Annotated in this window: 42 protein-coding genes, 1 pseudogene and 1 riboswitch; of the genes and pseudogenes, 10 read left to right on the forward strand and 33 right to left on the reverse strand. The window is 49.6% G+C overall.

All coding sequences use genetic code 11. The features are described 5' to 3' along the window. Positions 1-154: 154 nt before the first annotated feature. The 8 genes from KTQ90_RS04800 to KTQ90_RS04835 form a co-directional block, all read right to left on the reverse strand. The gene (locus KTQ90_RS04800) at positions 155-2,212 is read right to left on the reverse strand and encodes an alpha-amylase family protein (protein ID WP_217317396.1); all 2,058 of its coding nucleotides are present in this window, start codon (positions 2,210-2,212) and stop codon (positions 155-157) included. A 170-nt stretch (positions 2,213-2,382) separates the two neighbouring features. Next, complete coding sequence (locus KTQ90_RS04805) at positions 2,383-5,202, reverse strand: putative LPS assembly protein LptD (RefSeq protein ID WP_217317428.1); 2,820 nt, start codon at positions 5,200-5,202, stop codon at positions 2,383-2,385. Between the two features lie 75 nt (positions 5,203-5,277). Beyond that, complete coding sequence (locus KTQ90_RS04810) at positions 5,278-5,823, reverse strand: HDIG domain-containing metalloprotein (protein WP_217317397.1); 546 nt, start codon at positions 5,821-5,823, stop codon at positions 5,278-5,280. A gap of 2 nt (positions 5,824-5,825) precedes the next feature. After that, positions 5,826-7,601 carry a biotin/lipoyl-binding protein gene (locus tag KTQ90_RS04815; RefSeq protein WP_217317398.1) on the reverse strand — a complete coding sequence of 592 codons (1,776 nt, stop codon included), beginning with the start codon at positions 7,599-7,601 and terminating at the stop codon, positions 5,826-5,828. A gap of 143 nt (positions 7,602-7,744) precedes the next feature. Then, positions 7,745-9,094 carry an alpha-L-fucosidase gene (locus tag KTQ90_RS04820; RefSeq protein ID WP_217317399.1) on the reverse strand — a complete coding sequence of 450 codons (1,350 nt, stop codon included), beginning with the start codon at positions 9,092-9,094 and terminating at the stop codon, positions 7,745-7,747. 77 nt (positions 9,095-9,171) lie between these two features. Further along, a complete protein-coding gene (gene queF, locus KTQ90_RS04825) occupies positions 9,172-9,651 on the reverse strand; it encodes a preQ(1) synthase (RefSeq protein ID WP_217317400.1) in 480 nt (159 codons plus the stop codon). 57 nt (positions 9,652-9,708) lie between these two features. Beyond that, a complete protein-coding gene (locus KTQ90_RS04830) occupies positions 9,709-10,398 on the reverse strand; it encodes a queuosine precursor transporter (RefSeq protein WP_217317401.1) in 690 nt (229 codons plus the stop codon). 219 nt (positions 10,399-10,617) lie between these two features. Then, positions 10,618-11,532 (reverse strand): glycosyltransferase family protein, encoded by a 915-nt coding sequence (locus tag KTQ90_RS04835; protein WP_217317402.1) that lies wholly within the window; start codon positions 11,530-11,532, stop codon positions 10,618-10,620. Between the two features lie 209 nt (positions 11,533-11,741). Here KTQ90_RS04835 and KTQ90_RS04840 point away from each other — a divergent pair, with 209 nt between their 5' ends. From KTQ90_RS04840 to KTQ90_RS04850, 3 genes are all read left to right on the forward strand, one after another. Next, positions 11,742-13,454, forward strand: coding sequence for a glutamine--tRNA ligase/YqeY domain fusion protein (locus KTQ90_RS04840; protein ID WP_217317403.1), 1,713 nt, complete (start codon positions 11,742-11,744; stop codon positions 13,452-13,454). Positions 13,455-13,558: 104 nt separating this feature from the next. Next, a complete protein-coding gene (locus KTQ90_RS04845) occupies positions 13,559-14,977 on the forward strand; it encodes a tetratricopeptide repeat protein (protein ID WP_217317404.1) in 1,419 nt (472 codons plus the stop codon). A gap of 22 nt (positions 14,978-14,999) precedes the next feature. Next, a complete protein-coding gene (locus KTQ90_RS04850) occupies positions 15,000-15,644 on the forward strand; it encodes a DedA family protein (protein WP_022158345.1) in 645 nt (214 codons plus the stop codon). Between the two features lie 452 nt (positions 15,645-16,096). Here KTQ90_RS04850 and KTQ90_RS04855 read toward each other — a convergent pair whose 3' ends face one another. The 4 genes and pseudogenes from KTQ90_RS04855 to KTQ90_RS04865 form a co-directional block, all read right to left on the reverse strand. Continuing rightward, on the reverse strand, positions 16,097-17,890 hold the full coding sequence (locus KTQ90_RS04855; RefSeq protein ID WP_369680868.1) for an outer membrane beta-barrel family protein: 1,794 nt from the start codon (positions 17,888-17,890) through the stop codon (positions 16,097-16,099). Positions 17,891-17,961: 71 nt separating this feature from the next. Next, on the reverse strand, positions 17,962-18,558 hold the full coding sequence (locus KTQ90_RS04860; RefSeq protein ID WP_217317405.1) for a TonB family protein: 597 nt from the start codon (positions 18,556-18,558) through the stop codon (positions 17,962-17,964). An 83-nt stretch (positions 18,559-18,641) separates the two neighbouring features. Further along, positions 18,642-18,734, reverse strand: a pseudogene (locus tag KTQ90_RS13945) (HAD family hydrolase); the annotation flags it as partial. 12 nt (positions 18,735-18,746) lie between these two features. Further along, positions 18,747-19,373, reverse strand: a complete 627-nt coding sequence (locus KTQ90_RS04865) for an NUDIX hydrolase N-terminal domain-containing protein (RefSeq protein WP_217317406.1) — start codon at positions 19,371-19,373, stop codon at positions 18,747-18,749. A gap of 255 nt (positions 19,374-19,628) precedes the next feature. On the opposite strand from KTQ90_RS04865, the gene KTQ90_RS04870 reads away from it, so the two are divergent. After that, positions 19,629-19,880 carry a hypothetical protein gene (locus KTQ90_RS04870; protein WP_254360394.1) on the forward strand — a complete coding sequence of 84 codons (252 nt, stop codon included), beginning with the start codon at positions 19,629-19,631 and terminating at the stop codon, positions 19,878-19,880. A gap of 53 nt (positions 19,881-19,933) precedes the next feature. Here the strand turns inward: KTQ90_RS04870 and KTQ90_RS04875 are convergent, their stop codons facing one another. From KTQ90_RS04875 to mazG, 19 genes are all read right to left on the reverse strand, one after another. Further along, positions 19,934-20,965: a carboxymuconolactone decarboxylase family protein gene (locus KTQ90_RS04875; protein WP_254359602.1), complete on the reverse strand. Its 1,032-nt coding sequence runs from the start codon at positions 20,963-20,965 to the stop codon at positions 19,934-19,936. A gap of 68 nt (positions 20,966-21,033) precedes the next feature. Continuing rightward, positions 21,034-22,071 carry an alpha/beta hydrolase gene (locus KTQ90_RS04880; protein ID WP_254359604.1) on the reverse strand — a complete coding sequence of 346 codons (1,038 nt, stop codon included), beginning with the start codon at positions 22,069-22,071 and terminating at the stop codon, positions 21,034-21,036. A gap of 44 nt (positions 22,072-22,115) precedes the next feature. After that, the gene (locus KTQ90_RS04885; protein ID WP_254359606.1) at positions 22,116-23,075 is read right to left on the reverse strand and encodes an aldo/keto reductase; all 960 of its coding nucleotides are present in this window, start codon (positions 23,073-23,075) and stop codon (positions 22,116-22,118) included. Beyond that, positions 23,072-23,623: a flavodoxin family protein gene (locus tag KTQ90_RS04890; RefSeq protein ID WP_217317408.1), complete on the reverse strand. Its 552-nt coding sequence runs from the start codon at positions 23,621-23,623 to the stop codon at positions 23,072-23,074. The genes KTQ90_RS04885 and KTQ90_RS04890 overlap by 4 nt, the downstream gene beginning before the upstream one ends. 24 nt (positions 23,624-23,647) lie before the next feature. Then, positions 23,648-24,487, reverse strand: a complete 840-nt coding sequence (locus tag KTQ90_RS04895; RefSeq protein WP_217317409.1) for an aldo/keto reductase — start codon at positions 24,485-24,487, stop codon at positions 23,648-23,650. A 40-nt stretch (positions 24,488-24,527) separates the two neighbouring features. Continuing rightward, positions 24,528-25,415 carry an EFR1 family ferrodoxin gene (locus KTQ90_RS04900; RefSeq protein WP_254359608.1) on the reverse strand — a complete coding sequence of 296 codons (888 nt, stop codon included), beginning with the start codon at positions 25,413-25,415 and terminating at the stop codon, positions 24,528-24,530. A 110-nt stretch (positions 25,416-25,525) separates the two neighbouring features. Next, positions 25,526-26,326 carry an AraC family transcriptional regulator gene (locus KTQ90_RS04905; RefSeq protein WP_217317410.1) on the reverse strand — a complete coding sequence of 267 codons (801 nt, stop codon included), beginning with the start codon at positions 26,324-26,326 and terminating at the stop codon, positions 25,526-25,528. A 1,223-nt stretch (positions 26,327-27,549) separates the two neighbouring features. Further along, positions 27,550-27,699 (reverse strand): hypothetical protein, encoded by a 150-nt coding sequence (locus KTQ90_RS04910; protein ID WP_217317411.1) that lies wholly within the window; start codon positions 27,697-27,699, stop codon positions 27,550-27,552. Positions 27,700-27,781: 82 nt separating this feature from the next. Continuing rightward, the gene (locus KTQ90_RS04915) at positions 27,782-28,381 is read right to left on the reverse strand and encodes an IMPACT family protein (protein ID WP_022158346.1); all 600 of its coding nucleotides are present in this window, start codon (positions 28,379-28,381) and stop codon (positions 27,782-27,784) included. A 98-nt stretch (positions 28,382-28,479) separates the two neighbouring features. Further along, positions 28,480-29,727, reverse strand: coding sequence for a DUF1015 domain-containing protein (locus KTQ90_RS04920; RefSeq protein WP_217317412.1), 1,248 nt, complete (start codon positions 29,725-29,727; stop codon positions 28,480-28,482). A gap of 81 nt (positions 29,728-29,808) precedes the next feature. Beyond that, positions 29,809-30,726: an NAD(P)-dependent oxidoreductase gene (locus tag KTQ90_RS04925; protein ID WP_217317413.1), complete on the reverse strand. Its 918-nt coding sequence runs from the start codon at positions 30,724-30,726 to the stop codon at positions 29,809-29,811. A gap of 14 nt (positions 30,727-30,740) precedes the next feature. Continuing rightward, on the reverse strand, positions 30,741-31,808 hold the full coding sequence (serC, locus tag KTQ90_RS04930) for a 3-phosphoserine/phosphohydroxythreonine transaminase (protein WP_217317414.1): 1,068 nt from the start codon (positions 31,806-31,808) through the stop codon (positions 30,741-30,743). Between the two features lie 109 nt (positions 31,809-31,917). Further along, positions 31,918-33,423 carry an HU family DNA-binding protein gene (locus KTQ90_RS13855; protein ID WP_217317415.1) on the reverse strand — a complete coding sequence of 502 codons (1,506 nt, stop codon included), beginning with the start codon at positions 33,421-33,423 and terminating at the stop codon, positions 31,918-31,920. Continuing rightward, positions 33,416-33,709: an HU family DNA-binding protein gene (locus tag KTQ90_RS04940; protein ID WP_022158351.1), complete on the reverse strand. Its 294-nt coding sequence runs from the start codon at positions 33,707-33,709 to the stop codon at positions 33,416-33,418. Before KTQ90_RS04940 ends, KTQ90_RS13855 begins: the two co-directional genes overlap by 8 nt. Before the next feature lie 43 nt (positions 33,710-33,752). Then, a complete protein-coding gene (gene rimO, locus KTQ90_RS04945; protein ID WP_217317416.1) occupies positions 33,753-35,048 on the reverse strand; it encodes a 30S ribosomal protein S12 methylthiotransferase RimO in 1,296 nt (431 codons plus the stop codon). 2 nt (positions 35,049-35,050) lie between these two features. Continuing rightward, on the reverse strand, positions 35,051-36,004 hold the full coding sequence (gene ftsY / locus KTQ90_RS04950) for a signal recognition particle-docking protein FtsY (RefSeq protein WP_217317417.1): 954 nt from the start codon (positions 36,002-36,004) through the stop codon (positions 35,051-35,053). A 134-nt stretch (positions 36,005-36,138) separates the two neighbouring features. Continuing rightward, positions 36,139-37,056: a ribonuclease Z gene (locus KTQ90_RS04955; protein WP_217317418.1), complete on the reverse strand. Its 918-nt coding sequence runs from the start codon at positions 37,054-37,056 to the stop codon at positions 36,139-36,141. A gap of 81 nt (positions 37,057-37,137) precedes the next feature. Beyond that, a complete protein-coding gene (locus KTQ90_RS04960; RefSeq protein WP_022158355.1) occupies positions 37,138-37,731 on the reverse strand; it encodes a lipocalin-like domain-containing protein in 594 nt (197 codons plus the stop codon). A 19-nt stretch (positions 37,732-37,750) separates the two neighbouring features. Further along, on the reverse strand, positions 37,751-38,599 hold the full coding sequence (mazG, locus tag KTQ90_RS04965; RefSeq protein WP_217317419.1) for a nucleoside triphosphate pyrophosphohydrolase: 849 nt from the start codon (positions 38,597-38,599) through the stop codon (positions 37,751-37,753). Positions 38,600-38,698: 99 nt separating this feature from the next. Here mazG and KTQ90_RS04970 point away from each other — a divergent pair, with 99 nt between their 5' ends. Beyond that, positions 38,699-39,271, forward strand: a complete 573-nt coding sequence (locus KTQ90_RS04970) for an anthranilate synthase component II (RefSeq protein ID WP_217317420.1) — start codon at positions 38,699-38,701, stop codon at positions 39,269-39,271. On the opposite strand, the gene KTQ90_RS04975 is transcribed toward KTQ90_RS04970, so the two are convergent. Further along, positions 39,268-39,951 carry an aminotransferase class IV family protein gene (locus tag KTQ90_RS04975; RefSeq protein WP_217317421.1) on the reverse strand — a complete coding sequence of 228 codons (684 nt, stop codon included), beginning with the start codon at positions 39,949-39,951 and terminating at the stop codon, positions 39,268-39,270. The genes KTQ90_RS04970 and KTQ90_RS04975 overlap by 4 nt on opposite strands. A gap of 12 nt (positions 39,952-39,963) precedes the next feature. Next, on the reverse strand, positions 39,964-40,959 hold the full coding sequence (locus KTQ90_RS04980) for an aminodeoxychorismate synthase component I (RefSeq protein WP_217317422.1): 996 nt from the start codon (positions 40,957-40,959) through the stop codon (positions 39,964-39,966). 153 nt (positions 40,960-41,112) lie between these two features. Next, positions 41,113-41,211: riboswitch (TPP riboswitch) on the forward strand. 108 nt (positions 41,212-41,319) lie between these two features. On the opposite strand from KTQ90_RS04980, the gene thiD reads away from it, so the two are divergent. From thiD to KTQ90_RS05005, 5 genes are all read left to right on the forward strand, one after another. Beyond that, entirely contained in the window at positions 41,320-42,132 is an 813-nt protein-coding gene (gene thiD, locus KTQ90_RS04985; protein WP_217317423.1) for a bifunctional hydroxymethylpyrimidine kinase/phosphomethylpyrimidine kinase, read from the forward strand. Beyond that, positions 42,129-42,752, forward strand: coding sequence for a thiamine phosphate synthase (locus tag KTQ90_RS04990; RefSeq protein WP_217317424.1), 624 nt, complete (start codon positions 42,129-42,131; stop codon positions 42,750-42,752). The genes thiD and KTQ90_RS04990 overlap by 4 nt, the downstream gene beginning before the upstream one ends. After that, on the forward strand, positions 42,752-44,335 hold the full coding sequence (thiC, locus tag KTQ90_RS04995; protein ID WP_217317425.1) for a phosphomethylpyrimidine synthase ThiC: 1,584 nt from the start codon (positions 42,752-42,754) through the stop codon (positions 44,333-44,335). The genes KTQ90_RS04990 and thiC overlap by 1 nt, the downstream gene beginning before the upstream one ends. 53 nt (positions 44,336-44,388) lie before the next feature. Further along, positions 44,389-45,162, forward strand: a complete 774-nt coding sequence (locus KTQ90_RS05000; RefSeq protein ID WP_217317426.1) for a sulfide-dependent adenosine diphosphate thiazole synthase — start codon at positions 44,389-44,391, stop codon at positions 45,160-45,162. A gap of 142 nt (positions 45,163-45,304) precedes the next feature. Continuing rightward, complete coding sequence (locus tag KTQ90_RS05005) at positions 45,305-45,895, forward strand: thiamine phosphate synthase (protein WP_217317427.1); 591 nt, start codon at positions 45,305-45,307, stop codon at positions 45,893-45,895. The last annotated feature ends 171 nt before the right edge of the window (positions 45,896-46,066 follow it).

The raw sequence follows: 46,066 nt of genomic DNA on the forward strand, positions 1-46,066 counted from the left end.
GGCGGTCATTAGAAAATGACAAGAAGCTTTTTCTAATGACCGATTTGGGTTTAAAAGAAGAAAAGTTGTAGTTAAGAACGCATATAGTAGCACATAAAAAAGGTGAAGTTGTTGTCAACTCCACCTTATCTTACACATTTACTTGTAATATTTTCTACTTCACTATTCCTTCAAAAACGAATACTGAAGAGGCTGGCATTGTGATATTGATCTCGCTATCGATGTCTATTGCCTCGTTCATTGCGAGTCCAGACAAACCGTCTGCACCGATCACCTGGTCGGCGAACGAACTGCGCAGAACAACAGCCGACTTAGCATAGCTCGGAATGTCGAACACCTCACGCAGCGTTGTCACAAGCGTCTGCTTCTCAGTGTCTGGGTTGCGCAATGTGAGCGTGGTCTTCTTGCCGTTCCATGCCGCCCAACCATAGATATTCGCCTTCTCTCCGTCCCACGGATTGCCGCCAACCCAATGTATGTCGGGCAGCACATCGGTATTGCGCTGCTGCCAGTCCATACAGTCGGCAAGCTGACGCCACAATGTACCTGCGTTGCCCTGGTTATCCTTGATTGAGTCGAGCAAGTTGTAGTCGGTGTAAAGTTCTACCATCGACGAACCGCAGCCGAAAGCACAACGCATCTCGCGCACGATGCCGTCATAATTCATTGTCTTGGAAACATCGCCGAACTTAGTGAGGATAACACCATGAGTCATAAGCGTGTTGATCGGACAGAGCGGCGAACGCTCGATGAAGTTTTGGTGAACGAGACGGTCGCGATAGGTTATCCACTGCTCGCGGTCGTCGCCGACACCAGCCTTTCCGAAGTCGCCTTCCTGACGCCAAACGGCATCGCTCACATGGAACCAGAACGGCGAAGCCCATGTGCCTACGGTTGTGTTGTAGAATATATCTGCACGCTTCTTGCGCACTTCGTTTTCTATGCTTATGATAGCCTCGCAATTCTCAATACCGGCATCGGTGAGGTCAGGACCAACAGCCGAGAACTGCGCACTGATACCATCGAACTTGAAGAAACGGAAGTCGTACTTCTCTATCATGTCCTTTGAGCACTTCACGAAGTAGTCGAAATACGCCTTATTGCTGAGCTGCATACCGCCACGTTCGCGCCAATAACCACGACGATACTCGCCGCTCGCACCATATCCACCCACCGGACCGAGCCAAGCACCGATGCCTGCGCCCATAGTGCGTGCAATGCTGTCTGCATCATGGAAGCCATTAGGGAAGTTAGGGTTGAATGTCCATGTGCCGTAAGCGTCCCATCCGTCGTCGAAAACAAACGCTACGGGAGCCTTGCCGTACACATCATAGAACTTGTCCTTCCAGTGCTGCACAACGTCGGTACACTGCGTAGCGGTCATGTTCTCTGTGTAGTCGCCCTTGAGGTTCTGCACGTCAGCCGGATCGTACACACCACGGTTTCCAGGTGCGTTGTTGCGGTCTATATTCAGCTCATACCAAGAGTTGTAGATGGTCATCGGATGCCAAGAGGCAGCACGCTCACGCTCACTATATGCAAGGAAAGAACGGCGTGCCTGACCAGGAGCGATGAGTCCGACAACGGCACTCACGTGCCATATTTCGCCCTTGTGGAGAGTGGCGCGGCGAACCCAGTCGCCTTCTACAGCTACGATCTTACGGCTGTCGATTGTAGCGAGCTCGGTGCTATCCACACGGTTGGTATTTAGACCCATCGGTGTTTCCAGACCTGCAAAGATATAATTATTAGCAAGCAGTGCGCCGCGGGTATTGCCCACGACAACCGGCGCATTCTTCACCTTCTTATTATTATATGTATAGGTCATCGGCGTGATGCAGTCGAAACGCACATCTTTGAGTGCATCTATCTGCATCTCGGTGCGCAGATAATGCGATCCGTCGCGAAGCTCTATAGTGTATGTGATAACAAAGTCCTTATAGCTGTAAACTGCCGTAAGTGCGTAGCCATCGTCAGCGAGCGATTCGCGCACTGCGTTCACTTCACCGCTACGTTTTAGAACCTTAACCTCTTTCAGTTCGAGATGGGCAGACGAGAGTTCGGTGCCGTCTTCAAGGCGCAACTTAAAGAGTGTTTCCGAAGGTAGCAGGTTCATCGCCTTACAACCATCAAAACGCAACTTGCCTGCCTTGCGTGTGTAAGATGCCGAAAAGAGGTTGTTGCTGAGAACGAAACGGTCTGTTGTGTTCATAGCAATTGCCTTGCCTGGTTGTTGCTGCTGCGGAAATACAACAGTAGCAGCATTTGCAAAAACAGCATCACCGAAGATGAACGCACCGCATAAAGCTGTTGCAAGCTGTAATCTTGACTTTTTAGTTATCATTGATATACTTTTAAATAGTTAGAAGAGATGTCTTTCTATTAATACCACTCCACGGCGTTGCTGTATCCCGAACGCTTGTCGTACTTGAGGGCGTCGGTGAGCGTAGCTGCGTTACAACGGAACGAGAAGTTGTAGCTTGTGTACGGCGCAAGCACTACTGAGCACGACATATTGAAGCAATGGAGGTCGCGCTGAAGCGATGCTGTGGTCATTGAGAGCTTGTTCTGGTCGAAGTCGTAACCGCTCGAGAACGAGATGTTCCATCCGTCGCTGATGCGAAGGTTGCCGCTCACGTTGAGGTTCTGCGAGAACTTGTACGGATAGCGCATCGACTTGGTGTTGAACTTTCCACTGGTGTTCTCGCGCATCGTGATGCCGTAGCCGAACGTGAGCGACCAAGGCATGTTGAAACGCATGTAGCCGTCGGCGTCGGTTTCTGCCTTGCCTCCCCCACTCTTTTTGCGGGCGCCACGCTGGGCGTTCACCATCGTGTCGTCTACGTTCGACTCGATGTCGGTATCGATGCCTTCCTCGTCATCCTTTCCGTTTTTCTTCTTACGGTCGTTGTCGTCGCCGCCACCGAACCATTTCTTAAGTTTGTCGGGCGTCAGCGTGAACGAGAAGTTCTGCGATGTACCCTGGAAGCGTCCGAACTTGCCCATGCCCCAAAGCGTGTGGTTGCCCACGAACGGGCGTCCGTTCTTGTCGAGTTCGTAAGCGTACGAGGCGAAGACGGCGGTCATGTTGAACGTATAGTTCTTCCACCACTTCAAGCGGATGCGCATGGTGAGATCGGAAAGCGGTTTCTCCTTAGCCGCCATATTGTAACTCATCGACAGACCGAGTTCGTCGATGATACTGAGCTTCTTGAAGCCTGTGGAGTCCTTGCTGCTCTTCACCTTCATCTCGATGTTGTTCGAGAGGTCGAACGCGATGTTGCCCGTCTTGCCCTTGCCAGGCACGCCGAAGAGCTGATCTTTATAGGGCGAATACTCTACGAGGTCGACCGATCCGTCGGCATTGGTGCGCTGGTAGGTCTTATAGTAGCCGTAGCGCGACGAACTGAAGTCGGGGGCGTAGCTGAAGCTGACGCTCGGAGTAACCACATGGCGTATAGCCTGAATCTTGTCGCCGAATATCTTGCGGCTCGGGATGTAGAAGCCGTAGAGCTTTGTCGACGCTCCGATTGAGAAGCTATAGTTGTAGACGTTGTTGAAACCGTAGATTGTATCGCACACCTCACGCTGTGCCGTCTCATCCCACGAGCGCATCACCTTATGAGAATACATGCGGTCCTGGAAGTTGAACGACGGAGAGAGGTTGACATAGTTGAACAACGTGAAGTTGCCGCTGATTGGTATCGAGTGGTTCCAGCCGTTGCTCCAGTCCTTGATAAGATTCGAGTGCAGCAGCTTGTCCTCCTTCGTGTTGATGCTGTTAGAGATGTGACCCGTGTACGACATCGAGATCTTCTCGTACCAACGCTCGTCGCCAACGGCGTGCTTGCGTTTGAATGGATAGAAGCGTGAGAGCGAGATGTTGAGGTCGGGCAAGGTCATTGCTATCGACGAGTCGCGCATGTTCTGCGAGAGGTTGGCAGTAGAACTGAGCGAGAGTCCGATGCTCGAGAACGTTGTGCTCCAAGACACAGACGATGTACGCGTAGACTGCGTGAGGGTCTGCGGATTGTACAGCGAACTGAGGTTGTTGCGCTCGTAGCTCGACGTAGCGAAGTTGACGCTGGCTGAGAGCGAACTGTACGGATTCGCCTTCTGGTCCTGGCGGTGGCTCCACTGAATCTTGAAACTCTTCGAACGCGTGAAGTCGGGCATTCCCTTGTCACCTGTCTGCGTGTTCTGGAAACTTGCATAGAAGCTGCCGTTGAATCGGTAGCGCTTGGTATAGTTCATCGCTGCGGAGAGTCCCCACGAGCCTTTAGTGTATATCTCGCCGAGAAGTTTCAGGTCCATCTTGTCGCTGATGGCGAAGTAGTAGCCGCCGTCGCGCAGATAGAAGCCGCGGTTGCTCTCGTCGCCGTATGTAGGCATGATGAAACCGCTCGAATAGCTCTTTGTGAACGGGAAGAAGCCGTATGGGATGGCAAACGGCAGAGGCACGTCAGCCACTACAAGATAAGCCGGACAGAACACGACCTCCTTACCAGGACGCACCTTGGCACGCGAAAGGGCTATATAGAAGTCGGGATCTTTGGCGTCGCAGGTAGTATAACGTCCGTGCTGAAGGAAGATTTCGCCATTCGGACTGCGCTTCGAAATCTCGCTGCGCAAGAATCCGTCCTCCTGCTGTGTGTATACGTTGCTGATAAGTCCCTTCTTTGTCTTGAAATTGAACGCCATGGTGTCGCTCTCGTACTTGTCGGAACCCATCGAGAACACGGGCGTACCGAAAAGCGTTACGCCTGTTGTGTCTGCCTTGTCCTTAGCGCCCGTAGCGTGCACTAAAGACGAGTCGAGGCTCATGTGTATGCGCTCGGCGGCAAGGTCCATATTCTCGTATTTCACGGTAGAACTGCCAAAAAGACGCGCGGTCTTTGTGGTAGCATCATATACGAGCGAGTCGTTTGCCGAATAGTTTACTGGAGAGTTGATGCCTCCCGCACGCTGGCGGTTGATAGAATCGAGGCGTATGGAGTCGTCGATAGCCTTATTGTGATGGTAGATAGCGAGTTGCAGAGAGTCCATCTTGGTTGTGTCAACACCAAAAACCTGCGTTGAGTCAACCTTCTTCAACAAAGTATCGCGCGCAATGGTGTAAGCAATGTCGCTCATCTCCATTGAGTCGCGAAGAACTTTCAGACTCTTTTTGCGTTGCTTCGAGGGTGCGTCAGCACTTGCCATCACAAATATGATGGCGCAAAGCAATAGGGCTATAACTGTCTTTGTTCTCAATTTGAATAATGTTGGTTCTTTACTTTATTTCTCAGGCTCAAACAGTTCCTTCATCATGCGGAACCGAGCCAATGTGTCGCCACCGAACTTGGCGAGTGAACGTTCTGCCTGCTCAATGGTCTTCTCGCGGTCGAGATGTGTTTTCGAGTAGAACTTATCGGCATAGCAGATAAGCTTCTCCTCTATCGTTTCGGGCTGCAAGTCGTGATGTGGCAATGGCAGATCTTGCGAAACAATATCGTCGAGGGTCAGTCCGGCGCCGGTATGACGCTCGCAGACACGGGCAAAACACTCTGGCAAGCCTTCGCTGCGCAACATTTCTGCGCCGCAGACGCCATGACGAATGTATGGTTCTGTGCCATGACACTCAATGCCGGGGGCATCTACACGAATGATTCCGATGTCGTGAAGCATCGCTGCCTGCTCAACGAAATCAACGTCGATGTGAAGTTCGGGATGTAACGAAGCAATCTGCAACGCACGTTGCGTTACAGATTGGCTATGTGTTAGTAGGATATGGCGCAATGCGTCACATCCTACGTAGTATTTGTCGATAATTTGCTTATACATATTTACTCGTGCTCGCGCTCGATGTATGCAATAACGTCGCCCTTCTGAACCTTTGAGCCGCGCTTTGCATTGATTTCAACGAGCTTGCCGCCAAGAGCTGCCGGCACTTCAACGAACTCACCCCAAGGAGCCTGGATGTAGCAGAGCACATCGCCCTCCTTGTACTCCTTACCGATGAACGGCTCAACAGTCGGAGCGCACTCGCCCTCGCCAGAGAACTCCCAATAGATGTCGCCCTTAACCGGAGCAACAACTGCGTCAGCCTTAGCGTGCTTGTAAGCGCTGAGCTGCTCGGGAGAAAGGTTTGCGCCGAGCTTGGCATCCTTGAGCTTCTGAAGGTCGGCGAGGAAATTCTTCTTAGCCTGACCGCTCTTGTAGTTGCGATACTGCTCGGGGTGCATAGCGAGCTCGAAGAGTTCTTCGTCGTCCTGACCGCACTCCCATCCGTTCTCTGCCATCTCCTTGCGGAAGTCGTCGAGAGCGTCTGTGAGAAGAGTGTGAGCGTCAACGTCTGTGAACTCACGGCCCTGCTTCTTTGCAAGTTCAACAAGTTCCGGATCGATAGTTCCAGGAATCTTACCCGACTTGCCGAGAATCATACCCCACATAGAGTCGTCCATCATTACGAAGCGTCCCTTGCCCTGCTCGAGAGTGAGAAGGTTCATGAGGGCGATGTTCTTCACGTACTGTGAGAACGGAGTAACCAATGGAGGATAGCCTACGCGCGGCCATACATACTCCACCTCGTCGAAGAGCTTGATGAGAAGGTCGTCCATAGAGAACTCCTCAAGACCGTTCTTCTTGCGTACGTTATTAATAGTAGTGCGCATACCGCCAAGGTCGGCCATCATTGAACCCATCATACCGCCAGGCAGACCGCAGCCGAGAAGGAGCGAAGACATAATCTTGTTGCCCGGGTTGATGAAGTAGCCGAGCCACTCGTCGATGAACTCCTGAGTCATGGCGCGAGCCTTCATGTATGCGCTCATGTTGATTTCAGGAACTTCGAAGCCCTCGTTCTTCAACATACTGATAACAGAGATAACGTCCGGATGCACCTTACCCCATGACAACGGCTCAATGGCTGTATCGATGATGTCGGCACCGTTCTGGCAAACCTCAAGAATTGAAGCCATTGACAGACCAGGACCTGAGTGGCCATGATACTGGATGATGATTTCCGGATACTTGTCCTTGATCATCTTTGTGAGCTTGCCGAGGAATGCAGGCTGACCGATACCAGCCATATCCTTCAAACAGATTTCCTCTGCACCTGCAGCGATGAGCTGATCGGCAATGTTCATGTAGTACTCCAGAGTGTGAACCGGAGAGTTGGTGATGCAAAGTGCGCACTGCGGAGTCATGCCGCCTTCCTTAGCCCACTTGATGCTCGGAATAATATTACGAACGTCGTTCAGACCGTCGAAGATACGTGTGATGTTTGTACCCTGCTTTGCCTTCACCTTGTACATGAGGGCGCGAACGTCGTCAGGTACGGGATACATACGCAGAGCGTTAAGACCACGGTCGAGCATGTGTGTCTTAATGCCTGCCTCGTTGAAAGGCTTACAGAAAGCGCGTACCGCATCGTTTGGATTCTCGCCTGCGAGAAGGTTCACCTGCTCGAAAGCGCCACCGTTTGTCTCAACACGGGCAAAGCAACCCATATCGATAATCACGGGAGCAATGCGCTCCAACTGGTCTTTGCGTGGCTGGAACTTGCCAGAAGACTGCCACATATCTCGATAAACGAGACTGAACTGGATTTTCTTTTTCATCTCTATTAGTTGATTTTTTATTGTTCGTATAACGCAATTTGAAGAGATGGCGTGACTTTATAGCACCGCACACCTCTTCAAATATGCAAAATTAGAGAAAAAAATTCAATTACTTGGTAATATCAACGCTTTTTTAGTAAATATTAGAGCTGAATTTCTATTACCTTGTCTACATCTGTAGGCACTTCGTCGAGAGAAATCAGCATACCGCCGTCGCATTTCTGTGTCTTCACAGCCTTGCGTGAGACGAAGTCGACAGCCTTGCGCACCTTCTTCGAGCCGATAGGCAGGAAGAGCGAACGATCCTGCAAGTTGAGGATATGCACAAAGAGACGGTTATCCTTCTGTGTTGTCACGCCCCAATCGTGCGGAGCAACGAGTCCGCCGCGTGTGCCGTAGATTGTCTCGCCATAAACCTTCATCCACTCGCCCATCTCTTTCAGGCGCTGCACAGCAACCTCAGGCAGACAGCCGTCTGGCTGCGGACCGATATTCATAAGCAAATTGGCGTTGCGGCCGGCTGCGTTCACGAGATAATGAATGAGAGTCTTTGTCGACTTGTAGTTTTGGTCTGTAATCTTGTAGCCCCACATGCCGTTCATGGTCTCGCAAGTCTCAAGCGGCAGCTTGCTGATAGCCTGACCCGACAAGCCTGCGGTGTTCTCGCCAGGCAGGTCGCGCTCGAACATCTGGAAGTCCTCGCCGTCGAACGGCTGAGAGTGGTGGTTATTGCCGATAAGGCAAGAAGGTTGCAACTTATGGATAAGCGCATACTGCTCAGGCAGGCGCCAGTCGAACGACGGGTTGATATCCTGATCCCACCAACCGTCGAACCAGATAGCGTTCACTTCACCATAGTTGGTGAGCAACTCTGTGAGCTGGTTGTTCATAAACTTATAATAGCTATCCCAGTTCTGCGCCTCTTTCGGTCTGCCGGTGCCGAGACCGGTGCGTCCGAGGGGAGCATCCTCGCGTCCCCAGTCGATATGCGAGTAGTAGAAGTGCAGACCGATGCCCTGACGATGGCACTCGTCTGCCAGCTCCTTCACGATATCGCGCTTGAACGGCGAAGCGTCAACGATGTTATAGTCTGAATATTTTGTATGGAACATTGAGAAGCCCTCGTGATGGCGTGTTGTGAAGCAGATATACTTAGCACCGGAAGCTTTGATTGCCGACACCCACTCGCGTGCATTGAACTTCGAAGGATAGAAACCGCCAGCGAGCTTGGCGTACTCCTTGTAGTTAAGGTTGTTGTTTGTCATTGTCCACTCGCCGGTAGCGAGCATACTGTAAAGTCCCCAATGCAGGAAGATGCCGAACTTAGCGTCCTGGAAGCGGGCGCGTGCTGCGAGGTTACCCTCTGTCGGCACATACTTGCTCTCAGCTGTCTTGCCGTTAGCGTTTCCGACGGCGCCGTTTGCAGCGTTTTCGGCAGAAACACCGGCAGACATGGCGAGTGCCAACATCACTGTACAAAAGATTTTCTTCATACTTATTACATTAATTTTTAGGTAGTTATTATATACGAGAATAGGTGCAGCTGTTCACAACTGCACCTATTACAATATTATCCACGCAAATCGTGCTCCTCAAAACGACGTTCTGCGAGCTTTTCAAACTTTGTTCCGGGCTTGCCGTAGTTGGCGTAAGGCCATATTGAGATGCCTCCACGCGGAGTGAAGATACCTGTCACCTCGATATACTTCGGATCCATAAGCTTCACGAGGTCTTTCATGATGATGTTCACGCAGTCCTCATGGAAGTCGCCATGATTGCGGAAGCTGAACAGATAGAGTTTCAGACTCTTGCTCTCCACCATCTTCACGTCGGGCACATACGAGATGCGTATCTCCGCAAAGTCGGGCTGACCGGTAATCGGGCACAGCGACGTGAACTCCGGGCAGTTGAAACGCACCCAGTAGTCGTTGCCCTGATGCTTGTTGACGAATGTCTCGAGCACTTCCGGTGCATAGTCGTCACGATATTTTGTCTTTGCTCCGAGAGCCTGCAAGCCCTCATCACGGCGATTATCTGAATTTGCTGCCATTTATATACTTATTATATATATACTATTTAAAAAATACATTAACCTCTGAACGTTGTTTTAGATATTGAATATTCGCCAGATGCTATAGTTCATTCCGGTATCGAAGTTGTCCTCGCCCTCGAACTTCTTTGTCCAGCGCACCACACGTATGGTGAGAGGCAGAACGATTATCTCATAGAGTGTCTTAAGCACTACCTGCGAAATCATAAGCACGGGCAGTTCCTTCATCGGGATAACACCTCCGAGCGCCAGCGGGAAGAAGATAATCGAGTCGGCTGCCTCGCCGTACACCGTACTGAGTATGGCGCGAGCCGAGAAGTGCTTACCGCCCGACGACAGTTTCATGCGACTCATCACATAAGCGTTTACGAACGAACCCACGATGAACGCAAGGAACGAAACGAAAGCGATACGCGGCGCAAGTCCGAACACAGCGTGGAATCCTTCTTCGTTATGCCAGTAAGGCGCAGCGGGCAGTATGTCGCACAATGCTCCGAAGAGGACAAATAGGAAATTCATAGCGAAACCCAGCCATATAAGCAATCGGGTTTTTCCATAACCCCATACCTCACAAACGCAGTCGTTGATGATGTACGAAACGGGAAATACGATTAATCCGCCAGTTACACTAATCGGACCTAACGCAATTTGCTTTGTCTCAAGCACGTTTGCCGTAATAAGACAAACGCAAAAAAGCGTACTGAAAAGCAAAAACAGCACACTCACGTTTTTCTTGTTTTTCTGCATAATCTTGTTTTTTGAGAGGTTTACCAAGCACTCTATATAATAATGTATAAAGTATACGATACTGCTACACTTGTTTTCGGCTGCAAAATTACTAATTTTTAATGAAAACACAAACAAAACCGCAGAGTAATAGATATAAAAAACGAGGAACCACGCCGAAACCCACCGTTTCTGCGCAGCTCCTCGCTATGATAACAATAAATTATTGTGATGTTTTTCTTAGAACATCTTTGCAGGATAAACACCCTCGTCGGCAAGCTTCTGGAACTTAGCCACTACGTCCGGACGATCCTCAGGATAAGTTACGCCGAACCACTTAGATGTTGTGTCGAGCACCTCGCAAGTAGCGGTGCCGTCGTGGATGAGTTTGTCCACCATCAACGGGATGAAGAACTCGCTCTTGAGGTTCTCCATGTTCTTCGGGTCAGAAAGGAACTCCTTGAAGTACTCCTCGCTGTACTTGAAGTAGTCGGGTGTGAAGCCCCAGAAGTTCATAGAAACCGGAGTTGTATCAGGAATCTCTACCCATGTCTCGTTGTCGTCGTCGAGATACTTCACAACGCCGTCGAAGCGCTGAATCTTTGTGCGCTCTACGACAGATGTAAGGTGATGGTGCTCGTCGTTCTCGCATACACCACGGCTAACGGTGCCGCTCTCAGAGAGTGTGTTGCCTACGCGGAAGCCAACCATAGCATACTTGCCGGTAGAGCCTTCAGGCAGTTCGCTGAGCCACTTGCCCATTACACGGAAAGCGTCGCGATCGTAGAAGTCATCGCAGTTGAGCACTGCGAACGGCTCGTTGATTACGCTTGCGCCCATCATCAACGCGTGGTTTGTACCCCAAGGCTTTGTGCGACCCTCCGGACATGTGAAGCCCTCAGGCAGCGCGTCGATGCTCTGGAAAACGAGCTCGCAAGGGATGTGACCTTCGTATTTAGAGAGAACGATGCGACGGAAGTCTTCTTCGAAATCCTTGCGGATAACGAACACGAGCTTACCGAAGCCAGCGTTGATAGCGTCGTAGATACTGTAATCCATGATTGTCTCACCGTGAGGACCGAGCTCGTCGAGCTGCTTCAGACCACCGTAGCGGCTGCCCATACCTGCAGCGAGGAGGAAAAGTGTTGGTTTCATAACTATTATATTTTGTTTAAGTTAAATATTTGCTGAATCGAATACGATATGTACATTCGATTATCAATCTGAGCACAAAAGTAACAAAATAGAGCGAATAAAAAAAATTATTGACTACATAAAATTGCTCACATCACTGAAAAATCGTAACTTTGCACGATACTATATAATAAATGTAACGAAAGAAAGAAACAGAAAAGTCTAAATATATGGCAATTACAGAAGAAAAGACAGTAGAAGAGAAGAATTTGAGTTTCGTAGAGCAGCTCGTTGAGCAGGACCTCGCTGAGGGCAAGAACGCTGGACGCATACAGACGCGCTTCCCGCCAGAGCCTAACGGCTATCTGCACATCGGACACGCCAAGGCTATCTGCATGGACTTCGGTGTGGCTGAGAAGTACAATGGTGTCTGCAACCTGCGCTTCGACGACACCAACCCTACAAAGGAGAACAACGAGTACGTTGAGAACATCCTCAACGACATCTCTTGGCTCGGTTTCAAATGGGGCAACATATACTACGCTTCCGACTATTTCGAGAAGCTTTGGGACTTCGCCGTGTGGATGATCAAGAACGGACATGCATACATCGACGAGCAGACTGCTGAGCAGATTGCCGAGCAGAAGGGTACACCTACCACTCCGGGCGTTGCTTCGCCTTACCGCGACCGCCCCGTTGAGGAGAACCTCAAGCTGTTCAACAAAATGAACACTCCGGAGGCTGTAGAGGGTAGCATGGTGCTCCGTGCTAAGCTCGACATGGCTAACCCGAACATGCACTTCCGCGATCCGATCATCTATCGCATCATCCACACTCCGCACCACCGCACCGGCACAAAGTGGCACGCTTACCCGATGTACGACTTCGCTCACGGACAGAGCGACTACTTCGAGGGCGTAACCCACTCTATCTGTACGCTCGAGTTCGTGCCTCACCGCCCACTCTACGACAAGTTCATCGACTATCTGAAGGAGATGCGCGGCGAGACAGAGAACCTGCACGATTTCCGCCCGCGTCAGATCGAGTTCAACCGTCTGAACCTTACATACACAATGATGTCGAAGCGCAAGCTCCTGGCTCTCGTTGAGGAGAAATTTGTGTCTGGTTGGGACGACCCGCGTATGCCGACACTCTCTGGTATGCGCCGCCGCGGCTACTCGCCCGAGTCTGTACGCAAGTTCATAGACTCAATCGGCTACACCAAGTTCGACGCTCTCAACGACATGGCGCTGCTCGAGGCTGCCGTTCGTGAGGACCTGAACAAGCGCGCGCTGCGTGTTTCTGCCGTGCTCAACCCGGTTAAGCTCGTCATCACCAACTATCCTGAGGGTCAGACCGAGGAGATGGAGGCTATCAACAACCCGGAGAACGAGGCTGACGGCACACACACCATCACCTTCTCGCGCAATCTCTGGATCGAGCGCGACGACTTCATGGAGGATGCTCCGAAGAAGTTCTTCCGCATGACTCCGGGCAAGGAGGTGCGTCTGAAGAATGCTTACATCGTGAAGTGCACCGGCTGCACAAAGGACGCCGAGGGCAACATCGTGGAGATTCAGGCAGAGTACGACCCGATCAGCAAGAGCGGTCTTGAGGGTGCGAACCGCAAGGTGAAGGGCACTCTTCACTGGGTTTCTGCCGACCACTGCCACAAGGCTCAGGTGCGCGTTTACGACCGTCTGTTCTGCGTTGAGAACCCATCGGCTGACGAGCGCGACTTCCGCGAACTGCTCAACCCGGAGAGCCTCAAGACCATCGAGAACTGCTACGTAGAGAACTTCGCTGCCGACTGCAAGCCGGGACAGTATCTGCAGTTCCAGCGCATCGGCTACTTCATGGCAGACCTCGACTCTACAGCCGAGAACCTCGTGTTCAACAAGACTGTGGGTCTGAAGGACGCTTGGGCAAAGCAAAAAAAGTAAACATATAAAACCTTTCTTTGAATGTTGGGCTTAGAGCGACGCTTGGTTGCAGCAATTGCACAACCTCACGCCACTCCACACCCAACATTCAACATTTATAATTGATGGAGAAAAAAGAGAATTATTTCAACAGTCCTGAGTTTCAAGAGACGCTACGCCGATACGAGGCTTCGCTGCAGGAAGGCCGTTCGGAGTACTTCGGTAGCGATGAGCTGTCGGACATCTCCGAGTATTATTATGACAGTGGCAAGAAGAAGGAAGCTGTTGACGTTCTTGACTATGCCATCCAACTACACCCTGGAGCCGCTATGCCACTGGTGTTTAAGGGGCGCATAGCACTTATCGACAACAAAGACATCGACACTGCGCAACACTATGCTGACATGGTTGCCGACCAGCTCGACCTCGACTGCCTCTATCTGCAGGCGGAGATAATGATAACGCGCGGCAACATAGCAGAGGCTGACAACTTCCTCAGCAATGCGATGCACCAGATTGACGAAGACGACGTGCCCGACTACGTGCTCGACATTGCTACCATTTTCATCGACTATAATCAACCCGACATAGCTGCCAAGTGGCTCGCTCTGAGCGACGAGGACGACCTGCTCGACTACCGTGAGGTGAAGGCGCGCATAGCTTTCGCCAAGGGCGACTACGAGCAGAGCGAACAAATCTTCGAACAACTGCTCGACGAGGACCCCTACTCGGGCAAGTACTGGAACTCGCTCGCCGTAACGCAGCTCATGAGCAACCGCATCAATGACTCGATAACATCGAGCGAATACTCCATCGCCATCGACCCCGAAGACGAGGAGGCACTGCTCAACAAGGCTAACGCCCTGTTCTCGCTCGGCAACTTCACCGATGCGATGGACTACTACCAGCGCTTCCTGAAGCTGTGCCCCGACGAGGGCGCAGCGTATATGTTCTTGGGCAACTGCCTGCTCAACCTTGGACGACCGGAGGAGGCGATGCCGCAGTACAACAAGGCGCTGGAATGCTATAAGAAGTGCAACTTAAGCACGGCTGAGGTGAACCAGTGCCGTGCGTTCACGCTTTCGCTGCTCGGACATGTGGAGCAGGCGCTCGAGTGTCTCAACGAGACGCTCAAAGACCCCGACTGCAACCGAAGCGAGATAAACGTGATACGCGGACACATACTGCTGGAGAACGGACGCGTAAAAGAGGCGATAAAGAGTTTCGTGAAGGCTCTGCAGTCTACGCATTTCTCTCACGAGATATTCTTCCGCATAGCCATCTCGGTGTACGACTGCGGCTACCCCACCATCGCCTACCGCATGTTCAAGACCTATCACGAGGCGCATCACAACCAAGGCGACGAGGGCGCGGCTTATCTGGCTGCGTGCTGCCGACAGCTGCAGAAGCATGACGAATACTTGAAGTATCTCAACATAGCATGCCAGCAAAACCCGTCGGAGGCGCGCAAGGTTCTCGGCGAATACTTCCCCACGGGTATGGACCCGAAGGACTACTTCGACTATGAAAGAGTAAAAGAGTAAAAGAACAAAAGAGTAAAAAGAAATGAATACAGCAGAACTTTTCCTTTGGATTCTCGACAATCTCAACTATTGGGTTGTCATATTGTTTATGGCTATCGAGAGTTCGTTCGTCCCCTTCCCTTCTGAGGTGGTTGTTCCGCCGGCAGCATGGAAGGCTATGGACCCCGACAGCGGCATGAGCTTCGTGCTCGTTGTGGTGTTCGCCACAATAGGCGCCGACCTCGGTGCGCTCATCAACTATTACATTGCCAAGTGGCTCGGCAGACCAATCATCTACAAGTTTGCTGACAGCCGCATCGGTCACATGTGCCTCATTGACCGTGCCGCCGTAGAGAAAGCCGAAACATTCTTCCGCAAGCATGGCGCTACGTCTACATTCTTCGGACGTCTCGTGCCGGCTGTCCGCCAGCTCATAAGCATCCCGGCAGGTCTCTCGGGCATGCACGTCGGCAAATTCCTCCTCTACACCACTCTCGGCGCAGGCGTATGGAACACGGTGCTCGCAATGATCGGTTGGGGCATCTACAAGTACACCAACCTTAAGACCACAAAGGACGTTTACGAACAGGCTCTGCAGTACAGCCACGAAATCGGTTACGTTCTGCTCGCTCTCGCCGCCCTCGTCGTCGCATTCCTTGCATACAAGGGATTGAAGAAAACGAAATAAATTGTGTGGGCATATTTTTTTCGCCTCATGGTCTGAAAGAATCGTTTAACGAAAACAACAAATTAAACAAGTTTTGTCATTATTAGAATTAAAAAAGATAGCAATAATTGCGCTAAGCGCAATTATTGCTATCTTTTTTATAAGGAACGTCTTTAGTTTTTTTCAGTTCTCTCTCTTGGTCGATTTCTTCGTTCGAGCACCATTACCGCATAGTGGGAATATCATTACCACGCTTCGGTAACACCGTTACCGCATAGCGGGAACATCATTACCAGGCTATGGTAACATGGCAAAGCCTTTTGTTTAACCTTTATCTTGCCGAACGGCAACAATAGCTCGCTAAACAGGATTCGACAACCTTTCTTTTTGGGGAAAATACGTGCGCAGGGAACTGGGCGTTTCGCCAAGAGAGTACAGAACAAACGACAAATAGTATACTACAATTTTATAGTTTAGTGACCCATGCGTGAGGTGTCTACTTCTTTCACCGTTTTCTCCTTATAGCCGCCGAACTTATAGATAACGGCAAGGGTGAAGGACGCCCAGTTATAGTTGACCTTCATACGATAGTCTTGGTTGTCCTGCACGGAACGGGTATCGAAGCGATTGTTGAAGATGTTGCTGCCATTGAGACGCACGCCCCACTTACCATCGTGCGACGACCACTGCAATTTGGCATCCATGTTGAAGATTGGACTGATGTCGTAGACGCCTTGTATAGCCTTTGACTGGAAGAATGGGTTAAGAATAAGACGCAGGTCCTGCGTACTACAGAGTTTTACGGATGCCGTACCGCCAAGTATGACAGAGAGTTTCTTACGATTGAATGGCAAGTCGAAAAAATGGTTGCTTTTGTCGTGCTTGAAGGTGCCTACTGCAAACACATTGCCGTTGAGCCATTTCCCTGCATTGAATATAGCAGAGGCTTGCAGTCCGTAGCTATTTGAATGGTCGAAGTTGGTCTCCTTCATTATTACAGCCATGCGGTCTGTTGTCTGGTATGGCAACTGCACGAAATAGTCGGGTTTCAGACTTGCAAAAGCCATAAGCGTATAGCGTCGTTTTATCCGCCACATCAGGTTGACATTATAATAAGAGCTGGGTTTTAAATCAGGATTGCCGTGTATCTCGGTGTATGTAGACGCATAGAACACATTGCTCATTGTAGACCAATAGCTCGGGAACTCGGAATCGGAACTGAACGAGAGGTTGAGCAAATGGTTATCGTTGACGTTCCACAAAGCATTGAGCGTAGGATACACGCGCCATTTATTCCACACGGGCGAGTGATATTGCTCGGCAGCGACGGAGGCTTCAACGCTAACAGCCTTGTTTATCTGCTTGCTGAAACCGGCGTACATGTTCCATATCCGCTCGTTGATGTCGACGCTACTTGTACCATCGGGCAAAACGCTCCCATCCTTGTCGATGGTGGTCTGATAACTCTTGTTGCTCGTGAACTGCCCCTTTACGCCGTACGACAATCCCCAACCGTTTGCCAAAGAATGGGTTTGGTCGGCAGTGAACATCCATTTGTTGATGGTCTGCTCACTACCACTTCTTAGGTTGCGCTCCATATCTGTTGTGTTTTCATCCGTATGAATCGTACCGTCGAGCGTTTGTTGCTGAGGCGTGCGATAGTAGGTGTACGAACCGCTAAGGGTAAGTCCGAAAGGAAGCGTGTAGTTAGCGTCTACATTTTGCAGATACTCGTGACTGTCACTATGCATTCCGCTGTTGCTCGATCCTGTCGTGTGGCTGTTTGAACTTGTCTTGTCCCACTGTCCCGTATAGGCTACGTCGAGACGATGATTTTTGCTAAAGGCGTAATTCATACCCAGTCGGTAGTCGTGCGTGATGCCGAACGACTTTTGTCCCGTCTCATCAGTATAGTGTACACGATTATTGGCAAGTGGATGATTGGCTATGCGTGAAGATTCACCATACGAATTGCCGTTAACCAATTTATATTGCGCATCCAGTCCGAACTTGCCTCTTTGCATGGAAAGATACATATTGCCAAACCCTTTGGCGTATTTGTTTTGCTCCATGCCGCCAATGATTTGTCCTGACAGCTGATTGGTGCCGGCATAATCTTTCGTTACGATATTGATAGCCATTCCACGCACATGATAGCGAGCAGGAGCAGACAGCATCACCTCGACTTTTGCCAACTGTGCGGCTGGCATCGCCTTCAGACGCTCAGCCAGTTGCTCCTGTGTCAATGTAGTGGCTTGTCCATTCACAATCAGCGTCACCTCGTTGCCAGAAAAGGAATAATCTGTTCATATTAATTCGCTTTTTGTTGTGTAATCAGCTACTTGTTTTTATCAATTTGTTTCTTTGTTTCGTCGGTTTTCGCTTCTGGAGTAAAAGCGACGGGTAATGTAAATTCCATATTTACAACTGTGCCGTCGGATAGCTTTGCTGGAGTCCAACGCGGACTTTTCTTCAACAGATCTATTACAGTTTGCTCATAAGCCTTCTCTTTAGGCGCCTTCAAAACCTTGAAATTTCCTAAAGTGCCATCGGTTTTAACCGTAAAACGGATTTCTACACGCGCAGGTTCTGTCTCAAGACCTTTGGGATATTTGATGTTCAGCATAACCCACTTCAGAAACTCACTGATATCCTTGTTGCCATCAAACTTTGGCATTTGTCCACCCTTAGGCAGAACGGCGATGGTTTTCAGCATATGGGTTTGTTGGATATAACCGTCTGATCTGTATGAAAGGTATGCTAACTGCTCAACTATCTTTTTCTCAAACACTGCAAGATTGAACGAGAATGTATATTCGTCGCCATCAACAAGTCGCAGAACGCAATAGCTGCCCTCCGAACAGACATACGCTATTTGTTGAGCTGCCACTCTCAACATTAAATTGGTGTTTGAAATTATGAGGTATTCTTCCATGCTTTTGCTTTATTTTCCACAAAAGTAACAGAAAGTTTTAATAAAAGCAGACTCATGCCTACTATATTTTGTGAAACCTACGTTTCTGTAATTGTTTTTATTAAAGAGTTGATGACTGCATATTCCGTATCTATCAATGTACCGTCTATGTCGAATACGATATGTTTATATTTCATATGTTTTATTTATTAGTCAAATAATACTTGCCAGTTTTTATCAGAGTAAGCAGAAAAGCACATTTTAATTTGTTCTTCGTTATTTTTCTCTTTTGCAAGAATAGGTAATTCTTCCAATCCGAAATAGGCACTCTCATCCGTTTCAATATTGGGTCGGAAAGATCCGCTTTCAATCTCACAAAGAACAAAAACTTTACAAACATTGTAGGCATATGGGGGAATATTATGTAAATTTCTATCCTGTATGGCTATTACCCGGATAGCTTTTACATTTAACCCTGCCTCTTCTTTTACTTCTTTTTCTGTATTAGTTTTGATACTCTGATTTATATCGACCCAACCACCGGGCAAAGACCAAGTTCCATTTTCCTCTTTCACAAGCAATATTTTATCATCTTTGAATATCGCAGCTCGTGTATCTAATTTAGGAGTTTGAAATCCAGTTTCATTGCAAAACAGATTCTTTACTTTTTCTATGGGTATTCCACTTTGCAGGCTGAGCATTTCTGCTGCAATTTCTCTAATGCGTTCAAAGCGTTCTATATCAAATACATCTTTGGAGTATGTCAATCCCCCTTGGGCAATGAATTGTAGTTCTTTTGCCCATTCAAGCCATTGTGGTTGTACTATTTTATTCATATAGTGAATGTTTGTATCGTTATATTGATATGCAAAGGTAATGTTTTGTTTCTAAACAATGACACAAAACACGTTCTCTTATACGGGTTCACCTTTATTTTAACAATATCATTGATAGATAGTTTCGGATAGGTAACTATCCAATAATCCCCATTGTTAGAGTTATTCCTTCGTGAATGACAAATGACTGTCACGAACCTCAGTAACGGAAGCATCATTCTGTTCCTTTGCACCAGTTATTAACAAAGTATCAGAATGAATAAGGAATTAACTTTCAACGACCTTCCAATGGTCGTTGCCCAGCTTCGGGACGAAGTGGTGGGCATGAAGCAGATGATCATCAGTCTACAATCACAGAACAAGCCCCACAAGGCTAATACGCACATACCTATGAGTGTGGAGGAAGCATCGGCATATCTAAAGATGCCGATGGCATATCTCGACATGTTGGCATTCTTGAAGGAAGTGATGCAAACCTACACCCGAAACTCAGCCGTGTCGCCTTGATATATACGACTGAGTGATAAGGATATACAAGGAAGACACGGCTGAGATTTTGTTTACTGATGTATGTTATGATACTCTTCGTCACTCACTTCTTCGAGCCATTCGTTACTGCCCTTGTCCGATGTCTTCACATGGGTCGCAATATGCTGAAACCAGGAGTCACGATGCGCTCCGTGCCAGTGCTTTACTCCCTCTGGTATATCTATTATATCACCTGGTTGCAACGGAATGGCAGGTTTGCCCCATTCCTGATACCAACCCTTGCCGCTGACGCAGATGAGGATTTGGTGTGCGCCGTGGTGGATGTGCCAGTTGTTGCGACATCCTGGTTCGAAGGTCACATTGCTGTAGCTCTGCACGGACTGCTCTTCGGCAGAGAGATTCTTGGGCTTTATCGGTGCAAGATGACTGTTGCCCGTGAAATATTGGGCAAAATGGGTGTTAGGACTGCCCTTAGGCCAGTCGCCATGGCAAGCATCTGCGGCATTGTCAGATTGGGAAAGACCATTCTCTGAAAGATAGTTGCACAACTGCTCAACTTGCTCAGCTGTATTGCCCATAGCCACAGCCCCCCGTTTATGGGATGCAAGCTGTGCATCCACGCCCTTCATGCCCGAAAGGGCAGCTACGGTCACAATCTCGCGGTCGGCTTCAGATAGTTGGTCGCCTGCGAAGATGTCACCAAACAGATGGCTCTTCAGGTAATAGTCTTCTTGAGAACAGAAATCATACTTGTATTCCCGTCCACCCACAAGACGCGACTGTACTTCTGTGCCTCTTTTCAAAGCTTCAGAAACATCATTCCACAGGGCAGGTTTCGTCCACGGCTTTCCCTCATTGTCACATATACCTTTATGCTTGCGGTCATCAAGCACATTTTTCAACCGATTAAGTGCATTGAGCGAACGGGGGAAGCCTGTGTAGGCATAGAGTTGTGAGAAAGCCTCCTTCAGTTCGTTTACAGAAACTCCATTATCAAGAGCTTTGCTCAAAGCTACGTCAAGCCTGACCATGTCGCCTTGTGCTTCAAGGTTGGCACATTCCGCCAAAGAAAGTTGGCGTTGGGTTAATATATTTTTTTTCATAATGTCGCTTGTTTGAGCATAGGCACTCGTCATGGTGAGTGCCCATACAAGTGTGAGAATACACTTCATCATAGATTAGACTTATAGAAGTTTGTAATTTCGCTCCATGGTATGAAATTTCCTTCACCACCATCATAGAGGTCACAATGTGTGGCATCGGGTACAATGAGCATACGCTTATTGTCTGCATACTTGCCACTTGTCAGTTTCTGATAAGCCTCCTCACCAAAATATCGGCTGTGAGCCTTCTCGCCATGCACGATGAGCACTGGTGTGCGCACTTCTGGCGCAGCTATCCATAGATTCTGGTTGAGGCGCATCAGCTGGTTGGTGATGTTCCATCCCATGTTGGAGTTGAGCGAACGTGGATGATAGCCTCTGTTCGGTGATTTGTAGTAAGCTACATACTGTTTCAGAAACTCGGGTGCATCAGCGGCAGTCGTATCGGGAAGTCCGCCCTGCGGCAGAATCTCTCCCTTACGGAATTCTTCTGTTCGCAGTTTGGCCAATCTTTGTTTCAATGCGAATCTGCCATTCTCGTCCATTGTGTCGAAATATCCCTGTTGTGTCACGCGGGTGAGATTATATAAGGTGACGCTCACCGTAGCTTTTATGCGAGGGTCAAGAGCCGCAGCGTTGAGGGCTATACCTCCCCATCCGCAGATGCCAAGTATTCCAATGCGCTCGGCATCAACATCATCTCGGCACGATAGATAATCCACTGCAGCGCAGAAGTCCTCGGTGTTGATATCCATGGAAGAGGAATAACGTGGCTCGCCGCCGCTTTCTCCTGTAAAAGAAGGGTCGAAGGCAATGGTCAGGAAGCCGTCCTCTGCCAGATGTTGTGCATAGAGTCCGCTTGCCTGTTCCTTCACTGCGCCGAATGGTCCGCTGACGGCAATGGCCGTCATTTTTCCATTCGTCTCTTTCGGTATGTAAAGGTCGGCTGCAAGCGTGATGCCGAACCTATTGCTGAACGTCACTTTCTCATGACATACCTTGTCACTCTTTGGGAATGTCTTGTCCCATTCGTTTACTAACGGCAGTGAATTCTGTTTAGCTGCCTTGTTATACACTCCTTGTGCATTCGTTGTTAATGTAGTCATAGCTAACATAATCATTGATAACAAATACTTCATAATATATATCTTTAGAATCCAACAGCATCCATCACTGGCATTTTGGCGAAACCCTTTGCCTGCTCGTATGTAGCATTGAAGAAACGCTGTTCTTTATTCAGTTTTCTTATCTGCTTCATATCCTTTGCCGTGAGGGCGAACGGTTTTCCGCCAACTTCACCTTGTGCAGCCGCGATGTTCTCGTGGATATAATCGGGATTGGTGGCTCCGGGAATGGTCTGCAGTCCTTCCTGTATCTCCCATCGGAGGATCACTTGTGCAGGACTTACATTATGTGCCTTGGCAATCTTAACGATGACAGGGTCTTTGAGCAATGCGCCTTGACTCATGGCACCACCAAGGGGAAACCAGCACTCCACCTTCATGCCGTATTTCTTCGCCAACTTGCGTTTCTCGATGCGCTGCGCATAAGGATGACATTCCATCTGCATGATAACTGGCTTTATCTCAGTGGAATCCATACACCACTGAAACCACTTCTCAGCTCCAGGCACCTCAAAGTTGCTGAGACCAAGAGTGCGCACCTTGCCTTGCTTCACAGCCAACTCCAAGTTATGCCATGCCGTCTTGATGTCTCCCACTGGTTGATGCGGATATACGAGGTCAACATAGTCGAGGTTAAGTCGGCGAAGCATACGGTCGATAGCAGTAGGGTCGGAATATTCCGACGGCCATATCTTGCTCGTCACCCAAATATCCTCGCGCTTGCAACCACCTTCTGCAATAAATTCATTTACGGCATCGCCAACGCCACGTTCGTCCATATAGGCATGAGCCGTGTCGATATGTCTATATCCTGCACGCAAAGCCGTAAGTACAGATTTCTTGCAAACCTCATTTGAAGGCACTGCAAATGTTCCGATACCAAACTGTGGCATCTCAACTCCATTACTCAATCGGACCATCGGTCCCTGTGCGTAGGCTGCCATCATCCAAATGCAGCCTACCATTGTCAGGATAATCTTTTTCATTTCAACTTACCTTTTAATGTTTTAGCCTCGCTTTTGCTGGTAGCCATGCCCTCGTAGGAGAAACCATACATACCAGCAAATCGGCTCATGCTGTATTCGCCATCATCTATCATCATCTTTGTAGGGGCGGCACCCTGATATACGAAGAACAGGCGTTTGCCCTTGAACTCCCCATCTGGCACATAGCCATAGAAACGTTCCATCAGCGTGCGCACCGAGGCGCAGATGTTATGCCAATAAACTGGCGAACCCATCACGACTATATCTGCCTCCTTCATTTTGGATATTACCTCGTCAAGCTGGTCTCCCTCAAGTGTCTGACCATAGAAGTTGAGGCGATAGTCATTGAGATTAATCGTTTCATACTTTCTGCCTTCAAGCAGCACCTTTGCCAAAGCGGCGGTATTGCCGTCACGGTTTGGGCTTCCGTTGATAAAAAGAATCTTTTCCATTTCTACTTCATTGTTCTTAGAGTCACTTTTTTTTGTACCTGCCGAGCAGTTGACGAAAGCCAGCATGCCCAGCATCAAAAATAATATTTTCTTCATTGTTTTCATAATATAATCTTCTTGTTATTTCCACCCCATAAACATCCTTGCCGCCTCTGCCGAGTGATGGTCAAAGAAGAGGCTATTGCCTGTATCGAGGGTAGCGATTAAGTCCATATCATCATCAGACAGAACGAAATCGAAGATGTCATAATTTTCTTTCATGCGTTCAACGTGGGTTGTCTTAGGGATAATGACAACACCCCGTTGCAGCAGCCAGCGAAGGGCAACTTGAGCAACAGTCTTATTATGTCGCTCTGCAATCTCTTTCAGTGTGGTATTCCCGAAAAGATTGTTGCGACCTTCGGCAAATGGTCCCCATGACATGATTTGGGTGCCATATCCCTGCATGATGACTTGCGCCTTCTGCTGTTGGCAGAACACATGCGTCTCCACTTGGTTTACTGCCGGAACGATATCCATGTTCTCAGCAAGGTCGATGAAGTGGTCGGGATAGAAGTTTGCCACGCCTATAGCTCTCACTTTACCTTCCCGATAGGCATCCTGCAGAGCACGATATGCGCCATAACGATCGCAGAAAGGTTGATGGAGGAGTATAAGGTCAATGTAGTCAGTGCGTAGCCGGCTAAGGCTTTCCTCGATGGAAGCTTTTGCCTTGTCATAGCCGTAGTTGGAAATCCACACTTTGGTAACGAGGAAAATCTCGTCGCGACTGATTCCACAGTCAGCCACAGCTCTACCCACACCGTCTTCGTTGTGGTAAGCCTGAGCCGTGTCAATCATTCTGTAGCCCACGCTCAATGCCTCAGCCACATGACGTTCACACACATCCGGTGCTATCTGATAGACACCATATCCTATTTGTGGCATCATAACACCATTGTTCAATTTTAAATATTCCATTGTATATTACTTTTTTTGTTTACTGATTAAAATACTGATTTCATAAAGCATGTACATTAGGGTTCTTCTCCGAACCATCTGGCCATGTGCCGTCCTCATTCTTCTTGAACTGTATCGCCCGTTGTGGACAGTTCTGGATGCAAGCAAAGCAAAACTCGCAGGCGCCCTGCATCTTTACCCCTTGACCGGTAAGTTCATAGTTTCCGCGAGGACAGACGTATGTGCATATACCACAGTGGATACAGTCATCTGTCACCCTGAAACTCCTATCAGCCTTCATCAGAAATCCTACTTCAGGGTCGAGACCGCTCAGACTCATGAAGCCTTCATGCTGCTCACGTTCTTCTTGTGTCACTGGCTCATGCCAACGGCGGCGGTTGCTGAGGTCGGAAGTTATCTTTGCCAGATTCTCTGGTATGTGCTTGTCTATCTTCATCTGCTCGTTCATGTCGAAGTTGGGCAGCCAGTTGTCCACCATGACGATAGTGCCAATATAATCGAATACATTGCCCACTTTTCGGGAAATCCCATCCCATATCTCCACGGCGTTGCACTTGCGCATGCCATATGTCAGCACGGCAAACTTGTATTCAGCTTTCAGTTGTGCCTTCTTAATGAACTCACGCACCATATATGGCGGCATATGACCATAGATAGGATATACCAGTCCTATCTCATCTGCCTCAATTTCGAACTGCTTCTTGCGCATAAGTTGCGGGATACTGAGTATCTCACCCTCTTTGCCAGCAAGTTGGCGAGCGACATAGAGGCAGTTGCCTGTGCCTGTGAAATACAATACCACTATCTTCTTCCTGCCTTCGATGCAAGAAGTGAGGGCAGAAGCTCCCGTTGTTGCCATCACAGTGGCCAATGCTGCACTTCCCATAATCTTGAGAGCCGTGCGGCGGGTCAAAACTTTTTCTTCCATAATTCAATGTGTCTGATTTCTGGTGCAAAGAAACAGATAATCCCCGAAACTGCTTGGACACAGATTTCGGGGATTATTTACAATATTTCCGAAAAAGATTGATTCACTGCCTATTCTACAAAACTTGAAGGCGGTGCTCCAAGATATTTCTGTACGTATCGGCTAAAATACGACTCTGACGAAAAGCCAAACAAGTCAGATATCTCTGTAAAGGTTAGATGCTTGTTCTTAAGTAGACGGGCAATATCGAGCGATGTATAACGTGTTATCCAAAAGGCTGCCGGATAGCCACTTACCTTCTTCGATACTTCCGATAAGTATTTCGGAGTAACACAAAGGAGGTCGGCATAATACCCAATCTCACGGTTCTTTCTATAGTCGCCACGTTCGAGCAAAGCCAGAAACCTGTTCATCAGAGAGGAATAGAGTTGAGTAACGGTGTCGTCAGTGCCATAGAGCGAGGCATGGAAATCAAAGAAGTCGATAATAATCGCCTGAACGGCATTGATCATTGCGTCGCGATGAAACTTGTGAGTCGTTAAAGCAAGACGACGGCGGATATTATCGAAATCGAGTGCGCACACCTGCTGCATTTCCAGCGTAAGGTGCATAATCGGATTGTTAAATAAGGACAATCCTCCACGGGTACCATAGTTGCTATGCGGTGTGCTTATTGCGATGAACTGAGGAGTGGCATAAAATACATCAACCTTAAAGTCGCTGCTCTCCCGTATGTCTTTCAGCAAATCGCTGCGACGCACTATCAGGCAGTCGCCTCCCCTCATGACATATCCATTGCCATTGAAAGAGAAACTGCATTCCCCTTCATGGCAGTAGGCGTGGCACAAGTATTCGTCTTTAGTGCCGTCACCGACATTCATCAGCGTATTTTCAAAAATCACATCCTTCATCTTTGAAACCGAAGATGGTGCAAGTGATAACAAGGCATATCTTTATAAAGGTATCTCAATTATGGCAAAAGAACTTATCAATAGATTGAATTTTCTTTGCCCAGACTGTTTATGGAGTTTCATCCCCTTTATAATAACATGTAGAGTCAAACCATCAATCCAAATCCGCATAAATAAATGTGATACTTTCAAAGTACATCATCCACAATCCACTTGACTTTATACCATTTTAGATATACAGCCAATCAAGTAAAGTCGTTAGTATATCCACATATATGAAGACAATCACCTCACTGCATCCCTTTCTTTACAGCCTTTCCTATTTCCCATTCTCCCCTCATTTTGGCATCCATCCCCCACATTTTCGTGTAAAAGCAAGTTAAAAACATTAAATATTCATCATCCCCACCCCTTCAAACAAACCCCAATCCACTTTTCTACCGTATAAACTGCAAATAACTGATAGGCAATTGCTTCTAAATACGGGTGTTAAAACCAGCGATCTGACAAAAGTTAAACATTTTACAACACAAACCATTTTTAATATTCGATATTTTGTGAATATCGCTAAAAAGAAATAACTTTGCTACATAAATATTGAGTTTGACAAGGAATATCTGCAAGACTTATATTTCAAAGGGAAAACAAGTGACAAGAAGCATCGATTTCAGCCTGAAGTTGTGCGTAGCTATCAAAAAGCAGTAGTTGCACTTGCACATGCTAAATGCATAGAGGATTTGTTTGTGTTTAAGTCATTAAACTATGAAGTTCTTGTTGGGGACAAAAAGGCATTTCTTCTGTTTGATGCGGAAAACAGTATCGCTTGGAATTTATAGTCAAAGATAATATTGACGACATAACAATAAAAGTATGCCGTCTGTTAGATATTAGCAATCATTATAAGTAAACAATTATTGCTGTCCGGTAAAACTGATAATGTGGTCAAAGACGGGCTGAAAGCCCAACAATCACATAGCCCAGGGCAGCGCCCTGGGTAAACATTATACCCCACATCTACATTCGCCCTGAAAGGGCAAAAGCCTAATTATTAAGGTGTTGCCCTTACAGGGCGCACTACTCAATATATACACTCAATCCCCAGGGCGCTGCCCTGGGCTATGTGATTGTTGGGCTTTCAGCCCGCATAGTATACAGGCAAGCCTCTTTAGTAAATATTGCTATAAAACACTGAACAACAAAGCAATATAAGGGTGAATAATTGTTTACCAGACAGCAATAGTAAACAATATGGAAAGTATAAAAACATATAACTCTACAATCTTGAGCAAAATACGTTCTGCGGCTGCAATGTTGTAAATAACAGCTGGCAGATAGCCAAATAAAACTGGAAGATAGGCTGGAAGATTTCCCATTCTTAAGGAAATCTTCCAGCCTTTATTATGCTTATAATGTGATGGTTACGGCGATCATGGAAGATATGGGGGATATTTTCAACTAATCGTCTTTAAACGCAAGTTTATCAAACTTGGCTTTAAGCATTGGAGCCTCCGACTTACGAATTGAGAGTTTCATCTCGCAGGTATTGTCGTAGGTCTGGCTGATGATGCGAGGCGACATATCCTTGATGATTTTCATTACATCGTTCATCATAATGTAAGGAAAATCGAAAACAACCTCCTCCTCTACGAACTGACTTACAATCTCTGCGTTGGCTATTGCCTCAGCCGCTGCAGTGCGATAGGCAACAATAAGTCCGCTTGTGCCAAGATTGACACCTCCGTAATAGCGCACGACGATGATAAGAATGTCGGTCAGCTCGTTCTTGTTGATCTGTCCGAGGATGGGCTTGCCGGCTGTGCTGCTCGGCTCGCCGTCGTCGTTGGCACGGAAATCGGTGCGGTCAGCACCGAGCATGTATGCCCAGCACACATGACGTGCGTCATAATACTTCTTGCGAAACTCTGCTACGTATTGCTTCACCTCCTCTTCGGAAGTGACATGAAAGGCAAAAGCGAGAAACTTACTGCGTTTCTCGCTGTAGAAGCCTTCTGCGGGTGTGTCTGTGATTGTAAGAAATTCGTCTTTTTGCTCCATTGATATTAAATTGACAAGTAGACAAGGCGAGATGCATAACAAATGTTTATGCAAACCACCTTGTCTACTCGTTGCTTATTCACTTATCTACTACTATGTTACGACAGCTTGTGGATGACGAGTCCTGAGCGAAGCTTAGGCTCAAACCATGTTGCCTTCGGCGGCATGATCTTTCCGCTGTCGGCGATGTCAATAATCTGCTTCATTGAAACCGGATAGAGGGCGAGCGCCATGCGCATCTCGCCACTGTCTACGCGACGCTTCAGCTCTTCGAGACCGCGGAGACCACCTACGAAGTCGATGCGCTTATCTGAACGCAGGTCGGTGATGCCGAGAACCTTGTCGAGGATAAGACGACTCGAGATGTCTACGTCGAGAACGCCGATCGGGTCGTGGTCGTCGTATGTGCCCTGCTTGGCATTGAGAGCAAACCAGTGACCGTCGAGGTAGAGTGAGAACTCGTGCAGGTGCTGCGGCTTGTAGATAGCCTCACCCTTGTCCTCAACCTCGAAGTTCTCGCGCAAAGCGTCGAGGAACTGCTCTGATGTAAGTCCGTTGAGGTCCTTTACAACTCGGTTATAGTCGAGCACGGTGAGCTGCGATGCCTGGAAGCAAACAGCCATGAAGTAGTTGTACTCCTCGTCGCCCTTGTGGTTGGGATTGTTCTTAGCCTTCTCTGCGCCAACGAGAGCAGCTGCGGCGCTGCGGTGGTGGCCGTCGGCGATGTAAAGAGCCGGCATCTTAGCAAACTCCTTGGTGATTACGTCGATATCGGCCTTGTCGCTGACAACCCAGAGCTGATGGCCGAAGCCGTCGTCGGGAGCAACGAAGTCGTACTCGGGTTTTGTTGCAGCGTAGCGCTTGATGAGCGCGTCGAGCACCTCGTTGTCAGGATAAGCGAAGAACACAGGTTCGATGTTAGCGTCGTTTACGCGAACATGCTTCATGCGGTCTTCCTCCTTGTCGCGGCGTGTCAGCTCGTGCTTTTTGATTGTGCCGTCAAGATAGTCGTTGACGAAAGCACCCACAACAAGTCCGTACTGAGTCTTGCCGTTCATTGTCTGAGCATAGATATAATAGTTCTCGTCTGCGTCCTGACGAAGCCAACCCTTCTCCTGGAACATCTTGAAGTTAGCAGCTGCCTTCTCGTAAACGCGCGGATCGTACTCGCTTGTGCCCGGCTCGAAGTCGATTTCCGGCTTGATGATGTGATAAAGACTCTTCTCGTTATCGCCTGCCTCTGCTCTTGCCTCTTCACTATCGAGCACGTCGTAAGGACGTGATGCTATTTCTTCAACAAGGTCTTGCGGTGGACGTACGCCACGGAATGGTTTTACTGTTGCCATTGTGTGATATATTTTAAAAACCCCACCACTATGTCCTCCCTATGGGGCAAAGGGGTGGGGTTATCGGGGATTTTTACTTAATTACTTGTTAACTTGGAACTTAGTGCAGCCGTCAGCGAAGAAAGCGTTGATCTGCTTAGCAGCTGCGATACCAGCGTTGGTGTTAGCCTCTGCTGTCTGAGCACCCATCTTCTTAGGTGTAGAGAAGTATCTGCCTTCGAACTTCTGGAACTCTTCGTTAGCGTCCGGCATGATGTCTGTGATGAACTTCAGGTCGGTGCGTTCTGCCATGAGGGCAAGGAGTTCGGGCTCGTTGATAACTTCCTTACGCGCTGTGTTGATGAGGATGCCGTTCTTGTGGAGCTTTCCAACAAGAGCAGCGTTGATGCTCTGCTTTGTTTCAGGAGTAGCAGGGATGTGCAGCGAAACGATGTCGCAGTTCTCGAAGAGAGCGTCCTGAGAGTCAACTGCCTTAACGCCAGCTGCCTCGATAGCCTCCTTCGGGCAGAAAGCGTCGTAAGCGTAAACTTCCATTTCGAAGCCCTTAGCAATGCGAGCCACGTTTCTACCTACGTTGCCGAACGCGAGAATACCAAGCTTCTTGCCCTTCAACTCGCTACCCGACTTGCCGTTGTAGAAGTTGCGAACGCCGTAAACGAGCAAGCCGAATACGAGCTCAGCCACAGCATTAGAGTTCTGACCAGGTGTGTTCTCAACAACAACGTTCTTCTCCTTAGCGTAAGCACAATCGACATTGTCGTAACCAGCACCAGCACGTACAACAATCTTAAGCTGCTTTGCAGCGTCGAGCACTTCAGGTGTAACCTTGTCTGAGCGCACGATCATTGCGTCAGCGCCAGCCACAGCGTCGAGAAGCTGCTGCTTTTCTGTATATTTCTCAAGCAAAACGAGTTCGTTGCCTGCACCTTCTATTTCAGCCTTAATGCCGTCAACCGCTGCCTTTGCAAACGGTTTCTCTGTTGCCACTAATACTTTCATAGCTATACTATTTATTAATGTTCCTTTTCAAAATCCTGCATGCACTTAACGAGAGCCTCAACGCCTTCCATAGGCATAGCGTTGTAGCAGCTTGCGCGGAAGCCACCTACCGAACGGTGACCCTTGATGCCGACCATACCACGCTGTGTAGCGTACTCTAAGAACGGCTTCTCAAGATCCTTGTACTCGTCGTTCATAACGAAGCAGATGTTCATCAAAGAACGAGAGTCCTTCTCTACTGTACCACGGAACAACTTGTTGCGGTCGATTTCGTCGTAGAGCACCTTTGCGCGAGCCTCAGCACGGCGAGCCATCTCCTCTACTCCACCCTGAGCCTTGATCCAGCGCAGTGTTTCGAGAGCGCAGTAGATAGGAACTACTGGAGGTGTGTTGAACATTGAGCCCTTCTCTACGTGTGTACGGTAGTCGAGCATTGTAGGAATCTGACGCGGAGCCTTACCCAAGCAGTCATCCTTTACGATGATGAGGGTAACACCAGCCATAGCGAGGTTCTTCTGGGCGCCTGCATAGATGCAGTCGTACTTAGCGACGTCGATAGGACGGCTGAAGATATCAGAAGACATATCGCCGATAAGTCTTACGGGTACTTCCGGCTCCTTGCGGATTTCGGTACCATAAATAGTATTGTTTGTTGTGATATGCAAATAGTCGAGGTCTGTCGGGCATTCGTAATCCTTCGGATAGAAGGTATAGCCAGCGTCAGCAGACGATGCTACTTCTACAGCTTCGCCTATGAGCTTAGCCTCTTTCAAAGCCTTCTTTGCCCATGTACCTGTGTTGAGATAGCCTGCCTTCTTGATAAGGAAGTTGAAAGGAACCATGCAGAATTCCAAAGAGGCACCACCACCGAGGAACAATACAGAGTAGCCTTCTGGCACCTTCAAGAGTTCCTTGATGAGAGCAACTGCCTCATCAACAACCGGTTGAAAATCTTTTGCACGATGGCTAATCTCAGCCAAAGAAAGACCTGAACCGTTAAAATCCAAAATCTGTTTTGCTGTGTTTTCGATCACTTCGCGAGGAAGAATAGAAGGTCCTGCATTAAAGTTGTATTTCTTCATCTGCCTGTTTGTTATTAAGTTAATAAAAGTTTGATTAATATTTCGCAGGCGAAGTTACAATTTATTTTTGAAAGTAACAAGCAAAAATTTACAAAATGTTACTCTTACTTTATCTTTTACGCGGTTTTAGCTTCAGTTGGGGTATTTTTAACTTTTCGCCAGCCTTTACACTATGGCGATTGTTAAGCACCTCGACGTAGCATTCCATGCCTTCGCCGAGATAAGCCTTACTTATCGAAGCGAGGGTCTGACCGGGCTGAACGGTCACGGTCTTGGCTACACCTACTATTATATATGCACCTGTGCGCACGCGTGTGTCATAGTTGTAATCGGAAGGTGTAGTGGCTGTTGAGGGTGCAACAGAAGACTGAGATGCCTTGGCTTCTGCTGCCGACTTTGACGCTGCTATAGAATCCTTCTTCGCCTTTTCTGCAGCATGCAACTCTGCAGCACGCAATGAATCATTGGACACAATCGTATCCTTAACTGCTACAGCGGGCTGTGCATCAGCGCGCTCCGCAGCTTCCTGCTGAGCGTAAAGGCGACTCTCAAGTCGATCTATCACATGGTTTTTCTCCTCAATACGCTGATAGAGAAAGTACATGCCGATGCCAAGACTTACGAGTATAAGGAACGAAGCAATAGTGAGAACATACATAATACGCGGACTGCGCTGTCTGCATCCGCCTATTACTATGCCTTCATCGTCTGCTTCAGGGGCTGTTGCGGTTGTTTTGTCGTCCGATTCCTCACTGCCTTCTTCTATAGTTTCAGTCTTTGGCGTCATCAGACGGCGAGCCATATCACGATGCTCCTCTGTGTTTACAGCCTTTGATGCTGTTACAGAGGGAGATTGCGGATTGGTGGACTGACCGGTTGGTGCAGTTGGGGACAACTGCACCCCCTGAGATTGCTCAGAAAGCGTGGGCTGGTCGGTTGATTGATCGGTTGGCTGACTGGTTGGTGCAGTTGGGGACAACTGCACCTCCTGAGTTTGCTCAGAAAGCGTATGGTGATCGGTTAATTGATCGGTTGGCTGACTGGTTGGTGCAGTTGAGGACAACTGCACCCCCTGAGGTTGCTCAGAATGTGTAGGTTGATCGGTTGATTGATCGGTTGGCTGACTGGTTGGTGCAGTTGAGGACAACTGCACCCCCTGAGGTTGCTCTGCAGGCGCTGGCTGGTCGGTTGATTGATTGGTTGGTGCAGTTGGGGACAACTGCACCCCCTGAGGTTCCGTTTCTGTTACAGAATCAAGTTCTTCCTCGCTTTCCTCATCAATCTCAGAAAAGTCGACGCCATCGTTGAGCACGACGGTCTCGAACTGAACGAACGGACGGTTCACACGATCGCGCAGCAAGACCTCGGGAGTAAACGAAATCTTGTTGCGTCCATCGATAATGATACGTTCGCCGGTATTTACGTCGACACTGGCGCGTGCGCCAACTGCCGACACCTTGAAAGTGCCGAAGCCTTTTATCTTCACCGAACTGTCGGCGCCGTCAAGTTCTTCCTTAACGACATCGAACATTGCGCTGACAAAGTCGGAAGCGTCACCAAGCGACAAGCCGTACTTCTCGCTCAGTTCGCGAGCAAAATCGTTCACCTTAGCCATTCGCGTCGTCTCCTTTCTTCATCTTGTTCTTCACGGAAGAAGCCGGCTTGAAGTTGAGCACAATCTTCGGCGGAACGAGCATACGCTGTCCCGTAGACGGATTGACAACGATGCGTTCCATGCGTTTCTTCAGTTCGAAAGTGCCGAAATCGGGCACAGACACATTCTCACCTTCATCGAACGTAGAGGCAATAGACTCCAACACGCAACGCACCATGCGCTGAGTGTTCTCCTGCGAATATCCCGTACGACGAGACAACTCGGTGATGTATTCCTTATTGTTCATATATAATATAAGGTGAGATTGTGTAAGATTGTGATGATACTATTTATTCCACTTCGCCATAGAGGTCGAAGTCGTCACTGTCTGTAATGCGCACATCGTAGAACGAGCCGACACGCAGACGGCGCGTAGCCTTGATGAGCACCTCCGGGTCTACCTCCGGCGAGCAGAACTCTGTACGACCTACATAGTAATCGCCCTCCTTGCGGTCGATGATGGTCTTTAGAACGCTGCCTACCTTGGCCGCTTCCATCTCAGCACTGATGCGCTGCTGCACAGCCATGAGCTTGTCGAGACGGCGCTGCTTAACCTCAGCAGGCACATCGTCCTCGTAATGTTCGGCGCTATATGTGCCTTCCTCCTCTGAGTAGGCGAAAGCACCCATACGCTCGAAGCGTGCCCACTTCACGAACTCTACAAGTTCCTTGAAGTCTTCCTCTGTCTCGCCAGGGAATCCGACGAGCAGCGTTGTGCGCAGATGCAGACCCGGCACCTCCTTGCGGATGCGCTCGATGAACTCCATTGTTTCTGCCTTAGTAACATGGCGGTGCATACGTGTGAGCATATTGTCGGAGATGTGCTGCAGAGCAATGTCGAGATACTTGCATACGTTAGGCTTCTCGCGAATAACGTCGAGCAGTTCGAATGGGAACTGGTTAGGATAAGCGTAGTGCAGACGAATCCACTTCACGCCTTTTATATCTGCAATGTCCGAGATAAGATCGGCGATGTGACGCTTGCCGTCGATGTCCACACCATAATATGTGAGTTCCTGAGCGATTATCTGGAATTCCTTCACGCCATTAGCCACGAGTTCACGCACTTCCTCCAGAATTTCCTCCTTCGGACGGCTGACATGCTTACCGGTGATGATAGGTATAGCACAATAAGCACAACGGCGGTCGCATCCCTCGCTAATCTTTATGTAAGCATAGTGATGCGGCGTAGTGATATGGCGAGCGCCAGAGCATGTAGGCTCTTCGGGTTTGCCGAGGTCGGTAAGCAACTGCTTGAAGTTGAACTTGCCGTAATATTTGTCCACCTGCGGAATCTCCTCCTCGAGCTCCTTCTGATAGCGCTGCGAGAGACAACCCATAACGAAGAGTTTGCTTATCTTGCCCTCTTCCTTAGCCTGAACGAGTTCGAGAATGGTGTCGATGCTCTCCTGCTTTGCGTCCTCAATGAAGCCGCAAGTGTTGATAACAACAATTTCGCCCTCGATACGCTTTGCATCGTGGGTGCAATGATATCCAGCCTGCTCGAAAAGTGTCATCAGCTTCTCGCTGTCGACAAGGTTCTTTGAGCAGCCCATGGTTATAATGTCTACCTGTCCTTTCTTCATAATTACTTCTTGAACAACGAATCGACGAACTGACGCTTGTTGAAAAGCTGCAATGCCTCCATCGACTCGCCGAGTCCGATATACTTCACCGGCACCTTAAGCTGGTCGCTGATGCCGATAACCACACCACCCTTCGCTGTTCCGTCGAGTTTAGTGATGGCAAGCGATGTGATCTGTGTAACCTGCGAGAACTGCTTTGCCTGTTCGAAAGCGTTCTGACCGGTACTGCCGTCGAGCACGAGCAGCACTTCGTCGGGTGCTTCGGGCAGCACCTTCTTCATAACATCCTTTATCTTCTTCAGCTCGTTCATCAAGCCCACCTTGTTGTGCAGACGTCCTGCGGTGTCGATGATTACGACGTCGGCGCCATTAGCCTTAGCCGAAGACAGGGTATCGAAAGCTACGGAGGCAGGGTCGGCACCCATCTGCTGCTTCACAACGGGCACACCGACGCGCTCGCCCCAGATGCAAATCTGCTCTACGGCAGCAGCACGGAATGTGTCGGCAGCACCGAGATACACCTTCTTGCCCGATTTCTTGAACTGATAAGCCAGTTTGCCAATGGTGGTTGTCTTGCCAACGCCGTTCACACCTACAACAAGAATTACGTAAGGACGATGATCGGTAGGCAATTCCCAATCCTCGTTATCAGCAGTGTTATTCTCGGTGAGCAGCGATGCAATCTCGTCGCGCATGATATTGTTAAGTTCCGACGTAGACACATACTTGTCGCGTGCCACACGTTCCTCGATGCGCTTGATAATCTTCAGGGTTGTGTCAACACCGATATCCGATGTGATAAGAGCCTCCTCAAGATTATCGAGCACTTCGTCGTCGACAGTAGACTTACCCATGACAGCACGAGAAATCTTGTCGAAGACGCTGTGTTTTGTCTTCTCCAGACCATTGTCAAGAACTTCTTTCTTGTTCTTATTAAAAAATCCAAAAATTCCCATATAACGTTATTTGTATGCAAAGATAGTGCAAATCGAAGACAATACAAAATATGCTCGCATATTTTTATTGTTGAGATGCAGCCTATCTTATTTAGAGATAGTGCAAATCGAAGACCTATGCTCGCATATTTTTATTACTTCAGTTCCACGACCATACCCTCACGCGTCAGTTCAGACGCAGGGAACACAGCGCGAGCCTCATCAAGAAGCACCTGCTCATTGTCGTATTTAGAGCTGTAATGACCAAGCAGCAGACGTCCTGCGTGAGCGTCGCGAGCCACCTGCGCCGCCTGCGCCGCCGTACTATGACAATACTTCGCAGCCTTCTCCGCATCCTCCGTAGCATACGTCGTCTCGTGATAGATGCACGTTGTGCCCTCAAGCTGCTTGTGCAGTTCGGGCAGATAGCAAGTATCGCTGCAGTAAGCATAACTGCGCGGCGGGTCGGCAGGGTGTGTCAGTCTACTGCTCGGTATCACGTTGCCGTCTTCGTCAGTCCACGACGCGCCGTTCTTTATGTTGTTTATCTGCGACACGGGGATATGGTAGAAGTCTATCATGTCGCGGCGTATATGCGGCAGCGTCGGCTTCTCGCGGAAGAGGAAACCGGCGCACGGCTCACGATGCTTCAGCGGAATAGACTCGACAGTCAGACTGCGATCCTCGTAGATGACAGCACGCTTCTTCGTATCGACGGCATGAAACTGTATCTCGTAGTCGAAATCGTTGCAGAATGTCTCCAGCAGCATGTCGAGCACCGGCTTCAGTTCTTTCGGCGCATAGATAGCGAGCGGCATGGTGCGTCCGAGCAAGCCGAACGACGAGAGCATACCGATGAGTCCGAAGCAATGGTCGCCGTGAATATGACTGATGAACACAGCGCAAAGGCGGTTGAAGCCTATCTTCGAACGGCGCATCTGCAGCTGAGTGCCCTCACCGCAATCGACGAGAAACTGCTTCTCGCGTATCTCCACCACCTGCGCCGAAGGATTATGGCGCAACGTGGGCAGCGCACTGCCGCAACCAAGTATATGTATCTTGAATGGTTCCATAGTTTTACACTATCTCCACTTGTTTTTCTTACTTCTTTCGTTTAAGAGCAGAGATTATTCTTTCGTTTAAAGAGCGGCTCTCTACTTCTGTCTCTTGAATGTAAAGATTCCGTTTGCGTTCTCCAGATAGAGCGAGTCGGCGCTCAGACCATCGATGGCGAATGTGTCGCGGTTGAGCAGCAGACTTCCGTTGAGAATCTTCCATGAAGTCCACGGATTGGTTTCGGCCTTAACGGCAGAGTGCACCGTTCCGCCCTCCTCTATCGTGAAGTTCTTGTCGATGCTTGTCCAATGTCCGAGCAGCGATGTAACGTTTATCACTCTGTCAGCCACCAGTTCGTCAGCCGTCTTATGACCCGTCACAGCCATCTTGTCGCCAGCCATGAGTCCGCCTTTCACGTCAGACGGAGTCTCCACCTCGGTCTCTGCATCCTGATCGAGAAGCGTATAGACGAGCGTGTCGCCGGCAGACGTAATCAGTTCGAGCGAGTGCATTGATGTACCTTCGCCACACACGCCGTAGACGGTGGTGTCGTTCACCTCCTCAGCCTCGGCTGCATTCTCCGGCTGCGCTTTCTCCGGCTTGCCGTTGCAGGCAGCCATAAGCAAGGCGAGGAACAGAAGTGCTACGCCTCCCTTACAGAAAGGGCGCAGCAATATTTCAAGACTCTTCATAATATCCTTATTTAAATGGTTATTCGTTGTTTTTCGCCTCATTCCAGAGCGCGTCCATCTCACCGAGCGTCATATCCTTCAGCGGTTTGCCAATCTTTATGCTGTGCTGCTCAATATAGTTGAAGCGGCGAATGAACTTGGCGTTTGTCTTTTCGAGAGCCGTGTCCGGATTAATCTTGTATAGACGTGCAGCGTTGATGAGCGAGAAGAGGAAGTCGCCGAACTCCTCTGTAGAGCGCTCCTTGTCCTCACGGCGCAGTTCAGCCTCCAGTTCGCCGAGTTCCTCGCGCACCTTAGCCCATACATCGCCCTTGTCTTCCCAGTCGAAGCCCACATTGCGCGCCTTGTCCTGCACGCGGTAAGCCTTGATGAGCGACGGCAGAGCGTCGGGCACACCGGCAAGCACACTCTTGTTGCCGTCCTTCTCCTTCAGCTTCAGCTGCTCCCACTTCTCCGTCACCTGCTGCGAAGTCTTCGCCGTGTTCTCCAGATGCTCGTCAGCCTGCTCGCCGTAAGGCAGCGGCTTCGGGTCGGGCGCACCCACCTGCGACGGATGATATACATGCGGATGGCGGTAGATGAGTTTGTCTACGAGCTTGTCGCACACGTCGGCGATGTCAAACTCGCCCTTCTCCTCTCCGATTCGTGCGTAGAAGCCCACGTGCAGCAGCACGTCGCCAAGCTCCTTGCAGATGTTCGGCTCGTCGTCTTTCAGCAGAGCGTCGCACAGTTCGTAAGTTTCTTCTATGGTATTCGGGCGCAACGACTCATTAGTCTGCTTGCGGTCCCACGGGCATTTCTCGCGCAATGTGTCGAGCACATCGAGCATACGTCCGAACGCTTTCAGTTTTTCTTCTCTTGTATGCATTTTTTACGATATAAAAACTCTGGTTGTTGTTGTATATAATTTCTGCAAAGTTACAAATAAAATTTTGATATTCAGAAATATTGTAATACCTTTGTTTGTATGAATATACTACTCATTGACAATTACGACTCTTTCACATACAATCTATTTCAGTACATAACCGAAGAAGGAGGCGCTGATATGAACGTAACCGTTTGGCGTAACGACCGCTTCGAGCTTGACGACGTGGAGCGTTTCGACAAGATTATACTCTCGCCTGGTCCGGGCGTGCCCGACGAGGCTGGCTTGCTGAAAGCCGTCATACGCCGGTACGCTCCAACGAAGCCCATTCTTGGCGTTTGCCTCGGCGAGCAGGCTATCGGCGAAGTGTTCGGCGCCGAGATTCTCAATCTGCCAACGGTGTTCCACGGCATACAGTCGAAGGTGAGCATCGTTGCCGACGATTATATCTTCAGCGATATGCCCGACAACATACTTGTGGGTCGCTACCACTCGTGGGTTGTGAAGCGGAACAAATTTCCTGCCGAACTGGAAGTGACGGCATTGAGCGAAGAAGGACTGGTAATGGCGCTAAGACACCGCACCTACGATGTGCACGGCATACAGTTCCACCCTGAATCGATACTCACTCCGGAAGGAAGGCGCATGATTCGCAACTTTATCACTCATTAGAAGTCGGTACGTAGCGGACGGAATCTGATTGGACGGCGAACGGAATCTGATTGGATGGCGGACGGAATCTGATTGGACGGCGGACGGAATCCGATGACATTCTCTAAGGCTATTTCACGCTCACCCAAATCAATCATAGCGTTGATGAGGCTCACTTTCTGCGCTTTCATCAACGCTTCTACGCTTATATCCGCTTCTTTCAGGATGTGCTTTTCGAGCAGACTGGCGCGCTTTGTGCCCTTGAGAAGCGGATGTCTGGGCGTAAGCCATTGCTCGCCGTCGAACACAGCGATGTTTGTGAACGAGGTGTCCGTAACCAGCCCGTTCTTTACGATTATTATCTCGTCGCAGTCGCCTTTCTGTGCTGTAAGACGATTAAGACTACTGCGGTCTGCGCTCTTGAACGAGTAGTCTATCCGGTCGTCCACAACCACCTTCAGACTGCGTATCTCGCGCATTGTATAGGGTGCGTATTGCACATCTACAACGCCCTGCCCATCGTACAAGACCCTTGCCTTGTAGAACTGCATGTCGGGCGTGGGCGACAGTACGTCGGCGAACGCAGGCACCGACGCATCAGCAAAGAAGTGGCGCATCGTGCGGCACATTCTTGACTGATGAAAACTTAGGTTCAGCGCCTTTCCGTCCTTTATCTTTATTGTTTCTACAAACTGCTGCATTATCACTTGCGTCTATTTTGTTATCGGGAGATACACCTTCTGCAGCACCTCCTCGTATTCCTTTTTGCACTGGCTCTGCGACGTTATGCCGCCGCCTGCCTTGAAGAACATTCCCTTGTCGGTCTGCTCTACGAATCGTATCATTACGGCTGAGTCGAGTTCGCCGTTGCTGTATATTCCCATGATGCCGGTATAGAATCCGCGCTGGTATGTCTCCGCCTCGTCTATTATCTGGCAGGTTTTCTTCTTAGGCGCACCCGTTACGCTTCCGGCAGGCAGCTGCGCTGCGAGTATGTCTCCGATGCGCTGCGTGTAGTCGGAGGGCAACTTGCCACTTATCTCCGAACTTGTCTGCAAGATGTCGCCCTTGTTGGTGTGAAGGACGTCTACGAAGCGGAACTTCTCTACCTTCACATCCTCAGCCACCGTGTTCAGATCGTTACGTATCAGGTCTACAATGGTTGCATGTTCTGCTGCTTCCTTCTTGTCGTCCATCAGCACCTGTTCGGCGTCAGGCAACGCAGCGTCGATTGTGCCCTTCATAGGGTAGGAATAGATTCTGCCGCCTCTTATCTGCACGAAAGTTTCGGGCGAGAAACACACGAACCGACCGATGCCTTGCGACGGATTGTTCAGCAGCAACTTGTACTTGCCTTTCGAGTGGCGGAAGATGTCCTCAATAGAAAGGTTGCAGCGCACCGCCACCTGGCATGTCAGGTTGGCGAGATAGCTATTGCCAGCCAGCATATTGTTCTTCACGATGTTGAAGCTGCGCTCGTATTCGTCGTACTGCGGTGCCTCCACCTCCCACTCTATCTCAGCAGGAAGCTGACTGGTGCTGCAATCAACGGCGTTGGTATGACTGCCGAAGTCGTAGAGACACTCGCAGGGGTCAATCTCCGCGAGTTTCTTAATATAAGCCTTGTCGCCTTTGTAGTCGACAACGAACAGAAAAGGTTCTCCGCTGCCGCCCAATTCGTTCAGCCTGTCTATTATATCTTTGTTCATACGTTTCTGGTGTAATGTTTTTAGCAAGTGCAAAATTACATCTTGTTTGCGAAAGCCACAAAAGTTGAGAGCGTGAATAAATCTTAAATTATATTTGCTTATTGCTGTTTTCACTAATAATTGGTTACTTTTGCCAACGTTTTAAATCGACAAACAAGAAATAAGGGGTGCTTCACGATTGTGTAGCTGAGATTATACCCATAGAACCTGACGCAGATAATGCTGCCGCAGGGATTGCTTCAGACATCCATACTTATTATATAAGGTATGACGTGATGCTCGGAGCTGTTTCTATTCCGTATTTTCTTTTGGTAGTAAGACCAGCGGATGCGCCTCCAGACAAAAAAAAAGACAAAGAGCATGAGGTACATTTGCGCACTTACCATTGCCGGTTCCGATAGTTGTGGCGGAGCGGGCGTTCAGGCTGACATTAAGACTATGTCGGCTTTAGGCGTTTATGCCGCTTCCGCCATCACGTCCGTCACGGTGCAGAACACATTGGGCGTGCAAGCCATTCAAGCCATACGGCCGGAGATAGTGGCTGGACAGATACGGGCGGTTATGGACGACATAAAGCCCACGGCTATAAAGGTAGGAATGGTGAACGACCAGGCTACTATCCTGGCTATTGCCGACACGCTGCAACAGTATTCTCCGCAAAAGCTCGTCGTCGACCCGGTAATGGTGTCTACGAGCGGTTCGATGCTCATGCAGAAGGACGCTTTGGGCACATTCTGCAGCCGCTTGCTCCCTATGGCTACCCTGCTCACGCCGAACATTCCCGAGGCGGAAGTGCTCTCCAACCTTTCTATCCGCTCTATTGATGACATGGATGCTACAGGACGCAGCATTTTGGCATTGGGCTGCAAGGCTGTGCTTATTAAGGGCGGACATCTTGAGGGCAGGAAGGTAGACAAGCTGTACCTGCCGAACGGCGAGGTTTGCTCGTTCGTTCATGAAGCGATAACCACACGCAACACGCACGGCACGGGCTGCACGCTGTCTTCTGCCATCGCTGCGTTCATGGCTCGCGGACTTGCATTGGCTGAAGCCGTAGCGCAAGCCAAGACTTACCTTTCGCAGGCCTTGGAAGCTGGCAAGGATGTGCACATCGGCGAAGGTCACGGACCGGTTAACCATTTGTTCAATCCCGAAAAACAAATTATCCTATGATACAGTTTATTACTCATTCCAACGAACGCTACGGATATGTAGAGGGCGCTCGCTTGGCACTTGAAGGCGGATGCCGATGGGTTCAGCTGCGCATGAAGGACGCCTCGGAGGAGGAGTTCGTGGCTGCAGCCGAACAGATTGGCAAGTTGTGCAGAGAGCACGAAGCGGTGTTCGTTCTCGACGACCATGCGGAGCTTGTGGAGCGCTGCGGAGCCGACGGCGTGCATCTCGGCAAGAACGACATGCCGGTTGACGAGGCGCGTAGGCTGCTCGGCAACGACATAATAATCGGCGGCACGGCTAACACCTTCGAAGACATTGAGCGTCTGCACCGGCAAGGCGCCGACTACATAGGCTGCGGTCCGTTCCGCTTCACCACGACAAAGAAAAACCTCTCGCCGGTGTTGGGTCTGGAGGGCTACAAGCGCATCGTCAGCGACATGAAGACACACGGCATCGCCCTGCCCATCGTAGCCATCGGCGGCATACTGAAGTCGGACATCGCCGACATAATGCAGACCGGCGTGACGGGCATCGCCGTAAGCGGCGGCATTCTGAACGCCGAACGTCCTGCAGAAGAAATGAAACAATTTATAAGCCTTATAAAACCAAACAGATAATGGAAACAAATATCAAATTCAACTATCCTTCTTCCGAGAAGGTGTATCTCAGCGGCAAGCTCTACCCCGAGATTAAGGTGGGTATGCGCAAAGTGAGCCTTACGCCTACCATCACAGTAGAGGGCGGCGAGCGTCGCGTCGAGCCTAACGATCCGGTGTATGTATACGACACAAGCGGTCCGTACAGCGACCCTAACGTGGAAATAGACCTGGAGAAGGGTCTGCCGAAGCTGCGCCAGTCGTGGATAGACGGTCGCAAAGAGGGCGAGACACAGATGTATTTCGCCAAGCAGGGCGTCATCACGCAGGAGATGGAGTATGTAGCCATACGCGAGAACATGAACTGCGAGGAGCTTGGCATCAAGACACACATCACTCCGGCATTCGTATGCAAGGAGATAGCCGAAGGCAGAGCTGTGATTCCTGCCAACAGAAAGCACCCGGAGTCGGAGCCTATGATCATCGGCACCAACTTCCTCGTGAAGATCAACACCAACATCGGCAACTCTGCCACCACTTCCGGCATGCTGGAGGAGGTTGAGAAGGCTGTATGGAGCTGCAAGTGGGGCGGCGACACATTGATGGACCTCTCAACGGGCAACGACATACACGAAACACGCGAGTGGATTCTGCGCAACTGTCCGGTTCCGGTAGGCACTGTGCCTATGTATCAGGCGTTCGAGAAGGTGAACGGCAAGGCAGAAGACCTCACTTGGGAGATATTCCGCGATACATTGATTGAGCAGTGCGAGCAGGGTGTCGACTACTTCACCATCCACTGCGGCATTCGTCTTCAGAACATCCACCTCGCCGACACTCGTCTTACGGGCATCGTAAGCCGCGGCGGCAGCATCATCTCCAAGTGGTGCAAGGTGCATCAGAAGGAGAGTTTCCTCTACGAGCACTTCGACGACATCTGCGACATCTGCGCCAAGTACGATGTTGCCATCTCTTTGGGCGACGGATTGCGCCCCGGTTCTACATACGACGCCAACGACGCTGCGCAGTTTGCCGAGCTCGACACTATGGGCGAACTGGTTGAGCGTGCTTGGGCAAAGAACGTTCAGGCATTCATCGAGGGTCCGGGACACGTGCCTATGCACAAGATCAAGGAGAACATGGAGCGACAGATCGAGAAGTGTCATGGTGCACCGTTCTACACGCTCGGTCCGCTCGTTACAGACATTGCTCCGGCTTACGACCACATCACTTCTGCCATCGGCGCTGCAATGATTGGCTGGTACGGAACGGCTATGCTCTGCTACGTTACGCCGAAGGAGCACCTCGCTCTACCTGAGAAGGAGGACGTACGCATCGGTGTCGTAACGTATAAGATTGCGGCTCACGCTGCCGACTTGGCTAAGGGTCACCCCGGAGCTACCATACGCGACAACGCCTTGAGCAAAGCTCGCTACGACTTCCGCTGGAAAGACCAGTTCAACCTGGCGCTCGACCCGGAGCGTGCACTCGAATACTACAAGTCGAGCAACAACGTTGACGCCAACTACTGCACGATGTGCGGTCCTAACTTCTGTGCTGCACGCATCAGCCACTCGCTCAAGAGTTGTCAGGAGGGCAAGTAAAACGGCTGAGAGAAAAGAAAAAGAATATAAAAACCCAATAAACACTTAATAAAATGATTGAAACACAAGTATCAAAAGGTATTATCACTACCTATTTCGACAAGCTTCAGAACAATTTGAACCTTGATGTAGCCATCGTTGGCGGCGGTCCTTCAGGCATCGTTGCCGCTTACTATCTGGCTAAAGCCGGACTGAAAGTGGCTCAGTTCGACCGTAAGCTCTCTCCCGGCGGCGGCATGTGGGGCGGCGCAATGATGTTCAACCAGATTGTCATTCAGGAGGAGGCGATGCACATCGTCAAGGATTTCGACATCAACTACGAGGCATTCGAGGACGGACTCTACACTATCGACTCTGTAGAGAGCACATCGTCGCTGCTCTATCATGCCGTACACGCCGGCGCTACCATCTTCAACTGCTACTCGGTAGAGGACGTGGTGTTCAAGAACAACGTGGTGAGCGGTGTGGTAGTCAACTGGACTCCGGTGCTGCGCGAAGGTCTGCACGTAGACCCGCTTAACATCATGGCTAAGTGCGTCATCGACGGCACTGGTCACGACAGCGAGATGTGCAAGGTGGTAGCACGCAAGAACGGCATACAGCTCGACACCGCGACTGGCGGCGTTATCGGCGAGCGTTCGCTCGACGTAGTAGAGGGCGAGCGCATGGTTGTTGAAGGCACACGCGAGGTATATCCTGGTTTGTATGTCTGCGGTATGGCTTCGTCTGCCGTTGCCGGCACTCCGCGCATGGGACCAATCTTCGGCGGCATGATGCTTTCGGGCAAGAAGGTTGCCGATATGATTATCGAGAAACTGAAGAAATAAGCAGGGATGGGTGCAGCTGTCTCCGCTCGGCTTCGCCGCTTGCCAGAGCAAGAACTGCACCAACCAAGCAAACAGTACACCTCAAAGGGGGTGCAGCTGTCTCAGCTGCACCAACCGAGCAATCACTACACATATTTCCACAATGAAATGGATCGTAATAACCTCTCCCGACTTCGTGTCGGGAGAGGCTCTTTTCATAGACCGACTGTTCGGTCACGGACTCGACTTGCTGCACCTGCGCAAGCCCGGCTCAACGATTGAGGCATGCAGAGAACTGCTACGGCAGATTCCAGAGCGATGGCATAGCCGCATAGTGCTGCACGACCACTTTCCGCTGACGGGCGAGTTCCTGCTTCACGGCATTCATCTCAACCGCCGCTGTCCTCATGCTCCCGACGGATATACGGGCAGCATATCCTGCTCGTGCCATAGTCTGGAGGAGGTAGCGAAGAAGAAGCCCACGTGCGACTACGTCTTCCTGAGCCCTATCTTCAACAGCATCTCAAAGGCAGGATACGAGGCTGCGTTCTCTACCGCCGCTTTGCAGCATGCAGCCGAAGAGGGCATCATCGACGCCAAGGTTTATGCGCTTGGCGGCGTGTCTAAAGAGCATATAGCGCAGCTGAAAGAGCTCTCGTTCGGTGGCGCTGCGTTCTTGGGCGACGTATGGCGCCGCATGTACGACCCTACTGTGGACGTTTATCTCGACGAACTGCGCAGCCTGCTCAGTTAGATGTTACTTGTTACTATTTCAAATTGCTCTTTGTACATCTTATTTTGCCATATATTTAATACGTGTGTTTAAAATTGTATCACTACTTACATAACTGACACCATCTATTTTGAACTTATTCTTTCTTATTAGAATCGTTATCTTTTTGTTGTTTTTATAAACAAGGTCGAC

This window comes from Leyella stercorea (assembly GCF_019052365.1).
Taxonomy (GTDB): Bacteria; Bacteroidota; Bacteroidia; order Bacteroidales; family Bacteroidaceae; genus Prevotella.

What these genes read in the sequence shown, in the direction of transcription:
- KTQ90_RS04800 (WP_217317396.1), bottom strand. Translation starts at nt 2,212, where the DNA reads ATGAACACAACAGACCGTTTCGTTCTCAGCAACAACCTCTTTTCGGCA.
- KTQ90_RS04805 (WP_217317428.1), bottom strand. Translation starts at nt 5,202, where the DNA reads ATGGCAAGTGCTGACGCACCCTCGAAGCAACGCAAAAAGAGTCTGAAA.
- KTQ90_RS04810 (WP_217317397.1), bottom strand. Translation starts at nt 5,823, where the DNA reads ATGTATAAGCAAATTATCGACAAATACTACGTAGGATGTGACGCATTG.
- KTQ90_RS04815 (WP_217317398.1), bottom strand. Translation starts at nt 7,601, where the DNA reads ATGAAAAAGAAAATCCAGTTCAGTCTCGTTTATCGAGATATGTGGCAG.
- KTQ90_RS04820 (WP_217317399.1), bottom strand. Translation starts at nt 9,094, where the DNA reads ATGAAGAAAATCTTTTGTACAGTGATGTTGGCACTCGCCATGTCTGCC.
- queF (WP_217317400.1), bottom strand. Translation starts at nt 9,651, where the DNA reads ATGGCAGCAAATTCAGATAATCGCCGTGATGAGGGCTTGCAGGCTCTC.
- KTQ90_RS04830 (WP_217317401.1), bottom strand. Translation starts at nt 10,398, where the DNA reads ATGCAGAAAAACAAGAAAAACGTGAGTGTGCTGTTTTTGCTTTTCAGT.
- KTQ90_RS04835 (WP_217317402.1), bottom strand. Translation starts at nt 11,532, where the DNA reads ATGAAACCAACACTTTTCCTCCTCGCTGCAGGTATGGGCAGCCGCTAC.
- KTQ90_RS04840 (WP_217317403.1), top strand. Translation starts at nt 11,742, where the DNA reads ATGGCAATTACAGAAGAAAAGACAGTAGAAGAGAAGAATTTGAGTTTC.
- KTQ90_RS04845 (WP_217317404.1), top strand. Translation starts at nt 13,559, where the DNA reads ATGGAGAAAAAAGAGAATTATTTCAACAGTCCTGAGTTTCAAGAGACG.
- KTQ90_RS04850 (WP_022158345.1), top strand. Translation starts at nt 15,000, where the DNA reads ATGAATACAGCAGAACTTTTCCTTTGGATTCTCGACAATCTCAACTAT.
- KTQ90_RS04860 (WP_217317405.1), bottom strand. Translation starts at nt 18,558, where the DNA reads ATGGAAGAATACCTCATAATTTCAAACACCAATTTAATGTTGAGAGTG.
- KTQ90_RS04865 (WP_217317406.1), bottom strand. Translation starts at nt 19,373, where the DNA reads ATGAATAAAATAGTACAACCACAATGGCTTGAATGGGCAAAAGAACTA.
- KTQ90_RS04870 (WP_254360394.1), top strand. Translation starts at nt 19,629, where the DNA reads ATGAATAAGGAATTAACTTTCAACGACCTTCCAATGGTCGTTGCCCAG.
- KTQ90_RS04875 (WP_254359602.1), bottom strand. Translation starts at nt 20,965, where the DNA reads ATGAAAAAAAATATATTAACCCAACGCCAACTTTCTTTGGCGGAATGT.
- KTQ90_RS04880 (WP_254359604.1), bottom strand. Translation starts at nt 22,071, where the DNA reads ATGACTACATTAACAACGAATGCACAAGGAGTGTATAACAAGGCAGCT.
- KTQ90_RS04885 (WP_254359606.1), bottom strand. Translation starts at nt 23,075, where the DNA reads ATGAAAAAGATTATCCTGACAATGGTAGGCTGCATTTGGATGATGGCA.
- KTQ90_RS04890 (WP_217317408.1), bottom strand. Translation starts at nt 23,623, where the DNA reads ATGAAGAAAATATTATTTTTGATGCTGGGCATGCTGGCTTTCGTCAAC.
- KTQ90_RS04895 (WP_217317409.1), bottom strand. Translation starts at nt 24,487, where the DNA reads ATGGAATATTTAAAATTGAACAATGGTGTTATGATGCCACAAATAGGA.
- KTQ90_RS04900 (WP_254359608.1), bottom strand. Translation starts at nt 25,415, where the DNA reads ATGGAAGAAAAAGTTTTGACCCGCCGCACGGCTCTCAAGATTATGGGA.
- KTQ90_RS04905 (WP_217317410.1), bottom strand. Translation starts at nt 26,326, where the DNA reads ATGAAGGATGTGATTTTTGAAAATACGCTGATGAATGTCGGTGACGGC.
- KTQ90_RS04910 (WP_217317411.1), bottom strand. Translation starts at nt 27,699, where the DNA reads ATGGGAAATCTTCCAGCCTATCTTCCAGTTTTATTTGGCTATCTGCCA.
- KTQ90_RS04915 (WP_022158346.1), bottom strand. Translation starts at nt 28,381, where the DNA reads ATGGAGCAAAAAGACGAATTTCTTACAATCACAGACACACCCGCAGAA.
- KTQ90_RS04920 (WP_217317412.1), bottom strand. Translation starts at nt 29,727, where the DNA reads ATGGCAACAGTAAAACCATTCCGTGGCGTACGTCCACCGCAAGACCTT.
- KTQ90_RS04925 (WP_217317413.1), bottom strand. Translation starts at nt 30,726, where the DNA reads ATGAAAGTATTAGTGGCAACAGAGAAACCGTTTGCAAAGGCAGCGGTT.
- serC (WP_217317414.1), bottom strand. Translation starts at nt 31,808, where the DNA reads ATGAAGAAATACAACTTTAATGCAGGACCTTCTATTCTTCCTCGCGAA.
- KTQ90_RS13855 (WP_217317415.1), bottom strand. Translation starts at nt 33,423, where the DNA reads ATGGCTAAGGTGAACGATTTTGCTCGCGAACTGAGCGAGAAGTACGGC.
- KTQ90_RS04940 (WP_022158351.1), bottom strand. Translation starts at nt 33,709, where the DNA reads ATGAACAATAAGGAATACATCACCGAGTTGTCTCGTCGTACGGGATAT.
- rimO (WP_217317416.1), bottom strand. Translation starts at nt 35,048, where the DNA reads ATGAAGAAAGGACAGGTAGACATTATAACCATGGGCTGCTCAAAGAAC.
- ftsY (WP_217317417.1), bottom strand. Translation starts at nt 36,004, where the DNA reads ATGGGAATTTTTGGATTTTTTAATAAGAACAAGAAAGAAGTTCTTGAC.
- KTQ90_RS04955 (WP_217317418.1), bottom strand. Translation starts at nt 37,056, where the DNA reads ATGGAACCATTCAAGATACATATACTTGGTTGCGGCAGTGCGCTGCCC.
- KTQ90_RS04960 (WP_022158355.1), bottom strand. Translation starts at nt 37,731, where the DNA reads ATGAAGAGTCTTGAAATATTGCTGCGCCCTTTCTGTAAGGGAGGCGTA.
- mazG (WP_217317419.1), bottom strand. Translation starts at nt 38,599, where the DNA reads ATGCATACAAGAGAAGAAAAACTGAAAGCGTTCGGACGTATGCTCGAT.
- KTQ90_RS04970 (WP_217317420.1), top strand. Translation starts at nt 38,699, where the DNA reads ATGAATATACTACTCATTGACAATTACGACTCTTTCACATACAATCTA.
- KTQ90_RS04975 (WP_217317421.1), bottom strand. Translation starts at nt 39,951, where the DNA reads ATGCAGCAGTTTGTAGAAACAATAAAGATAAAGGACGGAAAGGCGCTG.
- KTQ90_RS04980 (WP_217317422.1), bottom strand. Translation starts at nt 40,959, where the DNA reads ATGAACAAAGATATAATAGACAGGCTGAACGAATTGGGCGGCAGCGGA.
- thiD (WP_217317423.1), top strand. Translation starts at nt 41,320, where the DNA reads ATGAGGTACATTTGCGCACTTACCATTGCCGGTTCCGATAGTTGTGGC.
- KTQ90_RS04990 (WP_217317424.1), top strand. Translation starts at nt 42,129, where the DNA reads ATGATACAGTTTATTACTCATTCCAACGAACGCTACGGATATGTAGAG.
- thiC (WP_217317425.1), top strand. Translation starts at nt 42,752, where the DNA reads ATGGAAACAAATATCAAATTCAACTATCCTTCTTCCGAGAAGGTGTAT.
- KTQ90_RS05000 (WP_217317426.1), top strand. Translation starts at nt 44,389, where the DNA reads ATGATTGAAACACAAGTATCAAAAGGTATTATCACTACCTATTTCGAC.
- KTQ90_RS05005 (WP_217317427.1), top strand. Translation starts at nt 45,305, where the DNA reads ATGAAATGGATCGTAATAACCTCTCCCGACTTCGTGTCGGGAGAGGCT.